The sequence below is a fragment of the Leuconostoc miyukkimchii genome (assembly GCF_019656055.1).
Taxonomy (GTDB): Bacteria; Bacillota; Bacilli; order Lactobacillales; family Lactobacillaceae; genus Leuconostoc; species Leuconostoc miyukkimchii.
On sequence record NZ_BPKY01000004.1, the window covers coordinates 115,343 to 173,013 of the forward strand.

General features: G+C 36.5%; 53 protein-coding genes, 1 tRNA gene, 1 pseudogene and 1 riboswitch (2 of these 56 running past the window's edge). Of the genes and pseudogenes, 44 read left to right on the plus strand and 11 right to left on the minus strand.

Annotation, left to right across the window (positions count from 1 at the left end; genetic code table 11):
• From K5Q13_RS05050 to K5Q13_RS05070, 5 genes are all read left to right on the plus strand, one after another.
• Positions 1-15, plus strand: the 3' end of a protein-coding gene (locus tag K5Q13_RS05050; protein WP_220740592.1) for an ABC transporter ATP-binding protein. 999 nt of this gene lie to the left of the window's left edge; only the last 15 of its 1,014 coding nucleotides appear in the window; its start codon lies off the left edge, out of view; the stop codon is at positions 13-15.
• The gene (locus K5Q13_RS05055; protein ID WP_220740594.1) at positions 12-1,001 is read left to right on the plus strand and encodes an ATP-binding cassette domain-containing protein; all 990 of its coding nucleotides are present in this window, start codon (positions 12-14) and stop codon (positions 999-1,001) included. Before K5Q13_RS05050 ends, K5Q13_RS05055 begins: the two co-directional genes overlap by 4 nt.
• A 2-nt stretch (positions 1,002-1,003) precedes the next feature.
• On the plus strand, positions 1,004-1,969 hold the full coding sequence (locus K5Q13_RS05060) for an ABC transporter permease (protein ID WP_220740596.1): 966 nt from the start codon (positions 1,004-1,006) through the stop codon (positions 1,967-1,969).
• Between the two features lie 9 nt (positions 1,970-1,978).
• Positions 1,979-2,875: an ABC transporter permease gene (locus K5Q13_RS05065; protein WP_246574187.1), complete on the plus strand. Its 897-nt coding sequence runs from the start codon at positions 1,979-1,981 to the stop codon at positions 2,873-2,875.
• Between the two features lie 83 nt (positions 2,876-2,958).
• Positions 2,959-4,812, plus strand: coding sequence for an ABC transporter substrate-binding protein (locus K5Q13_RS05070; protein ID WP_220740598.1), 1,854 nt, complete (start codon positions 2,959-2,961; stop codon positions 4,810-4,812).
• Positions 4,813-4,953: 141 nt separating this feature from the next.
• Here K5Q13_RS05070 and zwf read toward each other — a convergent pair whose 3' ends face one another.
• Entirely contained in the window at positions 4,954-6,414 is a 1,461-nt protein-coding gene (gene zwf, locus K5Q13_RS05075) for a glucose-6-phosphate dehydrogenase (protein ID WP_220740600.1), read from the minus strand.
• Between the two features lie 244 nt (positions 6,415-6,658).
• On the opposite strand from zwf, the gene K5Q13_RS05080 reads away from it, so the two are divergent.
• Together K5Q13_RS05080 and K5Q13_RS05085 are read left to right on the plus strand one after the other, a co-directional pair.
• Positions 6,659-7,879: an MDR family MFS transporter gene (locus K5Q13_RS05080; RefSeq protein WP_220740602.1), complete on the plus strand. Its 1,221-nt coding sequence runs from the start codon at positions 6,659-6,661 to the stop codon at positions 7,877-7,879.
• Positions 7,880-8,160: 281 nt separating this feature from the next.
• Entirely contained in the window at positions 8,161-9,513 is a 1,353-nt protein-coding gene (locus K5Q13_RS05085; protein ID WP_220740604.1) for a Na+/H+ antiporter NhaC family protein, read from the plus strand.
• Between the two features lie 86 nt (positions 9,514-9,599).
• Here K5Q13_RS05085 and K5Q13_RS05090 read toward each other — a convergent pair whose 3' ends face one another.
• Positions 9,600-10,592, minus strand: coding sequence for a YeiH family protein (locus tag K5Q13_RS05090; protein ID WP_220740606.1), 993 nt, complete (start codon positions 10,590-10,592; stop codon positions 9,600-9,602).
• Positions 10,593-10,720: 128 nt separating this feature from the next.
• Here K5Q13_RS05090 and K5Q13_RS05095 point away from each other — a divergent pair, with 128 nt between their 5' ends.
• Entirely contained in the window at positions 10,721-11,539 is an 819-nt protein-coding gene (locus tag K5Q13_RS05095; RefSeq protein ID WP_220740608.1) for a LysR family transcriptional regulator, read from the plus strand.
• A 96-nt stretch (positions 11,540-11,635) separates the two neighbouring features.
• Here the strand turns inward: K5Q13_RS05095 and K5Q13_RS05100 are convergent, their stop codons facing one another.
• Positions 11,636-12,544: a LysR family transcriptional regulator gene (locus K5Q13_RS05100; RefSeq protein ID WP_220740610.1), complete on the minus strand. Its 909-nt coding sequence runs from the start codon at positions 12,542-12,544 to the stop codon at positions 11,636-11,638.
• A gap of 122 nt (positions 12,545-12,666) precedes the next feature.
• Here K5Q13_RS05100 and K5Q13_RS05105 point away from each other — a divergent pair, with 122 nt between their 5' ends.
• Positions 12,667-13,590 carry a DMT family transporter gene (locus K5Q13_RS05105; protein WP_220740612.1) on the plus strand — a complete coding sequence of 308 codons (924 nt, stop codon included), beginning with the start codon at positions 12,667-12,669 and terminating at the stop codon, positions 13,588-13,590.
• A gap of 10 nt (positions 13,591-13,600) precedes the next feature.
• Here the strand turns inward: K5Q13_RS05105 and K5Q13_RS05110 are convergent, their stop codons facing one another.
• Positions 13,601-13,969: a MerR family transcriptional regulator gene (locus tag K5Q13_RS05110; protein ID WP_220740614.1), complete on the minus strand. Its 369-nt coding sequence runs from the start codon at positions 13,967-13,969 to the stop codon at positions 13,601-13,603.
• 90 nt (positions 13,970-14,059) lie between these two features.
• Between K5Q13_RS05110 and K5Q13_RS05115 the strand changes: the two genes are divergently transcribed.
• Entirely contained in the window at positions 14,060-14,425 is a 366-nt protein-coding gene (locus tag K5Q13_RS05115) for a carboxymuconolactone decarboxylase family protein (protein WP_220740616.1), read from the plus strand.
• 331 nt (positions 14,426-14,756) lie between these two features.
• On the opposite strand, the gene K5Q13_RS05120 is transcribed toward K5Q13_RS05115, so the two are convergent.
• Together K5Q13_RS05120 and K5Q13_RS05125 are read right to left on the minus strand one after the other, a co-directional pair.
• On the minus strand, positions 14,757-15,509 hold the full coding sequence (locus K5Q13_RS05120) for a LytR/AlgR family response regulator transcription factor (protein WP_220740618.1): 753 nt from the start codon (positions 15,507-15,509) through the stop codon (positions 14,757-14,759).
• 22 nt (positions 15,510-15,531) lie between these two features.
• Positions 15,532-16,407 (minus strand): sensor histidine kinase, encoded by an 876-nt coding sequence (locus K5Q13_RS05125; RefSeq protein ID WP_220740620.1) that lies wholly within the window; start codon positions 16,405-16,407, stop codon positions 15,532-15,534.
• A gap of 694 nt (positions 16,408-17,101) precedes the next feature.
• Here K5Q13_RS05125 and K5Q13_RS05130 point away from each other — a divergent pair.
• The 11 genes from K5Q13_RS05130 to K5Q13_RS05180 all read left to right on the plus strand — a co-directional run bounded on the left by K5Q13_RS05130 (position 17,102) and on the right by K5Q13_RS05180 (position 30,714).
• Positions 17,102-18,001 carry an ABC transporter ATP-binding protein gene (locus K5Q13_RS05130; RefSeq protein ID WP_220740622.1) on the plus strand — a complete coding sequence of 300 codons (900 nt, stop codon included), beginning with the start codon at positions 17,102-17,104 and terminating at the stop codon, positions 17,999-18,001.
• Between the two features lie 3 nt (positions 18,002-18,004).
• Entirely contained in the window at positions 18,005-18,754 is a 750-nt protein-coding gene (locus K5Q13_RS05135) for an ABC transporter permease (RefSeq protein WP_220740624.1), read from the plus strand.
• A gap of 17 nt (positions 18,755-18,771) precedes the next feature.
• Complete coding sequence (locus K5Q13_RS05140) at positions 18,772-19,494, plus strand: ABC transporter permease (RefSeq protein ID WP_281420513.1); 723 nt, start codon at positions 18,772-18,774, stop codon at positions 19,492-19,494.
• Between the two features lie 232 nt (positions 19,495-19,726).
• Positions 19,727-21,529, plus strand: coding sequence for a DNA helicase RecQ (gene recQ, locus K5Q13_RS05145; RefSeq protein WP_220740627.1), 1,803 nt, complete (start codon positions 19,727-19,729; stop codon positions 21,527-21,529).
• A 293-nt stretch (positions 21,530-21,822) separates the two neighbouring features.
• Positions 21,823-23,292, plus strand: coding sequence for an MFS transporter (locus K5Q13_RS05150; RefSeq protein WP_220740630.1), 1,470 nt, complete (start codon positions 21,823-21,825; stop codon positions 23,290-23,292).
• A 34-nt stretch (positions 23,293-23,326) separates the two neighbouring features.
• A complete protein-coding gene (locus K5Q13_RS05155) occupies positions 23,327-25,015 on the plus strand; it encodes a glycoside hydrolase family 43 protein (RefSeq protein WP_220740632.1) in 1,689 nt (562 codons plus the stop codon).
• A gap of 71 nt (positions 25,016-25,086) precedes the next feature.
• Entirely contained in the window at positions 25,087-26,103 is a 1,017-nt protein-coding gene (locus K5Q13_RS05160; protein WP_220740634.1) for an aldose epimerase family protein, read from the plus strand.
• A 32-nt stretch (positions 26,104-26,135) separates the two neighbouring features.
• On the plus strand, positions 26,136-27,305 hold the full coding sequence (locus tag K5Q13_RS05165) for an ROK family protein (RefSeq protein ID WP_220740636.1): 1,170 nt from the start codon (positions 26,136-26,138) through the stop codon (positions 27,303-27,305).
• A gap of 193 nt (positions 27,306-27,498) precedes the next feature.
• The gene (gene xylA / locus K5Q13_RS05170) at positions 27,499-28,845 is read left to right on the plus strand and encodes a xylose isomerase (RefSeq protein ID WP_220740638.1); all 1,347 of its coding nucleotides are present in this window, start codon (positions 27,499-27,501) and stop codon (positions 28,843-28,845) included.
• 197 nt (positions 28,846-29,042) lie between these two features.
• On the plus strand, positions 29,043-30,551 hold the full coding sequence (gene xylB / locus K5Q13_RS05175; RefSeq protein ID WP_220740640.1) for a xylulokinase: 1,509 nt from the start codon (positions 29,043-29,045) through the stop codon (positions 30,549-30,551).
• A 75-nt stretch (positions 30,552-30,626) separates the two neighbouring features.
• Positions 30,627-30,714: transfer RNA gene (locus K5Q13_RS05180), tRNA-Ser, on the plus strand.
• A 362-nt stretch (positions 30,715-31,076) separates the two neighbouring features.
• On the opposite strand, the gene K5Q13_RS05185 is transcribed toward K5Q13_RS05180, so the two are convergent.
• Together K5Q13_RS05185 and K5Q13_RS05190 are read right to left on the minus strand one after the other, a co-directional pair.
• Positions 31,077-31,235, minus strand: a complete 159-nt coding sequence (locus K5Q13_RS05185; protein ID WP_220740642.1) for a hypothetical protein — start codon at positions 31,233-31,235, stop codon at positions 31,077-31,079.
• A 162-nt stretch (positions 31,236-31,397) separates the two neighbouring features.
• Positions 31,398-31,550: a hypothetical protein gene (locus tag K5Q13_RS05190; RefSeq protein WP_220740644.1), complete on the minus strand. Its 153-nt coding sequence runs from the start codon at positions 31,548-31,550 to the stop codon at positions 31,398-31,400.
• A gap of 505 nt (positions 31,551-32,055) precedes the next feature.
• Between K5Q13_RS05190 and K5Q13_RS05195 the strand changes: the two genes are divergently transcribed.
• From K5Q13_RS05195 to K5Q13_RS05265, 15 genes are all read left to right on the plus strand, one after another.
• Entirely contained in the window at positions 32,056-32,385 is a 330-nt protein-coding gene (locus K5Q13_RS05195) for a hypothetical protein (RefSeq protein WP_220740646.1), read from the plus strand.
• 803 nt (positions 32,386-33,188) lie between these two features.
• A complete protein-coding gene (locus K5Q13_RS05200) occupies positions 33,189-34,031 on the plus strand; it encodes a helix-turn-helix domain-containing protein (protein ID WP_220740648.1) in 843 nt (280 codons plus the stop codon).
• A 1-nt stretch (position 34,032) separates the two neighbouring features.
• Entirely contained in the window at positions 34,033-34,833 is an 801-nt protein-coding gene (gene sufC / locus K5Q13_RS05205) for a Fe-S cluster assembly ATPase SufC (RefSeq protein WP_220740650.1), read from the plus strand.
• Position 34,834: 1 nt separating this feature from the next.
• Positions 34,835-36,019 carry a Fe-S cluster assembly protein SufD gene (gene sufD / locus K5Q13_RS05210; RefSeq protein WP_220740651.1) on the plus strand — a complete coding sequence of 395 codons (1,185 nt, stop codon included), beginning with the start codon at positions 34,835-34,837 and terminating at the stop codon, positions 36,017-36,019.
• Entirely contained in the window at positions 36,006-37,232 is a 1,227-nt protein-coding gene (locus K5Q13_RS05215; protein ID WP_220740652.1) for a cysteine desulfurase, read from the plus strand. Before sufD ends, K5Q13_RS05215 begins: the two co-directional genes overlap by 14 nt.
• A complete protein-coding gene (gene sufU, locus K5Q13_RS05220) occupies positions 37,219-37,653 on the plus strand; it encodes a Fe-S cluster assembly sulfur transfer protein SufU (RefSeq protein ID WP_220740653.1) in 435 nt (144 codons plus the stop codon). The genes K5Q13_RS05215 and sufU overlap by 14 nt, the downstream gene beginning before the upstream one ends.
• Positions 37,654-37,672: 19 nt before the next feature.
• On the plus strand, positions 37,673-39,103 hold the full coding sequence (gene sufB, locus K5Q13_RS05225; RefSeq protein WP_246574190.1) for a Fe-S cluster assembly protein SufB: 1,431 nt from the start codon (positions 37,673-37,675) through the stop codon (positions 39,101-39,103).
• On the plus strand, positions 39,104-39,412 hold the full coding sequence (locus K5Q13_RS05230; protein WP_220740654.1) for a metal-sulfur cluster assembly factor: 309 nt from the start codon (positions 39,104-39,106) through the stop codon (positions 39,410-39,412).
• 306 nt (positions 39,413-39,718) lie between these two features.
• Positions 39,719-40,894 (plus strand): 2-isopropylmalate synthase, encoded by a 1,176-nt coding sequence (locus K5Q13_RS05235; protein WP_220740655.1) that lies wholly within the window; start codon positions 39,719-39,721, stop codon positions 40,892-40,894.
• Positions 40,891-41,949, plus strand: coding sequence for a 3-isopropylmalate dehydrogenase (gene leuB / locus K5Q13_RS05240; protein ID WP_220740656.1), 1,059 nt, complete (start codon positions 40,891-40,893; stop codon positions 41,947-41,949). The genes K5Q13_RS05235 and leuB overlap by 4 nt, the downstream gene beginning before the upstream one ends.
• 11 nt (positions 41,950-41,960) lie before the next feature.
• Positions 41,961-43,337, plus strand: a complete 1,377-nt coding sequence (leuC, locus tag K5Q13_RS05245) for a 3-isopropylmalate dehydratase large subunit (protein ID WP_220740657.1) — start codon at positions 41,961-41,963, stop codon at positions 43,335-43,337.
• Positions 43,338-43,346: 9 nt separating this feature from the next.
• A complete protein-coding gene (gene leuD, locus K5Q13_RS05250; RefSeq protein ID WP_220740658.1) occupies positions 43,347-43,931 on the plus strand; it encodes a 3-isopropylmalate dehydratase small subunit in 585 nt (194 codons plus the stop codon).
• 10 nt (positions 43,932-43,941) lie between these two features.
• On the plus strand, positions 43,942-45,228 hold the full coding sequence (locus tag K5Q13_RS05255) for an MFS transporter (protein ID WP_220740659.1): 1,287 nt from the start codon (positions 43,942-43,944) through the stop codon (positions 45,226-45,228).
• A 16-nt stretch (positions 45,229-45,244) separates the two neighbouring features.
• Positions 45,245-46,033, plus strand: coding sequence for an L-threonylcarbamoyladenylate synthase (locus K5Q13_RS05260; protein ID WP_220740660.1), 789 nt, complete (start codon positions 45,245-45,247; stop codon positions 46,031-46,033).
• A 359-nt stretch (positions 46,034-46,392) separates the two neighbouring features.
• Positions 46,393-47,424: a HoxN/HupN/NixA family nickel/cobalt transporter gene (locus tag K5Q13_RS05265; protein ID WP_220740661.1), complete on the plus strand. Its 1,032-nt coding sequence runs from the start codon at positions 46,393-46,395 to the stop codon at positions 47,422-47,424.
• Position 47,425: 1 nt separating this feature from the next.
• Here the strand turns inward: K5Q13_RS05265 and K5Q13_RS05270 are convergent, their stop codons facing one another.
• Positions 47,426-48,271, minus strand: coding sequence for a VOC family protein (locus K5Q13_RS05270; protein ID WP_220740662.1), 846 nt, complete (start codon positions 48,269-48,271; stop codon positions 47,426-47,428).
• 170 nt (positions 48,272-48,441) lie between these two features.
• On the opposite strand from K5Q13_RS05270, the gene K5Q13_RS05275 reads away from it, so the two are divergent.
• The 3 genes from K5Q13_RS05275 (at position 48,442) to K5Q13_RS05285 (ending at position 50,647) form a co-directional block, all read left to right on the plus strand.
• Entirely contained in the window at positions 48,442-48,915 is a 474-nt protein-coding gene (locus K5Q13_RS05275) for a TspO/MBR family protein (RefSeq protein WP_220740663.1), read from the plus strand.
• A gap of 36 nt (positions 48,916-48,951) precedes the next feature.
• Positions 48,952-49,527, plus strand: a complete 576-nt coding sequence (locus K5Q13_RS05280; RefSeq protein ID WP_220740664.1) for a uracil-DNA glycosylase family protein — start codon at positions 48,952-48,954, stop codon at positions 49,525-49,527.
• Positions 49,528-49,675: 148 nt separating this feature from the next.
• A complete protein-coding gene (locus K5Q13_RS05285) occupies positions 49,676-50,647 on the plus strand; it encodes a cation:proton antiporter (RefSeq protein ID WP_220740665.1) in 972 nt (323 codons plus the stop codon).
• A 32-nt stretch (positions 50,648-50,679) separates the two neighbouring features.
• On the opposite strand, the gene K5Q13_RS05290 is transcribed toward K5Q13_RS05285, so the two are convergent.
• Positions 50,680-51,339, minus strand: coding sequence for a GIY-YIG nuclease family protein (locus K5Q13_RS05290; protein ID WP_220740666.1), 660 nt, complete (start codon positions 51,337-51,339; stop codon positions 50,680-50,682).
• 275 nt (positions 51,340-51,614) lie between these two features.
• A riboswitch (THF riboswitch) is annotated at positions 51,615-51,745 on the plus strand.
• Positions 51,746-51,787: 42 nt separating this feature from the next.
• Between K5Q13_RS05290 and K5Q13_RS05295 the strand changes: the two genes are divergently transcribed.
• Both K5Q13_RS05295 and K5Q13_RS05300 read left to right on the plus strand, forming a co-directional pair.
• The gene (locus K5Q13_RS05295) at positions 51,788-52,366 is read left to right on the plus strand and encodes a folate family ECF transporter S component (protein WP_220740667.1); all 579 of its coding nucleotides are present in this window, start codon (positions 51,788-51,790) and stop codon (positions 52,364-52,366) included.
• Positions 52,367-52,447: 81 nt separating this feature from the next.
• On the plus strand, positions 52,448-52,924 hold the full coding sequence (locus K5Q13_RS05300; protein ID WP_220740668.1) for a DUF805 domain-containing protein: 477 nt from the start codon (positions 52,448-52,450) through the stop codon (positions 52,922-52,924).
• A gap of 48 nt (positions 52,925-52,972) precedes the next feature.
• Here the strand turns inward: K5Q13_RS05300 and K5Q13_RS05305 are convergent, their stop codons facing one another.
• Positions 52,973-53,653 carry a DUF6198 family protein gene (locus tag K5Q13_RS05305; RefSeq protein WP_220740669.1) on the minus strand — a complete coding sequence of 227 codons (681 nt, stop codon included), beginning with the start codon at positions 53,651-53,653 and terminating at the stop codon, positions 52,973-52,975.
• A gap of 84 nt (positions 53,654-53,737) precedes the next feature.
• Between K5Q13_RS05305 and K5Q13_RS05310 the strand changes: the two are divergent.
• The 3 genes and pseudogenes from K5Q13_RS05310 to K5Q13_RS05320 form a co-directional block, all read left to right on the plus strand.
• Positions 53,738-53,851 (plus strand): annotated as a pseudogene (locus K5Q13_RS05310) (SDR family oxidoreductase); the annotation flags it as partial.
• Between the two features lie 247 nt (positions 53,852-54,098).
• Positions 54,099-56,801 (plus strand): bifunctional acetaldehyde-CoA/alcohol dehydrogenase, encoded by a 2,703-nt coding sequence (adhE, locus tag K5Q13_RS05315; RefSeq protein WP_220740670.1) that lies wholly within the window; start codon positions 54,099-54,101, stop codon positions 56,799-56,801.
• 135 nt (positions 56,802-56,936) lie between these two features.
• A protein-coding gene (locus K5Q13_RS05320) for a YhgE/Pip domain-containing protein (RefSeq protein WP_220740671.1) crosses the window boundary here: on the plus strand, positions 56,937-57,671 show its beginning. Its footprint extends 1,611 nt past the window's final position; the window shows 735 of its 2,346 coding nt (coding positions 1-735); it begins with the start codon at positions 56,937-56,939; its stop codon lies beyond the right edge, outside the window.

Below are 57,671 nucleotides of genomic sequence, written 5' to 3' on the forward strand. Positions count from 1 at the left end.
GGGCATGCAAAATGAGTGAGCTAGTAAAAATTGAAAATTTGAAAGTTTATTATCCAATAAAATCTGGTTTCTTTGATCGCGTGACTGATAATGTTAAAGCAGTTGATGATGTTTCTTTAACTATTGAAACTGGTAAAACTTACGGATTGGTCGGTGAATCCGGTTCAGGAAAAACAACAATAGGAAAAGTATTAGTCGGCTTAGAAAATCCGACTAGTGGTAAAATTTCATTTGAAGGACAAGTTGTTACTACTATCAAACAGAAAAAAGCTATTAATTATAACAAGGATGTTCAAATGATTTTCCAAGACAGCCAGTCAAGTTTAAATCCTAGAAAGACTATTGGAGACATTATTTCTGAACCATTAAGAAGTTTTGGTGTTCCGGGTAAAATAGGAGCTGGATATGATGGGCAACGTTCTTTTGAACAGGATAAAATTAATGCACGGGTACTGGAATTGTTAGATATTGTGGGATTGCCCGCACGTACGGTGACACAATATCCATTTCAATTTTCTGGTGGGCAACGCCAGCGTATTGGGGTAGCTCGAGCGTTAGCCACTAATCCAAAATTGATTGTTGCAGATGAACCAGTGTCGGCACTAGATCTTTCAGTACAAGCGCAAGTCTTGAATTTTATGAAAAAAATCCAAAGAGACTATAACATTAGTTTCTTATTTATTTCTCATGATTTAGGCGTGGTGAGATATATGACAGATAATATTGCTATTATGCACAATGGTAGATTTGTAGAGATAGGCACGACCGAAGACATATTTGATAATGCAAAACATATATTTACCAAAAGGCTACTATCAGCTATTCCAAGTTTAGATGTCAAAAAGCGTGAGGAAAATCGTGCCGAACGCAAACGCGTAGAACGTGAGTTTGTTCAATACAAAAATGATTATTATCAACAAATTGGTAGTTATATGAGAGCATACGATTTAGAATCAATATCAGAAACACATTTTGTGGCGATAAAAAAGGGAGAGAATTAATTATGTGGCAGACAATTTTGAGACGTATATTAATTATGATTCCACAAATAATCTTGGTTTCAATCCTGATTTTTATGCTAGCACAGCTCATGCCGGGGGATCCTTTTTATGGTAATTTGAATCCAAACTCAGATCCAGCAACAATTGAGCGATTACGACATGCTGCTGGGTTAGATTTACCCTGGTATCAGCAATATTTCAAGTGGATTGGGAATGTATTACATGGTGACTTAGGTACATCGTATGTTGTGAATAAAGGTTGGACAGTCACGCGAATTATTGGTCAAAGAATATGGCCAACACTCTCTATGGGTATTATTGCGACAATACTAACTTATTTCTTAGCTATCACACAGGCATTGGTTTCTGCACGAAATGAAAACAAATGGATTGATCGTACATTCATAGTTTGGAATACTATGACATCTGCAGTACCATCTTTTGTTTTTTATTTCATTATGATGGTATTATTTGTTTACATTATTCCTGTTTTCCCAAGTTCTGGTACAGGAATTGATGACACTCAAAGTTTTTTTGTTAATTTTTTCAGTAATTTGAGATATGCCTTTTTGCCAGCATTAACAATAGCTTTGTTCAGCACTAATAGTATTTATCAGTACCTAAGATCTAATCTACTGGATCAGCAAGCTCAAGATTATGTACGCACTGCACGTGCTAAAGGTGTACAAATAAAAGATGTTTTTAGAAAACATATTTTACGTAATGCCTTTCTTCCAATTGCCTCACAAATTGGGTACTCAATTACAGGTGTTTTAGGTGGCGCAATGTTTGCAGAAACAGTTTTTGGCTATCCGGGAATTGGTGCTTTATTTGTTCAAGCTCTTAGTGGACGCGATTATACTGTTATTACAGCGGTTATGTTGTTACAAGGTATCTTGGCTTTATTAGGCGGTTTGTTGTCAGATATCATTTCTGCTTGGGTAGACCCTCGCATTCGAGTTAAATAGGGGAAGATCATGGATATAGAAGTTAAAAAATATCGGTTTGGTTCACGGTTTCTTAAAAATTTTTGGCGTGAATTAGAGAAAGATAATCTTGCTTTGCTCGCTACAGTTCTGCTTTTGACACTATTTTTGTTTATTTTAGTTGGTCAATTTTTTGTTCCAAAAGATATTGGTACTATGAGTAATATTTTGAATGCAAATTTACCACCTTTAGAAAAAGGTCACATCTTAGGGACAACTGATTCTGGTGCGGATTTTGTTTTAACACTAATTGCTTCAGCAAAAAATTCATTGATTATTGGATTTGGCGTTGCCATTTTAATCACGTTGATTTCGGTAGTATTTGGAATGATTATTGGTTTTTTTGGTGGCTGGATTGATTGGATTGCCATGCGCTTAATTGATTTTTGGTTAGTGATGCCATTGGTTATGATTTTGGCTATTATCTTTTCTACAGCAAAGGGTCTTTCTATATGGAATTTAATCCTTATTCTTTCGGTCATTAGTTGGCCTGCTAATGTACGCCTAGTTAGGACGTTAACATTGTCAGAGGTTAATCGTGATTATGTAAGGGCAGCAAGAATATCTGGAACCAAATGGTACAAAATATTGTTTATCGGTATTTTACCCAATATTTCGTCGACTGTTATTTCTGATTTTGCGTTAACTTTGGCTGGATCGATTGGTATTGAGACAGGCTTAACATTTTTGGGATTTGGATTAAAGCAGGGTACTAGCTCGCTTGGTACTATGCTGACAGTGTTAAGTGGTAGTTCAGCATCATCAGTTTATACACAGTGGTGGTCATGGGTACCAGTAACAATTGTTTTAATTATTTTAACTTTTGGTATAGTTGTGTTGGGTCAAGTGGCACGTCGTGCCATTGACCAAAGACAATCTGTTTCTTAAAAATGATAATAAGGTTTGACAAATTAATTTATAATGATATATTTGTAATATGATTCGACATTTAATTAGAAGGAGTGTTTGAAATGGTGAGTACGGGAAAGAAAATAGGTTACGGTGTTGGCGGTGTTGTCATCGTTGCAGGAGCTGCTTGGGCCTTATTGGCAACAACGTCAAACAAGGATTCTACACAAAAGGCTGTGAGCGTGGGTTCCTTTAAGGGAGATTATAAAAATCCAAAAGGACCAATCAAAAATGGCACATTGACGGTCAGCTATCCAGGAACAGCATCTGATCCTATATCATTTGCAGGGTACACGGAGTTTGGACAATGGGTTGGTGCACAACGTCAACTTGATCCAGCTGGTCAAAATACTCTTTTCTATGTAGACAAGGATGGTAAAATTATAAACAGTGGTCCAGCAAAAGTAACAATAGACAAAGATGCGAAGACTGCAACGATTACAATTCGTAAAAATTTAAAATGGTCAGATGGTAAAGATGTTGTTGCCCAAGATGTCTTGTTCTCATTAGAAACGTTGGCTACCAATAAAGTTGCCGCTGGTAATTTTACAGAGTCTTACACAAGTATTAAAGGATTGGCTGATTATCAAAATGGTAAAGCAAAGAGCATTTCAGGTATTAAACTAGATGATGGGGTTGATGGTAAAACTTTAACTGTGTCGTATAATAGCTTACCGGCTGCTATTGGGTGGGGAGATGGACTTCCATTATACGCTTTACCATACCATGACTTGAAAAATGTATCATCAAAAAACTTAGCAACTTCTGAAAAAGTAACTAAGAATCCACTGTCTTTTGGACCCTTTAAAGTAGCATCTGTTTCTTCTGATTCTACTGTTAAATATGTTAGAAATAACGATTATTGGGGTAAAAAACCTGTATTGAAGTCCCTAACATATTATATTAATGCTGATGATACAAAGCTGGAAAATGACCTATCAAAACAGAAATTTGATATTGTTTTAAATACACCAGATACTCTTTGGAAAAAAGGTAACACAGCAGTATTATCAAAATATAAGGATGCTAAGGGCTATGTGGCAACTGGTAATAATGACAATGGATATTGGGAACTGTATTTTAATCTAGGACATTTTGATCAAAAGAAAAGTGAAAATGTACAAGATCGTAACACACCATTACAGGATGTGAATGTACGTAAAGCAGTTGGGTTTGCGCAAAATGTTGGTGACGTGACAAAAAAGTATGGTAATGATCTTCGCATACCAATTGATACCCTCGTTTCAAAGTCTGAAGCTAAAGAACTGTTTTACAATAAGGACGTTAAGGGCTACCAACAGAAATCAAGTGGTGATATCAAGAAGTCAGATAGTCTCCTTGAGAAGTCGGGTTATAAAAAGGATTCATCTGGTTATTATGCTAAAGATGGTAAGCGATTAAGTTTGGTATACTTGGCACGTTCCGGACGAACAACGTCAGAAGCTGAAGCAAAGGCTTATATCGAAGCTTGGAAACAAGCAGGTATTGAAGTTAAGTTATATCAGAATAAATTAGTTGATCCATCAACTTGGCAGTCTATTGTGTTAGATGGCAATAACAATGGTTGGGATATCACTGATGGTGGTTGGTCTGAAGGTACGGTACCAACATTTGATCAATTATGGGCGAAGTCCGCGCAATATAACTTTGGACATGTTGTATCAAGTGAATTGACGAAAAACTTAAGTGCAACACAAAATGCTAAATCTGACAAGGCGTTAGTTGATGATATTAAGCAATTCCAGAAGTTGGTGGTGGATGATCAGGCTTATACGATACCAACGTATTCTAAAATCAAAGTTCAGTTAGTTAATGGTCGTGTGACCGGTTGGACAACAGCGTCCGTTAATGATTTGTATGCTAAATTGGGTGTTTCTCAAGATAAGCCAGTTACGTCTGGTGACCCAAGAAAGTAAGCTTAATTAGCATCGTGCAGCGGGGTCATGATGTGAAATCCTCCCGGATATAATCATATAATTAATCGATCGTTGCACAAAAAGCGCCTAGAAAGTTGAGTTATCAACTTTCTAGGCGCTTTAACTTATTATGATATCAATTTAACCCTTAAATACCCAATTATCACCATTCTCAGCTAATAGGTGATCAGATGCTTCAGGTCCCATTGAACCTGACTTGTAAGTTTCAAGTGGTGCCTTGCCAGCAGTATATACTGCTGAAATAGCATCAACGAACTTCCAAGCGATAGCAACACCGTTCCAATCAGCAAAGTTTGATCCATCACCGTTCATTGTGTCATGAATCATACGCTCATATGGTTCTGGCGTATTCTTTTTGTCTTCATCAGAGATTGTCCAGTCAAGATTAATTGTGCGTGTGTTGAAGGCATCTTCAACAGACTTTGAATTGATTTTGAATTCAATACCACCCTTAGGGTCAATTAAAATTGACAGTACTGACTCTTGCGCTTCTTGTTCTGTACCGAAGTTAAATGTGCCAGCCTTGAATACGATATCGACACGTGTTTGCTTAGCAGCCAGGCGCTTTCCAGAACGTACGTAGAAAGGTACACCTTGCCAGCGTGGCAAATCAAATTGTAATTCACCAGCGATAAATGTATTGTTCTTTGAATCAGCTGGTACATCTAATTCTTCCAAATATGGTTTGAAATCAGCTGAATCACCAGCACCGTATTGTGCGCGAACAAAATACTTATTAACTTCTTCTTCATTATAAATTTTCAAAGCGTTAAAGGCAGCATTTTTAGCGGCACGGATATCCTTATCATTAAATGAATCAGGTTTTTCCATAGCCAACCAACCAACAATTTGCATGGTATGGTTTTGAATCATGTCAAGCAATGCACCCGTAGTATCATAATAACCGGCACGTTCTTCAACACCCAAAACTTCTGATAAGGTTACTTGTACATTTTTAATGTAATCTTTGTTCCAAGCAGCATCAAAGATAGGATTACCAAAGCGAATGGCAGCGATATTTTGAACCATTTCTTTACCAAGGTAATGATCAATACGGAACAATTGGTCATCTTCAAAAGCATTTTCCAAATCATTTTGCAATTCTTCTGCTGTTTCAAATGATGTACCAAATGGTTTCTCAATCATTAAACGGTTGTAGCCAGTTGTAGCTAACAAGTTTTCAGATTTTAAGTACTTAGCAATAGTTCCAAAGAAACGTGGTGCAACTGACATGTAAAAGATACGATTGCCGTCAATTGCGAATTTTTCAGCAGCAGCTTCAATGGCATCTTTCAAAATAGCATATGAAGCGGCATCAGTGACATCATGAGCTCGGTATGAAAAATGCTCAATAAATGCTTCAGCTTGTGCTTGATCTTCTGTGAAGTCAGCAATTGAGTCGCGCACTAATTGTTTGAACTCGTCATCGGTCAAATCTTGACGTGCTGTACCAACAATTGCAAAGTGTTCTTGTAGGTAACCCTTTTTATAAAGGTTGAAAACTGATGGGTAAAGTTTACGCTTTGCTAAATCACCCGTACCACCGAAAAATGTAACCAAAGTTTTGATTTCTGAAACCATGATGTTCCCCTTAATATTTTAATTGAATTCACCTACTATTATAACGCAAAATCGGGTAGAAAGTAGGTGTTTTCACAAACAGAATATACGTTGCGTCATAAAAATGTTTCAGCACGACACGCAAAAAAGAAAAAAATAAATACAATAACAACGAATGACTGATCATTTTTTACAACTTATAGGTTACTTGGTCAATTTTTTTGAGAAATTCATGCTACAATTAAATCTATTAATTGGAGGATTTATGCGAACTGATTTAAGTGATAAACCAGGATCATTGAATGAAAAATGGTTGCTGCTGGGTACGTTGTTGTCTAGTACAGGTAATTCGATGATATGGCCAGTTATGACACTATATATCACAGGTGTTTTAAACCAGAGCTTTACTACTGCTGGCATCGTGTTAATGATTGGCGCGGTGGTTAGTATGTTTGGCGCGTATGTTGGTGGTAAATTATTTGACCGCTGGCGTCCATATGAAGCAATGGTAATAACAAGTATTATTATTTTAACGGCCGTAGGCAGTCTTACTTTTTGGAATGATTGGCCGGTATTTGCTGGGCTGATATGGTTGGCTAATTTTGGTATGGGTGTCGAACAAACACTTGTTAATTCTTTTGCGACAACTGTACCTGGTAAAAAAACGCGCGTGATATTTAATAATATGTATATCGTTTTAAATATTGGTGTTGTTTTGGGGACCTTAATGGTTGGGTACTTATTTGATTATGGTTTTGGCTTACTGATGATGATTTCAACAGCCATTTATTTCTGTTTGATGTTAATTATTGTGACGAAATTTAATGTACCAATAGATCAAATGACCACAAACGCTGAGATCCAATCTCATCAGAAAAATGATACACCTATAATCGAAACACCACGAAAAAAATTTAAGATGACACCTGTTTTGTTGGCAATTGGGGCACTTTTATTTATCACGTACTTGTCTTATATGCTTTGGGAAACAGTCATGGCACCCCACATGAAAACAATGGGAATGCCGACTCGAAATTATGCCGATTTATGGATGATTAATGGTGTAACAATTATTGTTTTACAAAAATTTGTGTCAAATTGGGCCAATAAACATCCGTATCATGTGTCGGTGATTTTAGGGAGTATTATTTTTGCATTGAGTTTTTTCTTCTTGATATTTGTAAACGAGTTCTGGCAAATTGTATTAGTGTTTGAATTGTTAACATTTGGAGAAATGTTACAAAGTCCACAAGTGCCCGCGTGGGTCGCACAAATTACACCAAAGGAAGTTGCTGGACAAGCACAAGGATTTGTTTCAATGATGATTAGTTCAGGTCGTGTTGTTGGACCAATTTATTCTGGGATTATGATGGATCATGGCTGGATGAGCATGCTGTTTTTATCTGTATTTATTTTCATGATATTCATTACAGCTATTCTGGCTTTTACAATGACAAAACAGGTTGACAAGAATACGGTGGCATAGTAAGCTTATATTACTTGAAATTAGCAATTATTTAGTAGGATAAACATTCGGCGTGAAGAGAAGCAGTGGTTAGTGAAAACTGCACAGGTGTTAATATCTGAAATACAGCTATCGATTTAAGCATGGCAGCACCATGTTATCAAATGCCAAAGTGATGCGTTTTTTAACGCGTAAGCTGGGTGGTACCACGGATTTTTAAATGTCAATTCGTCCCTTCTGTCAATCTGACAGCGGGGACTTTTTTATTGTATAAATATACAGGAATTGACAGGAGAGATACAATGAAGAACAAATTAAGTACAGGCATATCGGTTGCATTACTGGTTGGAACAGTGATTATTCTAGCCACGGGTGTTATTGGTTTTGGTTTGACACCAATTGCACCAATTTTACTTGTGGTGGGGATGATTATGGTTGTTGCCCGTTTATATGGTGTTTCATGGCAAGCTAGTCAAAAAGCTTTGATTACGGGTGTTGAATCTGGCTTAACACCGTTATTTTTATTCCTACTGATTGGCGCTTTGATTGCGTTATGGTTGGCTACTGGTGTGATTCCAACAATGATTTGGGTTGGTTTTAAAATTTTGACACCGACATTTTTTTTGCCAACAGCTTTAATCACAACATCAATTATTGGTACATTAATTGGTAGTGCGTTCACAACGTTGTCCACTGTAGGTGTTGCATTAATGGGTGTAGGGACATTGATGGGGATTAATCCAGCATTAGTAGCCGGGGTTGTGTTGTCAGGTGCTATTTTTGGTGATAAAAATTCACCATTATCTGATTCAACTAATTTAGCCAGTGCGATATCTGAAACTGATTTATTTGCACATATTAAAAATTTGATGTGGACGACAATTCCAGCTTGGGTTTTAACGTTTATTGTGACGATATTTTTGAGCTTTGGGCATCACGCTGACGCTCATGCCACGCAAAAAATTGCCAGCTTATTGCCATTATTAACGCCGACATGGTGGACAATTGTACCATTAGGACTGCTTGTTGTTACGGCATGGTTCAAAATACCTGCTATTCCTTCATTGATGATTAACGTATTGGTATCAAGCATGATGTTTTTAACGCAACATAGTATATCAGCATGGTCCAAATTACTTGTAGATGGTTTTCAGACCACGAGTACGAACGCAACATTGATAGCATTGCTTAATCGTGGTGGCATGTCAGCTATGATGTCAACAAGCATGATGATCATGTTGGCATTGGCTCTGGGTGGTTTGTTAAGTGGTTTGGGTATTTTAAATACAGTTATGGCACCAATTGTTAGTCATCTGCGTACGCAACGTTCAATTGTTTTAGCAACATTATTAACGGGTGTGGGAGCAAACTTTTTGGTTGGCGAGCAATATTTAGCAACTATTTTGCCTGGACAATTATTTAAGGACAGTTTTAAACGAGCTAATTTGTCACCATTAGCACTTGGTCGAACAGTAGAAGATTCAGGAACTGTGATGAACTATTTGGTGCCGTGGGGTGTGGCTGGTGCTTTTACAGCACAAACACTAGGTGTGCCAGTATTGGAGTTTGCACCGTACACACTATTTGCTTTGTTATCACCTGTTATGTCAATATTTTCTGCAGTAACTGGTATTGGCTTACGCCAAGCTAAGTAATTACTATGAACAAACCAAAAGGCTGAGTACATTAAGTAAGATTAATGTACTCAGCCTTTTGGTTTGTCATAGGTAGTTATTTTTAATTAGAATAAAATACGAATCAAGATTACAGCTAAGATAACTTGTATTAAGCCGGTGACAAGACCATATGCCAGGAACTTGCCACCGGCTTTTTTAATGGTATTAATTTTTAGGTTCAAACCAATACCGGCTAAGTTAACGATGCCAAAGAAACTAGAAATGTCTTTGGCGCCTGAAGTGACAGTATGTGGTAGGGCAATAAAACTATTCACAATTAAAAGTAGAACGAAAGCGATAATGAACCAAGGAATTTTGATGCCTTTTGGAGAAATAGTTGTTGTGTTAGCTTGTTGTTTCTGTGACATTCTGGAAAAAATAATCACAACAACGGTTAACAAAATGATGCGTAACATTTTAAATAGTGTAGCGTATGTGACAACTGTTGGGTTAATTAATGCTGCGGTACCAACAACTTGACCAACAGACTGGACCACACCACCGACTAAGGCACCGAGTAAAATGTTATTATGTCCAACGAGATAAGGTCCAACAACTGGGAGTAAAAGCAATAGGACAACGCCAGTAATACTAACGGTGGCAACTGCTGTACGTCTTTGATCGTCCGTTGCACCGATAGCTGGAGAAACAGAGGCAATCGCACTTGAGCCACATACAGCATTACCAGCACCCATTAACATAGCTGATTTGCGAGATACTTTGAATATACGACCACCAAGCCAGAGAACAACTACAATAGTTAGTGTCATCTGTAGCAGAATAAATAAAATACCATGTAGTTTTAGCTGCTCAATTGTGCGTAAGGTCACGGTCAATCCCATGAGAGCAATGCCAATTTCAATGGGGTATTTTTCAGCCCAGCGCATGCCGGGTGCAAAAAGTTGTTGTTTTAGAAGCGTGTTACCAAGGAGAATACCTAATAACATGGCGATACCTTCGGCACCTAAAAATGGTAAAAAATGTGCCAAAAATTTTGAAATAATAGATAATATGAGTGTTACGATGATACCAGATATCATATTTGATTTAATTTTCATAGCTCTTCCCCTAGGTGTCTGTCGATTGACAAAACAACTTTTAATATCATTAATGCTACCGCGTCATTTGCTATTTGTAAAATAAATATTTATAATGTGTTTAATTAAGAAACGTAATAGGTGGATAGATGTTCAAATTACTAGAAACATTAGTGGCTGTTTATGAAACACGCTCTTTTTCAAAAGCTGCTGATCAACTTTTTATTTCTCAACCGACCGTAAGTGTACATATTAAACAATTAGAAAAAGAATTAGGTGTGCAATTATTTCATCGTAACGGTCGTACGGAATTTACGCCAACGCAAAGTGGTCGCTTGTTGTACCAGAAAGCATTGCATGTTTTAGATGAATGGCAGACATTGACAGATAATTTAGGGCAAGATAATCGTATTAACATCACAATAGGCGTATCGCAAACATCTGCTACTGTGCTTTTACCTCAATTATTTGCACAAATTGGTTCTGAACAATTTGATACAATCGACGTTAAAATTGAGATGCACAATTCAGAGGAAATTCTTACTGGTGTTTTGAATCGTCGTTTTGATTTTGGTATGATTGAAAAACCAATTACACATGAATTTATTGCGCGCGATAAAGTGGCATCGGACCAATTAGTTTTAGCTGGCAACTTGGCAGATAATCATTGGTTGGTACGTGAAAAAGGTTCAGGTGTTTATCACTATACACAACAATATTTTAAGCAACATGAAATTGTACCAAGACATGCGTTGACAGTGTCTAACAATGATATTATTGTTAGAATGTTAGCCCAAAATTTTGGAAAATCTATTGTTAGCATACAGAGTCTCACACCTGAAATACCATATCAAACTTTGCCAGAATCGTTTAACCGCTCGTTTTATATGATTCGTTTATCACATGAAAATCGTGCAGAACATATGAAATGGTACAATCAAGTTGTTCAAACTGCGCGTCAATTATAATTCCAGCACCCAAATTGTGTACAAAGTTAATATATCAAAAAAACATCATAGATAAGTTATCTATGATGTTTTTTGATGGCATATTATTCACAAATATCAGTTAGATGGTTGCTTTTGATCTAAGAATATAGTTTCAGCAAATGATGTTAATTCATTATTATTTCTGGTGAATATAGAAATATTTCGTGTCAATTCGACATTGACTTTTTTCATTCCGAGTCGTGATATATTTTGTGTTACTTGTCTGATTGCTTGGGAATGAGGTAATATGGTTAAAAATTCGGTATTATAAATGAATTTCGATATTGAATCTGAATGGTCTATTTCTAAAATTTGAGGTTTATTAATGTTTTTTTCTTTCAGTTTTGATAACAGGGTTTGATGTATTGGGCAATACGATGGGTATAGAATCCAGTTAAACTGGCTAATTTCTTGAATTGTTAGTTCGAGTTTTTTCTGATTGTTAAGCTTTGAGTTTCGTAGATCATAAACGACGTAGTAAGGTTCTGAGTATAGTGTTTTTTCTTGAAAACTATTTTTTAAATTGTTGCCAAAGTTAGAATCCATAATAACGACATTGGTTTGGTAAGTATTGAAAGTTTTAATTAATTCAAAAATGTTTGTTGTTATTTTTGCGCTTTTAAATTTTGAAATGTTTTGTTCAAAGAAAGTAGAAAGTAGATTAGCTGAGATGCTATCTAGGCAGCCAATATTAATATCATTTAGAGAAATCTGAGACTGCACTGACCTCATGAAATCACGCGTATTTTCTAGAAAAACCTTACTTTTTTTGTAGAACAATTGACCATCTTCGGTTAAATGAACGCCTTTAGAGCTGCGATAAAATAATGTTGTGCACAGTATCTTTTCTAACTGCTTAACTTTTTTACTGGTAGCTGGTTGACTCATATGTAGAAGTACTGAGGCCTTATTTATACTTTTTTCTTCACTGACTACCGTGAAAACATATATCAACTCAGTGTTTAAGAATAAATTATCGTACATATACAACTCCCCTATAACGATTAGTTATAACCACTATACTAAACTGATTCTTCCTAATCAAGCCTAGCACCGTTAGTATGTTAAATAAGGTTATCAACTAAGGAAGGAAAAGGAATTTAAAAATGAACAAACAAAAGTATGCTTTAGGTCTTGTTTTTTGTATCATTGCAGTTTTATCATGGGGAGGTATGTTTCCCGTTATGAAACCAGCTTTGAAAATTGTTGACCCTTTTTATTTTACGCTTTTTAGATATGGTGCTGTAGCCATTATTTTTGCTATTTTACTATTAATTTTTGAGGGAAAAAAATCATTTTCAACAGAAAATAATCTTTTAAAAATATGGATACTCGGATCATTTGCGTTTGCAGGATTTAGTTTTCTGGTATTTTTAGGTCAAAAATTGGCTGCAGAATCGGGTGCTATGATTGCATCAGTCATGATGGCGATACAACCGTTATTAGCATTATTACTAAATTGGTTTCGAAAGGGAATTAAACCCAACAAAGTATCATTTTTTTCAATGATTATTGCTGCAATAGGTGTTGTTCTAGTCATGACTAAAGGTAAACCGTCAAGCCTTTTTCAAGGTGGCAGTGATATGCTATTAGCTACGATATTAATACTTTTAGGTGCTTTGTGTTGGGTAATATACACTTCTGGTAGTAGTGGGTTTCCGAATTGGTCAATTTTAAGATACTCAACCTTGACTACGATATATGGGATGCTGACGGTTATAGTAATTTTGTTTATTGCAACAATATTCGGGTGGTTACAAATACCGTCTGTTGAAAATATTTCATCTATTTCGGGTGCACTAACTTATATGATTACATTAGCTGGTGTAATTGCTGTATTCTCTTGGAATATGGGAAGTAGATTGATTAAGCCTTTGAATGCTATTCTTTTCATGAATCTCGTTCCCATCACAGCATTTTCGATTTCCGTATGGAATGGATATAAAATAAATTCTTTTGAAATGATGGGTTGCTTTTTAACTATTCTTGCACTTGTAATAAATAATTTGTATATTCGAAAAAATCGTTAGACTAGTTTGATTACTCTGCCACTAAAAGCGCGCTATAATGCGTTTTTTTATTTTTCAGAAAATCAATATGTTGTTGTATTTTTTCTTTTTCTAAACATAATAGCTGCTCTTGTTGTTCTAAAATAGCCATTCTTGCTTTAATTGTGCCGTCTCCTTGTTCACGTAATTTGGCATATTCTATTATTTTTAGTAATGGTAGTCCAGTTGCTTTGGCACGTTTGATAAACTCAAGCCATTTTAGGTCTTGATCTGTGAAGATGCGATAATTATTGCTACTACGGGCAGGGCGTAACAGGCCTAGATCTTCGTAATAACGCAATGTTGGTATTGAAAAATCTGTTAAATTAGCAATTTCTGATATTTTGTATGTTTTTAGCACGGTATGAAATCCTTTTTTTAAATTGAGTTTGCTATAAAGCTTACTTGATAGTTTATAGTAAATCTTAGCATATAGAAAGAGGTAATTATTGTGGACAAATATGAAAATGGTTTAAAAATAAGAGAATCCGTTATTGGTAAGCGAGCCAGTCGATTGGTATCTGATAGTTTGGCAGACATAGCACCAATATTAGATCAAAAAACGCTCTTGGCTTTTGATGAAGCAGTGGAACGAGGTATATTAGACATGAAACAGCGGGAGATGATTACATTAACGGCCTTACTAACACAAGGCGACACGTCTAATCAACTGCGTATTCATATTCAAGGTGCGCTAAATGTTGGTATATCACGTGCTGAAATAGTAGAAATTTTTGTTCATTGCCTGTCCTATGTTGGTTTTCCAAAAGTTTTGAATGCCATAGCAGTAGCGAACGAGGTGTTTAGTCAAGATTAGGGTTCAGTAATACAAAAAGCGGACGTCATTTTTAAAATGGTGTCCGCTTTTTGATATTTTATTTTTTTTGTAAAGTTAATATGTTGTTCTTGGAACTTTGATTAGGAATACTTTTCTAGAATACCGTTTCTTGATGGTTTTTAATTATTAATTTTATGCTGAATCATGGTTATAGTTCGTAATATAGTTGTAATCGACACTATACTATAAGTTGACCAAAAATATGACATTTTACATAAAATTCTGTGATAATGTTTGGATAAGAATAGATAATTTATTTAAAAGGTAATGACTTTTTAAGAGTGCAGGTATTGTGGCAATATACTAAAAATTAAATAATCCAGTCGAACTCTGACAAGTCTGCCTTCACTTCTTTCAAACGTAGTTTTGAAATACCTGATATTTGTTGTCCATTCAAAAGCTTTAGTTCATAGTTTTGTTTTGACTGATTGTAATCAATCGCTGAAATTTGATGAATTGGCACAATAGTGGAACGATTAATCATGACAAATCCAAATCGTTTTAATTTTAAATATAAATCATGAATGCCTTCAGTAGTCGTGAAAATTTCTCCAGATATTAACACGATTTTTATATGACGTAACGATTTTTTTATAATAGCAACTTTATTCACTTCTATCATATGAAGTGTGTTTTTATACTTGATGCCTATTTTAACATGATCAGATTCTGGTCTAGTACTTTGACTAGTTAAGTTACGAACTCGAGTTAATGATTTTTGCAGACGAACAGCACTGATTGGTTTTGTTAAATAGTCTACAGGTTGTGTATCATAGGCTTCTAATGCAAAACTAGGGTCAGATGTGGAAAAAATTATTTTTACGTTAGGGTAATGTTCATTGATCAGTTTAGCTACATCAAGGCCATTTTCGTTAACGAGTAAAATATCTAGAAAGATAAGTTGAATTGTTTGATCGCTTTTTTTCAATATTTGCCATAAATCTGAAAACTTAGTGAAAGATCCAACCAAATTAATGTAATCATAAAAATGCAATAAATTACTTAATTCGTCAATTGAATTTTGATTATCGTCTAAAATAATGGTGTTTATTTTCTTTGACATATTATGATACTCCTTTAAAAAATTAAATAGTAATTTCGACAATGACATGTTTGTCTTTTTCCTGAATGGAAAATGAACCATTATAATCGTGAATAATTTTTTCAATAATGGACAAACCAAAGCCATGTTCGGTACTTTTTTTTGATGTCACGCCAGGTTTGCGTATTTTTGTGGCAACGGTATTGGGAATATGACCGTTATTTATAACTGTAATAATGTTTTTTTTGTTTACTTGGTTGAAAGATATTTCAACATAACGCTCTTTCACATTGTTAGATTGTAAAGAGGCTTCTAAAGCATTTGATAGCACATTATTCAACAATTTATTTAAGTCATACAAACTCAAATTTATCTTTGCTAAATTTGAATTTAAAAAAATTTCAAAATTAATTTGATTTGTTTTTGCAAAGACTTCATGTCTGTATAATAATGCGCTTATTTCAGGATACTTAACTGCAGCTACAGACTGTAAATAATCATTTTCTTGTACTAAAGATTTGACATATTTAGATAGCTCACTATATTGTTTGGTAGTTGTTAACTGATTAATTGTTACTAAGTGAGAGTTGTATTCATGTCGACTAGATTTGATTGCCATTACGTAGTTTGATAATTCATTTGATAGTTCAGCTTTTTTCATTAGTCGTTCATTGACTAACTGATGCTTGTGGCTGTTGAACAAAAAAATAATGACACTAATAATGATGATAAAGAAAATAATTGAAAATAATTGACTAATATTGATAGAAATACCAGCAATATATTTTCTAAAGAAATTACTAGATATTGCGATAATTAGCATTAGAGTGCCTGCAAAAATAATGCCGATATTTATGTTTTTTTTCCAAAATCGTTGAATAGCATCTTGTGATTTATGTTTAGTAATAAAGAAGTTCAATATTAATGCTATGACATTTAATAGAATGAAAATTATGAAGAAAAAATATCTGTGGTTAGTAAAAATAGTGAACAATACGTTAATAAAAACAACCAGTATCACGAAAAAAATTACCATTGTTAGAAAACCAATCAGAGAAGTGAGAATAGCTTTTCGAGCATCAATAATAATGAGAAGACCAATTGATATAATAACCAAAAATGGTGTAATGTTAGATGTTGCATGATGTTTCATTAAACTAAGTATGAGCCATAAATTTAACAAAATAATGGCGTAAACTAGTATGTATTTTTTACTTAAAAATTGGTTGTCTTGTATAATTGCGTGACCAAAGTGGATTGCAGATATCATGATAAGCAACGATTGTATGGTGAAAATAAACAAAATAATTGGTCTCCCGCTATAAATTTAATGTGAAAAGTACTCTAGAATCAAAGATTTGGTTGTTTTAATCAAGTATAGGTTATTTCAGACTAATAATTGTGTATTTTACGCAATTATACATAGATTAGTATGAATACTATACTTAATACTAATCTATTATTGTCTTTCAGAAAAGAGAGAATTACAATACCATGATATCCATAAAAAGTGGACAAAAAATTGAATCAAAGGATCCAATTACAGCCACATATGATTTTATGGTGCTCATTTAAAGTATGCGGAAGGCTTATAGCAACAGGAGAAAATTAATATGGTAAATAAAATGATTGAAGTAGTTAATTTAACAAAAAAATTTGATCAAAAAATTGTGTTAAATGATATTTCATTTACAGTTGAAGAAGGAGACATATATGGATTTTTAGGTCGCAATGGGTCTGGGAAGTCGACAACGATGAAGGCAATTTTAAAATTGTTGAATTTTGATTCTGGTACGATTAACGTTCTTGATAATAACGACATTCGCAACAGTAATGCGTATCTAAATCAAATTGGTTCATTGATTGAGGAACCTGCGTTCTATCCTAATTTAACTGGGTATGAAAATTTGAAAATAGTGCAACAACTGTCGGATATACCTACGGAGAATATCGATCGCGTATTAGAAATTGTTGGACTAACTGCAACTGCCAATAAACTAACAAAGAAATACTCATTAGGAATGAAACAAAGATTAGGCATTGCAATCGCGTTGGTTAAATTTCCAAAAATACTAATTTTGGATGAACCTACTAATGGTCTTGATCCTGAGGGCGTTCGAGAAATAAGAGAGTTAATTCTTTCATTACCAGAAAAATATGGTATCACTGTATTTATTTCAAGCCATATATTGTCTGAGATTGAAAAAATGGTAAATAAAGTAGCCATTTTAGATCATGGAAAAATTAAATTCGAGGGTAATATGCAAAAACTTGAACAGGAAAGCACATTATCTATAGCAACTGATAACATGCCTGCAACGGAAAGCTTACTAACAGCCAAAAAGTACAACTTCATCAAAACAGAGAAAAACATAATAGTCAATGATGCATCATCTGAGGTTGCTATAGCGGTTAATAAATTGTTAGTTGGCTCAGATATTGGTGTTTCAGATTTGCATTTGGTAAAGCATTCTTTGGAAGATATATTCTTAAAAATAACGAAGGAGGCATAAATAATGGTAACGTTTATAAGCGTTGAATTTCTAAAAAACAAGCGACGAAAATTTATTTTTCCGCTTATACTTATTACAAGTTTGACAGCCTTGTGGTTTTATATGTCAATGATGCGGGTTACTTTATCAACATCATCTAGCTTTAAAATTGATCAAAATTATCTGTTAATGAATCTTATGATGGTTAATGGTGTTTTTACACCACTATTTCTAAGTGTATTGGCATCTCAAATTTCTAATATTGAATTTAATAATCGTATGTGGTTGGTTTTGTCAGTGAACAACCAATCAAGACAACAGCTTCTGAACGCTAAAATTATTTATGGTTCATTGTTGATTTTTATTTATTGGATCATGCAAGTACTAGTTGCAATAGCTGTAGGTCATTTGGTTCATATTACTTTTTATGGTCATCTGTTTCTAATTACAATGATTGCATTGGGGTTGGCGCTGGTTGTTATGTTTTTATTTCAATTGGTATTATCCTTTTTTATCAAACGACAAGCCATAGGATTAATTGTGGGAATCATAGGTTCGTTTATTGCGCTGATGACTTCTGGACTATTACCAGATTTTGTACTTAGATGGCTACCTGTCGATTATGTTGCGCTATCGTCACCCTTAAAGCTTGTCAATGGTATGCAAATCATAATTAATCAAAATTTCTTATTTAATTTTATGTTTATTTTTAGCATAGGTGCAAGTTTATTTGCTTTCGCACAGATATTGGCTCGAAAAAGGGGAAATGAATAATGATAGCAAGACTAATAATGGTAGAGCACATAAAAATGAAGCGAACTTACATTTGGTTAATGTTATTAACAGGAACTAGTGTTGGGTGCGGATTAGGTTTGTTTTTGTATTTGGCTAATCTAAAAGCCTTTGCTACGACAAGTAATCAGTTTTTAGCTTTGTGGGGTGAGTTTAACCTTTTTTCATCACAGATATTTGTACCACTGTTTTTAGCAATTATTATCGGAATAAATGTTCAAGTTGAAAAATCTAATCGAATGTTAAATCGTTTACGTATGATGTCAATAAAACCCAGCGCTATTTTTTTCGGTAAGTTGACTTATATTTCTCTGTTACAGTTAATTATTCAAGTAATCGCAATAGCGATATATTTAATTGTGGGAAATGCTCTAGATTTAAAAGGGAGTGTTGATATAGTGACATTACTGACATGGGGGTTTTTAGGCTGGCTGGGATCGTTAGGAATTATCGCAATTCAAATTGCTATTGCGTTGATTACTAATTCTTTGACAGAAAACTTATTAATTAATTTTGGCTTAGTAATCGGTGGATTTATCGTGGCACTTATAAGTTCAGAAATGACGTTTTTTTATCCATTTTCACAAATAATGATTGGGCTACATGCACGAAATGCTAATCACTTTACATCTTTGAATACGATTATATTTGGATTTGTGATAGTTTTTGGTATATTAATTGGGTGGAAAATATTTACTAGAGCGTTTAATAAAAGACAATGACATCTATCTGTAAACGTTGATAAATAATATAATTTTTGTGATTGAAGTGGGCATGTTTCTCTGATGAAACATTGGCCTGAACTGTTTACTAAGCAGTATTGTTTTACTAAGAAAAAAATTTGCTAACCATTTTCTAGCGAGTAGGTTTAACACAAAATTTTATACTAACTAGTTAATATCTCATGTCACGATTTACGCTACAAGGGTTGACGCAATAGTTTATAATGGAATTATGCAAAAACCGCTTAAAATTTTAAAAGAAGTATTTGGATACGATAATTTTCGTACGGGACAATTAGATATTATTGAAAAAGTGCTGGCGCATAAGCATGCGTTAGCCATTATGCCAACAGGTGGTGGTAAATCAATCACCTATCAATTACCAGCATTGATGTTTCAAGGTATTACACTTGTGATATCGCCCTTAATTTCACTGATGAAAGATCAGGTTGATGGGTTAGCTGCGATGGGAATCGATGCGACCTTTTTAAATTCGACACTTGCCGGTAACGAACAAGCGCAACGCATGTCTGACTTGCGCGCTGGCTATTATAAAATGTTGTATGTCTCACCTGAACGCTTGGAAATTCCAAGTTTTTTTAGCTTTATTCAGCAATTACCTATTGAATTAATTGCAATTGATGAAGCACATGTCATGTCACAGTGGGGTCATGATTTTCGACCAAGTTATTTAAATATTTTACCCCTCTTAGCACAAATTCCTGGCAATCCTGCGGTACTTGGATTAACGGCCACAGCAACTGATCGGGTGCGTCAAAATTTGCAGCAATTGTTGGGTGTATCCGATGAAAACACGGTTCTAACTGGTTTCGCGCGTGATAATTTGGCGTTGAAAATTATGCATAATGTTGACAAAAGACAATATGTACAAGACTATTTACGTGAAAATAAACAACACAGTGGTATTATTTATGCTGCAACGCGTAAACAAGTGGATGAATTATATGAATTTTTGAATAAAAAAGGTGTTAAAGCTGGACACTATCACGCTGGTTTACCAGAACGTGAGAGACAAGCTATGCAAGATGCTTTTTTATTTGATGAAGTACAGGTAATTATTGCCACAAATGCCTTTGGAATGGGAATCAATAAGCCAAATGTGCGCTTTGTTATCCATTATTCGGTGCCTGGTAACATTGAGGCTTACTATCAAGAAATTGGGCGTGCCGGGCGTGATGGCTTACCAGCAGAAGCAATATTGTTATATGCACCACAGGATATTCATTTGCAAGAGTTTTTTGTACAGAAATCTGAAGGTACAGAAGAACATAAGCAAAATGAATATCTTAAAATTCGTGAAATGAATGCGTTTGCTAATACGCAAACCTGTTTACCGCGTTATTTACTTGGCTATTTTGGAGAAACGGTCACTAAAGATTGTGGGCAGTGTTCAAATTGTTTAGATTCCCGTGAAATGGTTGATGTGACAACGGACTCCCAACGTGTTTTAGCTAATGTTATCAGAATGAATCAAAGTTTTGGGAAAAACATGGTAGCTAAAGTTTTGAAAGGTTCACAAGATGCAACTGTTAAAAAGTATGACTATCTGATGAAGTTACCCACATTTGGATTAATGAAAGATCGGACATTAAAAGAACTCAGTAGTTTCATTGATTATTTGACAGCGGATGGTTATCTTAGAATTGAGGGCGGTGAGTTCCCAGTTTTAAAGGTGACAGAAATAGGTGCACGCGTTTTGAAAGGACAGTTAGTTGTGGAAAAGCGTTTAAATCGTCGCGTGATTGCGCAACAAAAAGTAACATCAGCTGCAACAGGACTTAAAATGTCTGACGCAGATAACCGTCTTTTTGCGCAACTAAAAAACAAGCGTCTGGAATTAGCACGGGCATCTGGCTTACCACCGTTTTTGATTTTTTCGGATAAAACGTTAATGAATATGGCAATTTTACGACCTAAAACTGATGAGGAATTTTTAGCTATTTCCGGTGTGGGAGAGAAAAAATTTGATATCTATCATGAGGATTTTGCTGTAGTTATCAGAGATAATCAGTAATTAATGAAGGTAGCTTAGCTATCTTTTTTTTATCAATAAAGGGTAACATTATGATATCTTTGTTTAAGAGATGGGTTCAATATGCATGTGAATAATGTTGTAGCAGATAGCCTTCTAATTTCACAAACAAAAAAATGTAAATATTTTAAATTAGTTGGTTGCGCGAACGAACCAACCGTGATATAGTAGTCATTGTTAAAAGAAATGTTACCGCTTTCAAAACATTGACAGTTTTTTTGAAAGCTTACAACAGGTAAATATAATGATCTGTTAAAAGTAGAAGGAGAATAATCATGGACGTGAATGTTCAGAAAAATGATCAGTTTGCCAAGCTCACAACATGGGATCGTGTGAGTTATGGATTCGGTGATTTCGCTCAAAATTTGGTTTTTGGTACTGTTGGTGGCTTTTTGCTATTCTACTTAACGAATATCAACGGTATTTCGGCTGGTGTTGGTGCAACAATATTTCTTATTGTACGTTGGATTAATGTTGTTTGGGATCCGTGGGTCGGTACAGTTGTTGATAAAGCAAAGATAACAAAAAATGGAAAATATCGACCATTTTTAATAAATTTTGGTATTCCTCTTGTTATTCTCGCAGCGTTGCTGTTTTTACCAGTGGCTAAAGTACTTGGTGCTGGTACGATTGCAACAACTGTTTATGCAACAGTATCTTACATGGCAACCGCGTTAGTGTACTCTTTTGTTAATATTCCTTATGGTTCATTAAATGCGTCATTAACACGTGACGAAACAGAGATTGGTAAGTTAACGTCGACGCGGATGATGCTTGCAAATATTGGTAACTTATTGGTGTATACTTTATTTCCATTATTTGTACAATTAGCCTCTCCAAATGCTAAACTCACTGACACTGGTTTGTTTGGCTTGAAACTAAGATTGGGTAATTATGCGACGCCATCAGCAGCTGGTGCTTGGTTTAAAGTTTATGGTATTTACATGTTATTGGGTGCCGTGTTGTTATTCCTGACATACCGGAATACAAAAGAGCGCGTGCTTTCTTCAGAAGAGGCGGCAGATCAGGTTAAATATACAGATTTATTTGCTGAATTAAAGCGAAATAAAGCATTACAGATTCTAGGTCTATTCTTTTTGGTAGGTTTCACTCTCATGTTTTTTGGTAATACAGTGTGGCCATACTTCATGCAGTATAATTTTGGTATTGAGGGGGGAAAATCAGCCTTAATGGCATCAATTGGTTTGATTGGTTCCATTCCTGGTATCTTCTTGGTTGTGATTTGGCCAAAATTACGTGCTACTTTGGGTAAGAAAGGTTTCTTTTACACATTCCTCGGTATCTTCGTTGTAGGACAAGTGTTGCTCTTTGCTTGGTCAAAAAATCCGACTGCTGATTGGCTCGGATTTGCCGGCCGCTTTTTCCAACAATGGGGATTAACCTCAGCGACAGGATTTATGTGGGCATTAGTGCCCGAAGTTGTATCAAATGGTGAATATATTTCAGGTAAGCGTGTGGCAGGTATTATCAATGCTATTATGGGTCTTTTCTTCAAGATAGGATTGGCTTTAGGTGGCATTATTCCCGGTTATTTATTGCAACTGATGCACTTTAAATCAGGTGCATTGACACAATCAGCGTCTGCACAGACAGGTATTGAGTGGTCAATGATTTGGTTGCCTATAATCATGGCATTCTTAGCAATGTTTGTGATTAGTCGTTATCCCTTATCTGATGCTTACGTTGATAAAATGAATCACACGTTAAAAGAAATAAATAAATAATTTTGTAAAAACTCAAATCGATAGGAGAAAAATAATGCAAATTCAAAACCCTGTATTACCCGGCTTCAACTCAGATCCGTCAATCATCCGTGTGGAGAACACATACTACATTGCCACATCAACATTTGAATGGTTCCCAGGCGTTCGTATCCATGCGTCACAAGACTTGGTTCACTGGAATCTTGTTAAGAACGTTTTGGACACGACGACGATGCTTGATATGAAAGGAAGTCCCTCATCTGGGGGTATCTGGGCACCAGATTTGTCATATGCTGATGGCAAATTTTGGTTAATTTTCACAGACGTTAAGATTACTGATGGTAATTTCAAAGACTTGAAGAATTATTTGACGACCGCTGAGACAATTGAAGGGCCTTGGTCAGAACCTATACTTGTTAATGGTGTGGGCTTCGATGCCTCATTGTTTCATGATGAAGATGGTCACAAATATCTTGTTCAACAAACTTGGGATCACCGAGAATATCATCATCCATTTGATGGTATTACATTGACAGAATTTGACACAGGTACTATGAAATTGAAACCTAACACGGCCCGTACAATATTTTCGGGTACAGATGTGAGGTTGGTAGAAGGTCCTCATTTATACAAGATTAACGGCGAATATTTCTTATTCGCTGCTCAAGGTGGCACGATATTTACACACCAAGAAGTTGTGGCACGCTCAAAGTCATTGGACGAATTATCTTTTGTCGTTGAACCCGATGGCCCATTCATCACAAACTTTGACACACCAGACTCATATTTACAAAAGCAAGGGCACGGTGCGTTAGTATCAACACCAGGTGGTGAATGGTATTATGCGTCATTAACAGCACGTCCGTGGCACCACGATAACGAAAGTTCAATTGATCCACGTGGTTGGTCAACTTTGGGACGTGAAACATCTATCCAAAAAGTAGAGTGGGATGGTGGTGGTTGGCCACGCATTGTTGGTGGCCACGGAGGGCAAACATTTGTTGAAGCACCTAAGGACGCCATTTTTACAAAGGCACCTGCTGACCATTCACAACACGATGAATTTGATGATGCAACACTGGGTATCAACTGGAATACATTACGTGTTCCATTCAATGAGAAAATGGGTTCAACTGGTAATGGCAAGTTGACTTTGATTGGGCAGGGTTCATTAGCAAACACTTTTGATTTATCATTGGTTGCGCGTCGTTGGCAAGCATTTTATTTCGATGCCGAAACAAAGGTTAAATTCAATCCTTACTCATACCAATCAATGGCTGGTTTAACAAACTACTACAATCACTCACACTGGTCATGGATTTTCATTACAAAAAACGATGACGGTCAAAACGTAATTGAAGTGGGCGAAAATAAGGGTGGTTTGCGTAATGGTTCTTACACGTCCTACCTGCGTGACCATGCACCTGTGATTCCAGATGGTATAGAGTATGTTTACTTTAAGTCTGAAAATCGTAAGGAATCCTACACTTACCTCTACTCGTTTGATGGTGATAATTGGGTGACAACTGGTATTACTTTGGATGCCGCAGTTTTGTCAGATGACTACGTTGTGCGCGAATATGGTGGTTTTTTCACTGGAGCCTATGTTGGTTTGGCAGCGGTTGACTATTCAGGTTATAATTCCACAGCTGAATTTGATAATTTTGATTACAAAGAGTTGGGTGATTATAAAGAAACCAACGGATCATTTTCATGGCAGAAGTCAGAATTGCGTTTCTACTAAACAGGTAACTTGTAGGCGAACCTTGAATTAAGGTTCGCTTTTGTTGTAGTCATAATCTAAAGGAGATGAGTATGAAATCAAGTGTCATGAAATTTGGCCAACACGCTGGACAAACAGTTTTGATGTATACACTAACAAATCAGCATGGAACACGCCTGAGTGTGTTAAATTTTGCTGGCATTTGGCATGAATTTAGCGTGTTAGATAATGGTGCGCGAGTAAATTTATTGCTCTCATCACCAACTATTGCTGGCTATACGGACAATCCTTATTATATTAATCGTGTTATTGGTCGCGTTGCCGGTCGTATTAAAGATGCTACGTATCATTATCAGGGTCAGAATGTTGTAGTACCAAACAATGAAGGGAAAAACACGCTACACGGTGGAGGAAGAGGTTGGTCTGACACATTTTTTAATGTGACGATGACATCAGATAGCATTATGTTAACCGCGAAAATCACGTCAAAACAAGATGGGTTTCCTGGTGATTTGACAAGTGGCATTCAATACACGTTGACCTCAGATGATCAAGTGATTGTTCAGATGACAGGAACACAAAGTGTGGTTGATGGTGTCTTTAATCCAACAGTCCACGCTTATTTTAATTTAGGTACAACCCATGATATTTTAGATCATACTTTACAATTAGCTTCGAATAGTCATTTGGCGTTGGCTGAAGATAAGGTTCCAACTGGTACACTGTTGCCAAATAGTGGGCCATTTGATTTAGCACATGATTCCACTTTGCGACAAGCGCTCACTAAAATGGCGCACACGACAAGTGAACAAGGTTTTGATGATGTATTTGTGATGAATAAGCGTGTGAAAAATTTAATCGCTATCTTGAAGGATACAGCCAGTTCGCGTACAATAGAAATAATGTCGAATAGAAATGGTCTTGTTGTTTTCACAGCTAATTCAATGACATCAAATATGCCAAATAACCATGGTAATGGACATCGGTGGGTAGCAGTGGCACTAGAACCACAGACTTTACCAAATAGTGAGAATATTCATGAGTTTGGGGATGTAACGCTAAAAGTTGGCGAAACACGTCAAGAAGTTATCGTTTATCAATATCGTTAGTCATCATAATTGGAGAATCGATAAGAAGAAAAATGGATAAATCAGATCAAATCACAATGAGAGATCATAACCAACGTTTAGTGTTACAAGCGTTATTTAATGCGAAAGAAACATCGCGAGCACAAATAGCTGTTGATTTAAATCTACATAAATCTACTATTAGTTCAATCTATCGAGATTTAGATAAGTTGGAATTTATTGAGGATCTGGGTGAAGGGGTGACAACAGAAACTGGTGGACGTAAGGCTAAAATGATTCGTTTTAACCGTAAGTATGGCTATGTCATGAGTTTTGATATGGGTCGACATCATTTACGGATGGCCTTGGTGCGCTTGAGCGGTGAGGTAATTTTTCAAAGTTCGGACTCCGTGAAAGATATGTCAGTTTTGGAAGTGCTAGAATTGATGAATCAACATGTCAAAGATAATAAACACAAAAAACATGGGACAAAAGAAGGTCTTATGGGTATTGCTGTTGGGATTCATGGTGTTGTTGATAACAATCGTGTTGTCTATTCACCATTCTTTGATTACAGCCAAGTGGATGTTGCCCAGCAACTCGAGAAAGTAAGTGACGTAAAGGTTACTTTAGAAAACGAAGCTAACTCAGCTGCTGTCTATATTCGAGACTATCATGACTACTTAAGTACTGATCAATATGATAGTTTAGTCGCCCTAAATATCCATTATGGCATTGGTGCTGGCATTATTATTCAAGGCCAACTTTATCGTGGTATGCAAGGACGTGCTGGAGAAGTTGGTAGAAGTATTGTGAACATGACAAATAACGAGCCTGTCCGTGTCGAAGATTTATATTCTGAAGATGCTATGTTTGAGCGTTTGGCGACATTGACCGGACAGAAGGTTGCCAATCGTGATGCGTTTGTAACCTTTGCGAATCAAAAAAGTGCAGTTGTCACCAAATTATTAGATGACTGGGTGATGGGAGTTGCACAGGTGGCGTATAATATTATCCAAACCGCCGCACCACAAGTTTTATTTATTCATTCCCGTTTTATTGCTGAAATGCCGGAATTACTTGGTCGCGTTATAGTTGCATATCAACAAATGAACCCAACAAGTGAGAGCGAAATTTTATTTGCTAATCGTTCGGTTTATGAAGCCACGTTACTGGGTGGAGCTGCCGGGGTCACACGTAAAATACTTGATTTAGATGATGTTGATTTAAAATTTAAACACTAAGTAAAGAACCTAGAAAGGTTCTTTTTTATTGTAAAAATCTAAGTTAGGGTGCGAAAAATTGGATATCACTACACAAAAACGTTGCACTATTTAATGAAACCGTATACAATAATAAATGTAAGTTGGTTGCTTAAACCAACCAACATGAAATATAATGTGGTTAGGACAAAAATGTCCAGAAGGAGTATATAAAATGTCTGAATTATTTTCATTTCCAAAAGTTGAATTTGTAGGAAAACAATCCTTACAAGCTGGTGATGGTTATCATTACTATAATGCTGATGAAATTGTAGCTGGTAAAAAAATGAGCGAATGGCTTAAGTTTTCAGTTGCCTATTGGCATACAATGGATCAACGTTTGACGGATCCATTCGGTGAAGGGACTGCAACACGTCCTTGGGACATAGCAGGTGATGCTAATACTATGACAGCGGCTTTAGCTAAGGTCGATTATTTATTTGAATTTTTGGATAAAACAGGTATTGAATACTTTGCTTTTCATGATCGTGATTTAGCGCCAGAAGGCAACACTTTGGCTGAAACGAATGCTAATTTAGACCAAGTAATCGATAAAATTGAAAAAAGAATGCAAGAGACAGGTAAGAAATTGTTATGGAATACCGCATCGTTGTTTACAAACAAGCGTTTTTTGGCCGGCGGAGCAACAACACCGTTTGCGGAAGTATTTGCCTATTCTGCTGGTCAAATTAAGCATTCACTTGATATTGCTAAGCGTCTAGGTTCGGAATCATATGTTTTCTGGGGGGGACGTGAAGGGTATGATTTTTTATTGAACACAGATACTAAACGTGAATTAGAACATATTGCGGCCTTCTTTAAATTAGCGAAAAATTATGCTGATGAAATAGGTTATACGGGTCAATTTTTGATCGAACCAAAACCAAAGGAACCAACACAACATCAATATGACTTTGATGCACAAACAACCATTGCTTTCTTGAAAACATATGGATTAGAAGGCACATTTAAGTTGAATTTGGAAGGTAATCATACCTATTTGGCTGGTCACACATATGAACATGAAGTGCGTTTCGCACGTGAAGCTGGCTTGTTAGGGTCATTGGATGCTAACATGGGAGACAAATTGACAGGTTGGGATATTGATGAATTTCCTAATGACATTTATGAAGCTACTTTGGTGATGTATGAATTTTTGAAAAATGGTGGTTTGCCAACTGGTGGATTAAACTTTGATTCAAAGCCACGTCGTCAAAGTTTCGAATTTGAAGACTTGTTCTATGCTCACATTGCTGGGATGGATACCTATGCTGCTGGTTTGAAAGTGGCAGCTAAGTTGATTGAAGATCAAGTGATTGAGACTATCTTGAAGGAACGTTATGCGTCATTTGATTCAGGTGTCGGTGCTGACTTTGAAGCTGGTAAGTTGACTCTAACAGACTTGGCAGCCTATGCAGAAAACAAGACAGACAAGGAAATTAACGCTACATTACAGTCAGGTCGTCAAGAACAAATTAAGTCAACTTTGAATAATTATATTTTTTCAGTATTAGGACGTTAATTTTTAAATGCGAACAGCTATCATAACCATTTCTTTTAAATTTGTTATTTAATGTAACGAATTATCGCCTTTTCTCTAAAAACTTACAAGGAAAAAGGGGCCATTATACTTGGCGTGTCGGCCCCTTTGTACATAGCACACAGCTCGGTATAAACCGTGTGTGCGAATATTTTATCAAAATATATTGGAGAAAAAACATGACACAAGTTGTATTAGGTGTCGATTTAGGCACATCATCTGTTAAAGTTTCCGCTGTTAATCGTGAAGGTCACATAGTGGCCCAACAAAGTTTTGATTACCCCCTGATGCAACCTCACCCAGGTTGGTCAGAACAAAACCCTGAAAATTGGGTGAATGGCACAACAGTCGCTATTGTTAATTTAATTTTGAAAGATGGTTTGAATCCTGCAGATATTGCTGGTATCTCATACTCTGGTCAAATGCATGGATTGGTGTTGATGGACGATAAAAATCAAGTATTACGTCCGGCAATTTTGTGGAACGATACGAGAACGACCAAGCAAACCCAAGAAATTGCTGAGAAAATGTCCCGAGAATTTGTATCAATTACGCGGAATCATGCATTGGAAGGGTTTACATTGCCCAAAATTTTATGGGTTAAGGAAAATGAACCAGAAATTTTCAAACAAGCCAAAACGTTTTTGTTGCCTAAGGATTATTTGCGCTACCGAATGACAGGTAATTTGGCAATGGACTATTCCGATGCAGCAGGGACTGTGGCGCTAGATGTGGTACACAAGACCTGGTCTAAAGAAGTACAAGAGGCATTTGATTTACCTGCATCATTTTTTCCAAAATTAATCGAAGCTACTGATTTTGCGGGTTATGTTTCAGACTCGTATGCGACGTTTTCTGGTTTACAAACGTCGACAAAAGTTTTTGCTGGCGCGGCAGATAATGCGGCTGGCGCTGTGGGTGCAGGATTACTGAACGCTAATATGGTGATGTCTTCAATTGGAACATCTGGGGTTGTTGCTAAGTTTGAAAATTATGCTGACGTTGATTATAAGGGGGATATTCATTTCTTTAATCATGCCATACCCAATAAATTTTATTCAATGGGTGTTACTTTAGCGGCTGGAGATGCAAACGCTTGGTTTAAATCAGTTTTTGGAAAAGAAATACCTTTTGAAAATTGGGTAAATGAAGCAGAGCAGTCCTTGGTTGGCGCTAATGGTTTAATTTTTACACCTTATATTTCTGGTGAACGGACACCTTATCCGGATGCAGATATTCGCGCTAGTTTTCTAGGCATTGATCGGACACATCAACGAGCGGATTTTATCCGATCTGTGTTGGAAGGAATTATTTTTAGCTTTAAAGATATTATGGAAATTTATGATCGTGAGGGGTCCGATTTTGATACAGTAGTGGCAATTGGTGGCGGAGCTAAAAGCCCATTTTGGTTACAAATCCAAGCAGATATATTTAATAAAAAAGTCACAACTTTGGAAAATGAACAAGGTCCGGGTCTTGGAGCAGCAATGTTAGCTGCCACTGGCTTGGGATGGTATGAGAGTGTTCAAGATGCTGCAAGTCAAATCATTAAATTTGGGACAACCTATTATCCCAATTCCGAAGCAGTTGTAAATTATAGTCAAGTTTATGCGATATATAGAAAAGTTTATGCAGCGACAAAAGAAGTCTCACATGAACTGATGGCATATCGCCGGCAATTAAAATAATAATCGAGTGAGTGTGACAATCATACGAAAATACTTGCTACTATCGTTTATATCTGGTATAGTAGTATCTGTTATGGAGAAGTACTCAAGCGGCTGAAGAGGCGCCCTTGCTAAGGGTGTAGACGTGTTAAAGCGTGCGAGGGTTCGAATCCCTTCTTCTCCACTAATACATTTCATGGCGTTGCATAAGGTTTCAAAACCTTATGCAACGCCTTTTTTGTACAAAAACGTTGCACTATATTTCATAGCATTTCACACAAAATGGGAAATTTTTTGGGAAACATTTTAAATAAGCAAGTAGGCAGTGTGAACTGAACCGGTGACAGGCCACTGAATTTTTGCTTGATGCGGTGATTTTTGTAATGATTCATACTGCTTGCTATGCATGATATTGGCTTTCAAAATATGGAAAAACTCTCAATTGGTGCATTGTCGACTGGTATTGATTTACGGCTCCCATGCTTTGTTTCATGTTTCTGCTTCATCCTCAATTAATTTTAAAGTATGTACGCACTCTGTGAGTGCTTATTTATAAATTATCATAGCGGAATAGGCCAATACGGGTGTTTTATATTGTACTTCAATGATTTCATGCCCGTTTGCTTCTAGTTCAGCTAAAGCAGTATTTAAGCTATCTGTAAAACTCGTAGCTGTCCAGTAACCATTTATTAGTTGTGTTTTCATGCTTTATCCCCAATTATGCTTTTAACGTGGTTCAGCACGTAGCGTTTTCTGTTTAGTCCCTCGCTCGCGGTTTGAATAGGGAAGCGACACACAGAGTCTGGATTCTCGTTAAGATGAACAGTTATTTTTCGTTTTAAGTCACTTACTGATAGTATGTGGTTTTTATTTAAAGAAAAAGAAATTCAAAACACTAATGAAACTTGCCACTAACATCGCTATTCCAGCTATTTTATATTTTCTATTGTTCTTATCTTTAGCTATGCCGAAAAAGCAATATCCACTACTGGCTAAAGTAAAAGCTATTAATAAATCCATGAAATCCCCCCAAGTTATATATTCTTCCGCACAGAACTTTCAAGCGACATAGGTATACCAAAATACGCCATGAAGTCGTATAGCTTACTGTATCGTTCTGTGTTCTTATCAAAGTACTCGAGTGACGAGCTTTAGTCTGGGTATTCATATCTTGATTACTTTCGTAATGATTTGATACGTTCGGCAGGTATAGACATGATGATTGTATTTAAGAATTGGTTAAGGACCTAAGTGAAAATAAAACTAAATCAAGAAACTTTAAATTGCAATGTTTATAATTTAGGTATTGAACGTTTATGAAATAAATATATCTGATTAGTATATACACATATCATACCAGACAAGCAAAGGCGTTTAAAGACAATACGGGATAAATACATGTAAGAGTGATTTACGTTAAAAGCAACGATATAGGTAGATGTTATGAATAACAGTTCATTAGGTAAGTATGATATGCTAAGTTTGTAACATATAAGGTTTAAATTAGTGGGGGGCTTACAAAGTTATGAATGTTAAGTACGGTATTTTTGAAAAACACAGTTGGAAGGATGTTCTCTGGAATATAGGAAACACAACAGCTGGTTTTACACGCCGTTATTATTTTTACGAAGAACACGATGGCAAACGCAAGTTGTTGTCTAAAAGTGAGTTGTTAGACTTGTTGTCAACTAATGAAGATGTGAAGAATTATATTTCAAAAGATGAGCATTATAAACAATATATATCTTCTGACCACATTGTAATCAGTGATAACGGTGAGTTTTTCGCGGGTATAATTAATATGAAATATGTGCAAAAAATTGTTAATTATCTAAATGAGAGCGTCAACGATTAACTATAATCTATCATCCCCGTGTGATTGATTAGTAGGAATTTAACTTGTTTCTACGTCCATATTGCGTGTTTCAGTGCAAATATGCCTTCTCCAGACAAGCAAGGATGTTTAAAGACGAGTAACACAGACCATACAAGGCAGTAGAACTGTATAAAAAAAGATTGGAATAAAGCAGTGGAGATATTTGAACTAATTATAAATTTTGCGGATACCTTGTTTGATGTGGATGATGATCATCCATTTGGGTTTCGGTTTTGGCTATCAATATGTGTTTGGCTTGTTATGTGTGGCGCGTTTATAATCATGCTGGGTATTTTTTTAATGCTGTTTCCGGGGCTGTTTTTAAGGAAAATAGATGAGATGTGGGTATTGATTTTTGTTATAGAAATACTTTTTGCTTGGTTTTGTTATTATTCGGGAAGCCGTACAATCATGTGGTTTCTTCAAATAAAAAATAATATACAAACACATCGTCAGTAAATAATTAATATACAAGTGACGTTAAGGTTGTATTTTCTAATTGCCAATTGTAATAACGTTTGACATTTTAAAAGCATAAGAATATAATTGTTTTTAATCATGAACATGAGCTTTTGCTAAGAAAAATATAATATATGAATAAACTAACGAAAAAATTGAACAATGTTCTCATTATCCTTCTAATTAATTGATGATTAGTAGGTTATTTTGAGTGATTGTCTACTAATCGTGTAAGATTTAGTAGACAGTTGGGACATTTTTTGTTCAGGCACCTAACTGTTAATGCAGTTGGGTGCCTTTTTTCATACAATTGGGGGGAATCAATGGTAAATATAGAAAAATTTATCAACACAAGAAAACAATTGAAAATTTCACAAATGGCGTTATGTGTTGATATTTGTACACAAGCGACTTTGTCAAAGTTTGAGAAGCATCAACAGGTACCAGCTTTTGATATTATGATTGCCTTGTGTGAACGACTAGGACTAACATTAAATGACGTATTTCCAAGCAACATTAAGACACATCAGACGAGCAATGAACGGATACTAACACTGGCAACACAAGCCCTTTTTTATCAAAATATTGACAAATTTGAGAATTTAATGAAACAGGTAGCGACAGATAAAATAATCGACGCTGAGCGACCAATATATCAAATAACGCAATATTTTTCGGCAGTTATTTTAAAAAAAGATTGCATCAAGGGTAAGAAAATCATCAAAAAAATTGATATAGCAGGGCTCAATAAACAACACCAGTTATTATTTTATGCCATAACGGTTCATTATTATTATCAACAAGGCCTGTTAAAAGAAGCGCATCAAGCTTTTGAGGATGTATGGCGATACCAAAAAGAAAGTACAGCAATCGATTTTTCTGGATTTCAATCTGCTATTGTCTATTTGTTAGCCCAATATCAAATGTCGATTAAAAACTATAAATATGCTATGATGTTGGCAACTTATGGTATTGATTTAGCAAATACAAGCGATAGTACTTATTTTTTAGAAAATTTCTTTTGGCTGTTGGTACAAGCAAGTGATACTTGGCATAGCCAGGATTTTATTGTCAAAGAAATGATCGAAAATGCGCGTGTAATTGCTAAGATTCACAAAAATGCAGATGTTTTAAAACAAATTAACCAGCGAAAAGGGGAGAGATAATATGACAACGCTAACAGTAGACAATTTACATGTATCAGTAGAAGGTAAAGAAATTTTGAAGGGTGTTAATTTGGTCGTCAATACTGGTGAAATTCACGCTATTATGGGTCCAAACGGGACGGGGAAATCGACATTATCGCAGACGATTATGGGACATCCAGCATATCAGGTGACTGAAGGTCACATTGACATGGATGGCCAAGATTTAGCTAACATGTCAGTTGATCAACGTGCTCGTGCCGGTTTATTTTTGGCTATGCAGTATCCATCAGAAATTCAAGGTGTGACTAATGCCGAGTTTATGCGAGCAGCCATCAATGCACGCCGCGCTGAAGATGATCAAATCGGTATTATGTCTTTCATTGAGAAGCTTGATGAAAAACGTGAATTTTTATCGATGTCAGAAGAAATGGCAGAACGCTATCTTAACGAAGGTTTCTCCGGTGGTGAAAAGAAACGTAATGAAATTTTACAAATGATGATGATTGAACCCCAAATTGCCATTTTAGATGAGATTGATTCAGGACTAGATATTGACGCATTAAAAGTTGTTTCTCGTGGTGTCAATGAGATGCGTTCTAGTGAATTTGGCACACTGATGATTACACATTATCAACGTTTGCTTGACTATATCGTGCCTGATTTTGTGCATGTTATGATGGACGGGAAAATTGTTAAAACCGGTGGTGCAGAGTTGGCTAAAAAACTCGAATCTGAAGGGTATGCGGGATTACGAGATGAACTTGGTTTGACTGTTCATCTTACAGATGAAGACGTGAATTCGTATTTTGTGGAGGGCTGATATGGTTGACAATAGCGCAGTACAGTCTTTACCACTACCAACTTTTGCTAAAGTGCGCTACACTTCTTGGCAACTTGATGAGATGGTAGCGGCTAGGGAAGAGACCACAAAAGCATATTTCACTGCGAGCCATGTTAACGGTATTGAAGTTAGTGGCTTGTCGACTACTTATCAGCAATTATCGGACAATATGATCGCTCGTGGTGTGATTTTGATGAGCATGTCACAAGCAAAACGTGAACATCCAGCACGCGTTGAAAAATTAATTGGTAGCGTGATCTCTAAAACGACGGATCGGTTGTCGGCACAAAATTTTGAACAATTTAATACTGGTATTTTTGTATACATTCCAGAGAACGTAGAATTTGATGATGTTTTGCATTTAACATTAAATCATTTAGCTACGTCAGGAAAAGATTTCATAGCACGTATTTTTGTCTACATTGGGTCAAATTCGCAGGTTGATATTCTGCAAGAAATGCACACAATTGGACTGGAAAAAACAAAAGCCTCTGTTATTATTGAGGTGTTAGCTGATTCAGGGGCAAAAGTTACTTATGCTAATATTGATTCTTTCGGTGAACAAACAACAGCTTTTGTTAACCGAGAAGTTACTGTAGCAGATCATGCAACTGTAGATTGGCAAAATGCCGAGTTTAATGATGGTAATGTGATTATAAGATTAGCCAGTCAATTAAATGGTGAAGGTGCGACATCACATACTAATGTCATTGGTTTAACCACAAAGAAACAGACACAAGGCCTTGTGACAACTATCTTAAATCGTGGTCGTCATTCGGTCGGGCATATATTTCAACGTGGCGTTATTTTAAACCGTTCAACACTTGTATTTAATGGTATTGGCAAAATTATAAAAGGTGCTAAGGGATCAGATGCACAACAAGAATCACGTGTTTTGATGTTATCACGTCGTGCGAGAGGCGATGCCAATCCTTTACTACTAATAGATGAGAACGATGTTACAGCAGGTCATGCGGCCTCAGTTGGTCGTGTTGATGAAAATCAGATGTATTACTTAATGAGTCGGGGCATCAGCGAACAAGTTGCCAGAAAACTGGTTATTCGTGGTTTTATGGGTGAAGTGTTAGCACAAATGCCAACAAAAGCGGCACAAAGGCAAGTAATTGAAGAAATAGAAAGAAAGTTACGACATGAAGACGATTAAACATGATTTTCCAATATTAGATCAAACGGTCAACGGGCAAGAACTGCTTTATTTTGATAGTGCCGCTACATCACAAAAACCGCAATATGTGATTGATTCATTAGTTGATTATTATCAAAATAATAACGCAAACGTACATCGTGGTATTTATGAATTATCAGAGCGTGCAACACGGCAATATGAACAAGCTCGAGATAAAGTTCAAAAGTTCATTCATGCTCAAAAACGTGAAGAAGTTTTGTTCACGCGTGGCACAACAGAATCACTGAACTGGTTGGCAAGTACTTATGGTGTAGAAAATGTCAAGCAAGGCGATGAAATTCTAATATCATATATGGAACACCATTCAAATATTGTGCCGTGGCAACAACTAGCACAACGTGTGGGGGCACATTTGAAATATATTGCACTCAACGATGATGGGACATTAAATATAGCTGATGTTAAACGAAAAATAACAGACAAAACCAAGATTGTATCTATCACGCATGCTTCTAATGTATTGGGGGTCATTAATCCCATTAAAACCATCGCAAAAATAGCTCATGACTACGGCGCAATCATGATAGCTGATGGCGCCCAATCTGCTCCACATATGAATATCGATGTACAAGATATGGACGTTGATTTCTTTGCTTTTTCGGGACATAAAATGCTTGGGCCAACAGGAATTGGCGTACTTTATGGAAAACATGATATTTTAGAAAAAATGCAACCTGCGCAATTTGGTGGGGAAATGATTGAATTAGTGGATTTGCAGGAAGCAACTTTCCAACCGTCTCCTTGGCGTTTTGAGGCGGGCACACCAAATATTGCTGGGGCAATTGCTTTAGGTGCAGCCATTGATTATTTAACAAAAATTGGGATGACAGAGGTGGAAAAATATGAGCAGTCATTAGTTGCCGATGTTTTACCAAAGTTAAAAAAAATTTCAGGTATCACAATTTATGGTCCGCAAAACAGTGAACAACATTCTGGCGTTATTGCATTTAATCTAGCAGGTGTTCATGCACATGATTTGGCGACAGCTTTGGATCAAGAAGGTATTGAGGTGCGTGCAGGGCATCATTGTGCACAACCGCTAATGAAATATTTAAATATTGCAGCGACAGTTCGTATTAGCTTATATATCTATAATACCCATGAAGAAATTGACCGTTTTATTGGTGTTCTTGAAGAGATTAAGGAGTACTTTAACCGTGAGTTTGCATAATTTAGATAATTTGTATCGTCAAACAATTATGGCCTACGCGCAACATCCGCATCACTATAAGCCTATGTTGGGAACAGAAGGCTACCATATTCAAAAATATAATCCAACTTGTGGCGATGTGATTGATTTAGCCTTTAATATGGTCGATGACAGAGTAACAGATATTCATTTTTATGGCGATGGCTGTGCCATCTCAAAGGCTTCAGCATCAATGATGACGGATTTAGTCGTTGGAAAAAATAGAGATCAAATGATGCAGTTGGTTGATCAATTTTCAAAAATGGCACGTGGCGAAGCAAGCGATGTCAAATCTCTTGGAGAGGCGCAAGTTTTGGCAGGTGTTACGAAATTTCCGACGCGAATAAAGTGTGCAACCCTAGCTTGGCATGCTTTAGATGAGTTGTTATCAGTAGAAAAATAAAAGGGGGGTTAGACTAATCATGGAAATAGACAGACAAGAGGCAATTAATCAAACAAGGGCTGCTATTGCAACTGATAAAGCTGTTGAATTAGGATTTCAAGATAACTATCAGGCAGTTTTTTCAACGGGAAAAGGGTTGAATGAAGATATTATTCGGCAAATATCAGCCAAGAAAAATGAACCACAATGGATGTTGGACTATCGCTTGCAAGCCTATAAAACTTATTTACAACTCCCAATGCAGACATGGGGACCAGATTTAAGTGACATCCACTTTGAAGATATTTATTACTATAACAAGCCAACAAACGATAAATATCGTGATTGGGATGATGTCCCTGCAGAGTTGAAGGAAACATTTGAACGTTTAGGCGTGCCAGAAGCTGAACGAAAGTGGCTAGCTGGTTCTTCTGCACAGTATGAATCTGAAGTGGTTTATCATCGTATGAAAGAAGAATTTGCTAAAACAGGTATAATTTTTACTGATACTGATACTGCAGTTCAAGAATATCCGGAACTCATTCAAGCATACTTTGGGTCGTTGGTTAAACCAACCAACAATAAGTTAGCTGCATTGAATTCAGCGGTTTGGTCTGGTGGCACATTTATTTATGTGCCAAAAGGTGTTCACGTGACAACGCCAATCCAATCATACTTCCGAATTAATACAGAGAACGAGGGTCAGTTTGAACGTACGCTTATTATTGTTGACGAGGGGGCACACGTTGATTATGTTGAGGGTTGTTCAGCCCCAATGTATTCAGGGGATGCGCTACATGCAGCTGTGGTAGAAGTGATTGTTAAAAAAGATGGCTATTGTCGTTACACGACGATTCAAAACTGGTCTAACAATGTGTACTCATTGGAAACCAAACGTGCGGCTGCTCATGAAAATGCCACAATGGAATGGGTTGATGGTAATTTTGGTTCGAAAACAACAATGAAATATCCATCGGTTTATTTGGAAGGTGAGGGTGCCAAGGGCACAATGTTATCCATTGCTGTTGCTGGAGAAGGGGTTAATTTAGATTCTGGCGCGCAAATGATTCATCATGCTAAAAATACGTCGTCATCTATCATTTCAAAATCTATTGCACATGATGGTGGTTCGACAGATTATCGTGGCACAGTCAAATTTGGGCGCGAATCCGATGGTTCATTTGCTCATGTGGAATGTGACACGATCCTAGTTGATGATAAATCTTCAGCGGATACGATTCCTTACAATACAATTTTGAATGGCAATGTGTCAATGGAACACGAAGCCAAGGTTTCACGTGTATCAGAAGAACAATTATATTATTTGATGACACGTGGCATTTCTGCTGAAAAAGCCACAGAAATGATTATCATGGGATTTATCGAACCTTTCACAAAGGAATTGCCAATGGAATACGCGGTAGAATTGAATCGCTTAATGAAATTTGAAATGATTGGATCGGTAGGATAAATGACGACTGAAAAAATTCAAGCAAGCATTATGGATGTTTTGACAACAGTTGTCGACCCTGAATTACGAGTGGATATCGTTAATTTAGGATTAATTAATAGTGTGGATATCAATGCCGCAGGGGATGTCACAATTAATATGACATTGACTACTATGGGATGTCCGTTACTTAGTGTGTTGGAAGAAATGATTGATGAAGCGTTAAAAATTTTGCCAGAAGTGAAAACAATCAAAATTGAATTGACATGGGAACCGGCATGGGGCATTGATAGAATGTCACGATACGCAAAAATGGCTTTGGGATTATAAAACAGTCTAATTATATAAAATTAGAATAAAAAACATATTGTAATTGACGGAAAATTATAAAATAGTTATGATTAAATCATTAAATTAAAAGGAAGTGTTTCACATGAGAAATCAGGATACTATAAAAATGAATATGAAAAATGTAGCCCTTCTCCTCAACTTGCTCAGACATCCCCTAGCAAGTTGAGCTTTTGAGCTGGTTGTTAGGTACTTATCTAATGGCTAGTGAATAAAGGATGTGAGTGCACGATTGATCCCGGACTAGTCCATTTGACTAGTTCGGGATTTTAATTTGGGGAGAAAATTATGACAGGAAAAATAACTTTTTATGATACAACAATGCGTGATGGTGAACAAACAATAGGTGTTAATTTTTCAATTGAAGAAAAGATTGAAATAGCAAAAAGATTAGATGATTACGGTGTTTCAGCAATTGAAGCAGGTTTTCCGGCGGCTTCTGAAAAAGATTTTGAAGAAGTGAAAAAAATAGCGTTGGTCGTGAATAAGGCAAAAGTTGTTGGTTTGGCGCGTATGGTAAGAAGTGATATCACTGCTGTTATTGAAGCAACAAAGAACGCAAAAAAGCCAATGATTCATGTGTTTATTGCCACGTCACCAATTCATCGGGAATTTAAATTACACATGACTAAAGAAGAAATTTTGGACAAAATCAAAGCAGATATTACTTTTACTAAGCAGCATATTCAAGATATTGTGTTCTCACCTGAGGATGCAACCAGAACCGAACCTGATTTTCTAGTAGCCAGTGTGCAAACAGCTATTGATGCGGGAGCGACAATGATTAACATACCAGATACGGTCGGTTATGATACGCCAGAAGAATATGGTGAAGTTTTTGAAAATTTGCAACAAAATATTATTGGTTTTAATCAGGTTGGTTGGTCAACACATACACATAACGATTTAGGCATGGCAACAGCAAATGCTTTAGCGGGAATTGTACATGGTGCAACAGAAATTCAGGGCACAATTAATGGTATTGGTGAACGTGCCGGAAACGTTGATATGATTGAAGCTGCAGCAGCTATTCTTGTTCGTCATGAAAAATTTAACGTAGAAACAGATATTGTTTTGTCCCAATCAAAAGTAATTTCTGATATTGTTGCACATGCAACACGTATGCCAGTTGCTGGTAATAAGCCAATTATGGGACGAAACGCATTTGCTCATGAATCCGGCATTCATCAAGATGGCTACCTAAAAAATCCAGAAACGTATGAAATATTGAAACCAGAAATGGTGGGTGTAACGGCATCATTACCTTTAGGCAAACTATCTGGGTCACATGCTGTCATGTCAAAGTTACATCACTTAGGTTATGAAGTGACGCGTGATGATATGAAAGCAATTTTCCCGATTTTTAAGTCAGTCGCTGCAGAATCTGATTTGATTACAGATAATCAATTAAAGATTATTATGCAAGGTGTTGAAGAAAAGGAAATGGTGAGTCATCAATCATGACATCAGTAAAAAAAATAGTAGTTTTAAAAGGCGATTATATCGGTCCTGAAATTATGACAGCGGGTTTAACAATATTAGATACTGTGACAAGAGGTACAACATTTGCTTATGAACTTATAGATGTACCGTTTGGTGGTGATGGTATTGATCGAGCTGGTGATCCCTTACCACAATCAACTATTGATATTGCAAAACAAGCTGATGCAGTGCTACTTAGTGCAATCGGTGGACCAAAATGGGATAATGCGTTGCGACGCCCAGAACAAGGATTGCTAGAAATTAGATCAAAGCTTAATCTATTTGCTAACATACGGCCAACCAAAATAATGTCAGCACAAATTGACCGCTCACCATTAAAGCCAGAATATGTTAAAAATACGGATTTTGTTATCGTTCGTGAGCTAACATCAGGTGCTTACTTTGGAAAGCCACGCAAACTTGAAGCAAATCAAGCAATTGATACGATGTATTACAGCGAAAAAGAAGTAGTCCGCATTATGCATCAGGGTTTCAAAATGGCTCAAAGGCGGAATAAGCATGTCACAATTGTTGATAAGTCTAATGTGTTGGCTACTTCAAAATTTTGGCGAAAGATTGCTACTCAAATTGGCAAAATTTATCCAGATGTTTTGATCGATTATTACTACATTGATGCAATGACAATGGCCATTTTGTCAAAACCTGCAACATTTGATGTTGTGATTACACCTAATTTGTTTGGGGACATTTTAAGTGATGAAGCAGCACAGATTACAGGATCGATTGGGCAAATACCTTCTATGTCAGTTGGTGAAAGTGGTCCTAATCTGTATGAACCAATTCACGGATCAGCACCTGATATAGCTGGTCAAGGTATAGCTAATCCCATTTCTATGGTGAATACGGTAGCTATGATGTTAACGGAAAGCTTTGATGAAAAAAAGATTGCAGACAAAATTACAGCAGCAGTAAATTACATTATTGAAAATCATTATGTAACACCAGACATGGGTGGCACGATGACGACCGATGAAGTCACACAAAAAATGGTTGATTATATCAAAAATCATGAGTAGGTGGATATGAAATGAGCAAAACACTATTTGATAAAATTTGGGAAAAACACGTTATTACTGGGGAAACAGGTGAAGCGCAGCTGATTTATGTTGATTTGCATTTGGTACATGAGGTGACATCACCTCAACCTTTTGATGGGTTAAGGAGTACGAATCGTCGTGTTAGACGACCAGATTTAACTTTTGCAACTATGGATCATAATGTACCAACAAAAGATATTTTCGATGTGCAAGATCAGATGTCGCGATTGCAGATGGATACGTTAGTTAAAAACACAAGGGAGTTTGGCGTACCATTGGCATCAATTGGTGATGACAAACAAGGAATTGTTCATGTTGTAGGTCCAGAAAGGGGACTAACGCAGCCAGCTAAGATAATTGTGTGTGGTGATTCACATACGGCAACGCATGGTGCATTTGGTGCAATTGCCTTTGGTATTGGCACTTCTGAAGTGGAACATGTGTTAGCAACCCAAACGATTTGGCAAGTTAAACCAAAAACTATGGGAATTAAGATAACTGGACAGTTACCCAAAAATACATACGCTAAGGACATTATTATGGGTATTATTGCTAAATATGGCGTGTCATTTGGGGTCGGTTATGCGATTGAATTTTACGGTGAAACTGTTAAAAATTTGTCAATGGAAGCTCGTATGACAATGTGTAACATGTCAATTGAAGCGGGTTCAAGGACTGGTATGGTACAACCAGATCAAACAACTTTTGATTACATTATGGGACGTGAACAAGCACCAATTGACTTTGAGTCCGCTAAAAATTATTGGTCACAATTTTATACAGATGATACAAATGATTTTGATGAAACGTTGACCTTTGATGTATCAAATCTGAAGCCGATGGTGACATGGGGAACCAACCCAGGCATGGCTACACCTGTTGATCAGTCTTTGCCAGCAATTAAAAATGATAGTGATGCAAACGCTTATGAATATATTGGATTGCATCCCCATATGAAGCCTGTTGACATTAATTTGGATTATATTTTCATTGGTTCTTGCACGAACAGTCGTTACGAGGATCTTGAAATTGCTGCGAATATGATGAGGGGTCATCATTTAGCGCCTAATGTCACGGCTTGGGTTGTGCCTGGTAGTCGAGCTATTCGAAATCGAGCAATCAAATCAGGTATTGCTAAAATATTTGAAGATGCCGGTTGCGAATGGCGTGAACCAGGCTGCTCAGCATGTTTGGCGATGAATCCAGATAAAATTCCGGCAGGAAAAACTGTTGCTTCAACATCAAATAGAAATTTCATTGGACGCCAAGGTGCAGGATCGAGAACGCATTTGGCTTCTCCAGCTATGGTTGCTGCAGCAGGGATTGCTGGTCACTTCGTTGATATTACGACAGATGAATTTGTATAGGGGAATAGTATGGAAGCTTTTGTAAGAGAAACAGGTAGAGCGGTTGTTATTTCAAATGACAACATTAATACTGATATTATATTGCCTAAACAATTTTTAAAAAATATTTTAAAAACTGGATTTGGTAAAGATTTATTTTTTGATTGGCGATACAATGCCGACGGTTCGTTGAATGAGGCATTTGAATTGAACAAACCAGAACATCAGGGCGCGTCAATTTTAATTACTGGGAATGATTTTGGATCAGGATCATCACGAGAACACGCGGTATGGGCGTTAACGGATTATGGATTTAGAGCAGTGATTGGCGGCGGATTTTCAGACATTTTTTACATGAATTCAACCAAAAATGGTTTGTTACCAATTGTGTTGCCCGAAGAAAATCGAAAAATATTGCGGGGTATTCAAGCAGATGAAAATATTCAAATTGATTTACCCGAACAAACTGTGACTTATAAAGACTATACTTTCCACTTTGATATCAATTCACAATGGAAAGAAAAGTTTATCAATGGTGAAGATGATATTGATAACACGATGAAATATGAAAAATTGATCGCTGCATTCGAAAAGCAACGACCAAATTTTGGTTAGGGGGCAGTACATGGAACAGGCAATTAATTTGCAACAACGGATGGACACGACCAAAGAAACAGTGACATTTTACCGTGTCTTTGTGATGATTGCAGCTGGCATGATTTTAGATGGGGCGGATGTTTATCTTGCTAGTGCAGTAAATAGTGCAATAGTTAGCACACATTTTGCCACACTTGCACAAGGTTCTGTGTTTCTTTCCTCTGGATTTTTAGGCCTCTTCTTTGGTTCCATTTTTGCTGGATTTATCGGTGACTTTCTGGGCAGGAAAAAAGCATATTCGACTAATTTGTTGATATTTGGTGTATTAACCCTATGTGCGGCATTTGCAACCAATATTTGGATGTTAATCGGACTACGTTTTTTCGCCGCAATTGGGTTAGGCGCAGAAATTGTGACAGGTTACGCCTTAATTAATGAATTTGCCCCAATTAAAAATCGTGGTCGGTGGAGTGGCGTAACTTCTGTGATTGCTAACTTAGCTGCACCATTGACCTTACTTTTGGCAGCAAGCGTTATTCCGCATTATACATGGCGTGCAATGTTTGTTATTGTTGGAGTGTTAGCATTGATTTTATGGGTGGTTCGCCGTCATTTTCCCGAATCACCGCGATGGTTAATTGCACGTGGTGAATATGATAAAGCTGAAAAAATAATTGAGAAATTGGAAGTGAATGGTTCTTACAGCACAGATGATTCTAGTGTAAAACGACAACCAGTGAAGATTAGGATTGGCATTGGGCTGTTGGTTGCAACGGTTGCTGTCAGTGCAGTTAATTTAACACAGTATACATTTACATCGTGGATGCCAACATTATTGATCAAACAAGGAATCGAAGTGGTTCATTCACTCACATTCTCCGCAGTTATGATGGCTGGGGCTCCAATAGGCGCACTGATAGGCGCATTATTGGTTGACGTGATAGGCCGTAAAAATGTCATTGTTTCTGCCTTTGTGATGACTGCGGTATTTGGGATGATTTATTCGCAGCAACATACAACAGTTGGAATTTTAACTGTAGGATTTCTGGTCGTAACTATGATGTATATTTTGATGGCTTCGGTTGTCGGGGTGTATATGTCAGAGTTGTTCCCTACTTACTTTAGATTCCGTGGAACAGGCTATGCTAATGGCGTTGCTAAAATATTGACGGTTTTAACACCATATTTTGCAGCGTGGGCAATTACACAATTTAGTGCGAACTTGATCTTCTATTTTATCGCAGCAGTAGCGCTAATTGCAGCTATTGTGGTCGCAGTTTATGGGCCAGAAACAAAACAAAAAGCAATATATTAAAAGGATGGTATTTATCATGACAGAAACAACAACGGCAAAGATTCATTGGAATGGTGGCGTTCAAAATGAAGCCATTAACATCTTGAAAGAAGATGGTGGTATGATTGTTAGTCCAACAAAAGTGGGTTACATTATCATGACTTCAGATGATCAAGGGTTAGAACGAAAGTTTGCTGCTAAGAATCGTAAGCGCAATAAGCCGGGTGTCGTACTATGTGGGTCAGTAGAACAAGTGAAAGAATTAGCACAAATGACACCTGAAATTGAACAAATGTATCAACAACATTGGGATGAGGACATTTTGTTGGGTTGTATCTTGCCATGGAAAGAAGAGGCTAAAGGTAAGATACCAAATGACGGGACAAAAGATTTGATGATGGATTCACGTGAAACCAGTTGTTTTGTTATCAAGTTTGGTACACCAAGTGAAAATATTGCCAAAGAAACATGGGAAAAGTATGGCAAGTTCTCATTTGCGAGTTCAGCTAATCCTTCTGGTAAGGGGAACCGTGGCTTGGTAGCTGGTATTGGTAACCAAATTGAAAATGCTGCTGACTTAATTATTGAAGCCGATGATTACGTAGCCTCAATTCAGCCCGATAAAACGCTAGACACACGTTATGAACAAGGGGTGATGGTATCTATGGTTGATGAGGCAGGTAAGCTCATTCCAGAACAAAATGGTGCTGTCGGTATACAACCAGCGCCAATCGTTATTCGTAAAGGATTAGATGTCGACAAAATCATGAAAATTATGAGTGATATTTTCTCGTCATGGGATTATCGACATGGCTTTTATTATTAAAACCAGATAATACAAGTAGTGACATATTAAAAAAATCAGTTATCTGGAAAAGAGGAAAAATCAAGCATTTTCTACGCGGAATACTTCTCAATTAATGTTTAGTAGATTCTTTTAGTGATTATCCACTAGACAAGAAGGTCTAATAGTTTAGTAAATAGTTGGCAACTAGTCAAAAGCGTCCCAACTGTTAAGTATGGGGTGCTTTTTTAGTTCAAGGAATCGTAGTGCAAAACAAAATGATAATTATATAAAAGTAGATGGACATAATCTGTCTACGAAGGACACAATTTGTTCATTATATTTACGCAGCAACAGTGCATGTGATAATCTTATTTTACAGAATAAGGGGAGAACAAGTTATGATGTTACAAACTCAGAAACAAACAACAATACAGTCGGATGCAGTACGTTATGGTGCAATAATCATGCTGTTTCTAGTATCAGGAATCGCATTGTTAATGACAAAAGCGTCACAATATCCTGAAATGATTGCCATGGCCTACCTATCATTTACAATGGGATTGCGACATGCATTTGATGTCGATCATATTGCAGCAATTGATAACATGACACGTAAGATGCTCAATGATGGTAAAAATACACGGGGTGTGGGATTTAGTTTTTCATTTGGACATTCTATGGTTGTGGTACTGATGGCTTTGGTGACTGTATTATTTGTAGAATGGGCTAAACATGCTATGCCAGTTTTTGAACATATTGGTGGTGCAATGGGCACGCTGATTGCAGCAACCATGTTGATCATGTTGGCTATTGTAAATAGTTTCATTTTACGTGATATTTGGGTGCAGTTTAGAGCAATGCGTCATCATAATAAGCAAGTGGTAACCGATGATTCAGTTAAGGTTTCTAAAATATATCGTCTTTTTTTAAAATTATTAGGCATGATTAGCCATAATTGGCAAGTAGCGATAGTAGGTTTTTTGTTTGGTCTAGGTTTTGATACTGCCACACAAATTGCGGTCTTGGCAACTTCTGCTACGGCTGCCAATGAAGGGGTAGTGTGGTATGCCACGTTAGCATTTCCCATGTTATTTACTGCCGGGATGTGTTTGATGGATACCATTGATGGTTTTTTCATGAGTACAACATATCATTGGGTATTTTCGTCACCGTATCGCAAAGTGTATTATAATTTGACAATTACAGGCATTTCAATATTAGCGGCAGGATTCATCGGTTTTGTGGATCTGGTACAGTCTTTTGGGGCAATGTTTAAGTGGGATAATGAGTTAACGAAGTGGGCGATGGGTTTGGATTTTAATCAAATGGGTATTATATTAGTGATTTTGTTTATTGTGACATGGGTTGTGGCGATAACGATTTGGCATGTGTTTAAATTAGCCGAAAAAGATAAAGAGCAGATGGTTTAAGTCACTGTGCGGACTTTTCTGAATAATTTTTTTCATGAATAATCAATGTGCTACCAAATGGGTCAGTTAGCCAAATTTGTCCAGGTTGATTAGATGTATTCCGGTTATTTGATTGAAGTACGGTAAAATAATCCAAATCAACTGATATCGTCCAAGATACTAAACCGTTATCATAATATTCACGCTGCGTCAGATTTGTACCTAGCCATGTATTATAGGCGTGATGATGATGGTAGTGATTATGTGAATAGAAATGAGCACTATCAGCAATCGTTGAAGTTAATGCCATTTTAAGCTCATCGATAAAAAATGTATCACCTTTTGTAATATTGTCGCCTACAAAGTGAATATGTCCGACTTTCATTTCATCAGGGAAGCCTGCCCAAGCAGCTTTTTTTGTTTTAAGTAATGTCAAAAGATCTACTTCTTTTGTGCCCATTTTAACAAGGTTATCATGCCATTCCCAAAGCGCTTTAGGACGATCATGATAAAGTTCGATACCATTACCATTAGGGTCATTTAAATAAAATGCTTCACTAACATCGTGGTCTCCAGAACCTAACGGATAATTAATTAATATCAGTCGTTCAATGAGACTTGCTAGGGAAGCTGAATCAGGGAATAGTAGTGCAAAATGGTAAAGACCTTTATGTGAACTAACGTTTTTACGTCCGTTAAAAATTAGCGTTAAAAACGGTTTATCCTTCTGGGTATAGGCGTAAGAATAACTATTCTTATTTTCTTGTTTTTCTACCAGTTTTAAAACATCGCGATAAAAACTACGCATGCGTGTTTCGTCATCTGCCCTGAGTGTTAGGCTATCAATCGTGTAATTAGTATTTAGCATATTTCTCTCTTTAACTTAATTATTATTTATAAGTATGATAGTGTTTTTTCTCGCGTTTGTCTAGTAATACTGTCATGCGAGCGACTATACTAACAAAATCAATCATAAAACTAACTTAATTGATTAAAAATGATAGAATTGAACTATAAAACATGTTCAGGAGATTGCCAATGAAAAATTTATCTGTTTCTGCTAAGGCAGTATTGATGGCAGCCATTATTTTGATATTAGGTTCGCTTTCTTCGTTTAGTGTTGAGTGGATTCGAGGCGTATCAATTGGCGAGGTATATGGGACATTTAATTTACCACCCTTCTCACCACCAAAATGGCTATTTGGGCCAGCTTGGGGAATATTATACATATTATTAGGTATTTATTGTGCTAATTTAAATTTTGCCAAAACAAACAGGTCAAAGATATATATTTTTATGTACACGCAGTTGGTATTGAATATATTTTGGACAGTCGTATTTTTTTCATTTTCTCAATTGTTTTTGGCTAGTGTGATGATCGTTGTGATGGATATATTGGTCGCTGGTTTATTAATCAGTGATACGAGACCAATTAAATACATTTTAATACCTTATTTAATTTGGTTGTTGTTTGCGACATATTTGTCCATTTCTGTTTTATTGCTGAACTAAACAATATGAAATGGGGCACAAAGGAGTTTTGTAATTTTGGCTATCTTAGATGATATTATGGCAGATCAAATGAATAGTGAGCTGACGGCTAAAGGTTGGCGCCCGATATTTAAAGCGCCAGTTAGTGCAAAAATTGTGATTATTGGTCAGGCACCTGGGATTCGTGTTCAAAATACTGGTATAATGTGGAACGATGCCTCAGGTGATCGTTTACGGCAATGGCTGGGCGTGAGCCACGATGAATTTTATAATTCAGGTAATTTTGGTGTCATTCCTATGGATTTTTATTATCCCGGAAAGGGTAAATCTGGCGATATACCACCTCGAAAGGGTGTCGCTGAAAAATGGCATCCGCAGTTGTTAGAGCAAATGCCTAATATTGAGCTCATTATTTTAGTAGGCGCGTACGCTCAAAAGTATTATTTAAATTTACCAAGTCGGTTCAAGATAACAGATGTCGTAAAAAACTATAAAGCATATTTGCCGCTTTATTTTCCGATTGTGCATCCATCACCACGCAATAATATTTGGTTAGCGAAAAACACATGGTTTGAAGAAAATGTCATACCTGATTTGCAACAAAAAGTCTTTAATGTACTAGAAAGTAGATAGTTATAATAGGGTCAATGATTGTAATTTTTTCAAATGAATGATATTCTTAAAATAATAGAATAATAAAACGGTTGAGCAAAAGCTTCAAGAAATAATTAGTCGGGGAACTAGTTATTTTTTGAAGCTTTTTAATGTTAAGGAGACGATTATGTCATATATTGAAATTGGGATTTTAATTTTCATCACAATAATTTTAGGCAAAATAGCTAAAAAATTAAAAATATCGGAAGTAGTTGGCCAGTTATTATCAGGCATCATTTTAGGTGTGAGCTTTCTGAACGTGGTGCATGCGACGCAGCTAATCCATACATTAGCAGAAATTGGGATTTTTATGTTAATGTTCAATTCAGGCATGTCGTCAGACATTAAAGCAATGAGAAAATATATTAAAGCGTCGATGTTGGTGGCAGTGATGGGGGTTGTTGTGCCAGCAATCGTTTTTCCGATAGCATTCTTGTTATTGGGATATAGTTTGAATGTATCGTTGTTTGCCGGTGTGGTTTTTTCTGCCACGTCTATATCGATCACATTGGCCGTGTTGGCTGAGCAAAAAAAATTAGCAACGACAATGGGAGCGGTCATTTTGTCTGCTGCGGTAGTAGATGACGTGATTGCGCTGATTGCTGTGATGGCATTCTCTATTATTTTTGGTGGTGGTACATTAGGTGTGGGCAGTATACTGCCGCTGATTGCGTTTGCACTAGGGATTTTTCTAGGAAAAACATCATTTGCAGTTAATCTAACTAGCGTATCAAATCATATTGGAGATAGATTTTTATATCCTATTTTCTTTGGTGCTATTGGTTTAGAAGTAACTATTCAAGGTTTAAGCAACAAACTCATACCGATTGCGGTATTTAGTACCTTAGCGATTATGACAAAATTTAGCGGCTCGTTTATTGGGGCAAAAATTGCTGGTATCAACACGCCAGTGGCCAATGCCATTGGTGCAGGTATGATTTCACGAGGAGAAATGGCACTTATTATCACACAAATTGGCTTGTCATCTCACATGATTGATGAGTCGATTTCGGGAGAATTTATTGTGACGATTATTATTTCTACTATAGTGGCGCCTATCATCATGAAACCGTTGTTTACAAAAGTATCCCAAAATTGACTGTGTTTGATATGCACCAAAAAAATTAAAGACTAGATTTCGGCGTTAACAACTGGTTTAATATCTTTTAACAAAATACCATTATGACTAAACCAGGCAAATCCGTTGCGATCTTTTCCTAGCTGCTCAGCAGGAACATGATAGAAATGATCGTAACAACAGATTGCAGAGCGTGAAAGTGAATGTACTTGCCCACAACAACAGAGTACTTTATTTTTAGCATCTAACACGGTAACGGTCATGGAAGGGTTATCTTTGAATTGAAGCTTAGTGCCCATGGGTATGGACAAGTAAGCAAAGCTTCTATTTGGACGTTGACCTAGTTTTCTTGAAACGTAGGGATGATACACACCAGTAATTAATGTATTGAAATCATTTGGTTGTATAACTTCGGCAGCAGGGTCATTGAAAGCTAAAAGTTCAAAAACGCTTTTGACTTGGTTGAAACTCGCTTTAAAATATTCCTTTGAACTGCTATCACGTTTATCTGACAAAGCTTTATGTAATAAACGTTCCGCTTTTTTGAAGTTGGGGAGTTTGAGTGCGAATAGCAACAAAGTTGGCTTACTGTCTGGAATGCCTGTGTCATTAAATTGTTTTAAACGTTTTGCTAAATTTGTCGTTTGTCCAACTTTTATATATCCTGGAAAAGATTTATTCTCTAAAGCATAAACATATCCAATATCTGTCATGGTAGCCAATCTATTCCTTCCAACTTTTTAACGTGGACGTTTAGCACGTCATGGTAGTTGAGTCTACTTAAAGGGTTCATTTATCTCGATTATCATGGTTATGAGTGAATGTTATTTTATCAAACTATACATCTGAAAAGGGATTATTGTCAAATGTATGATACGGTGTTTGCCAAGTATCTAGTATAAACATTATTTTTATTGGTCTATTTAAAAATTAATGTCACGTTCGGATAGAAAGGTGGTACAATGAAAAAGTCGATAAGACAAATAAAATCGGGGTAGATATCTGCGCGTTAAGTGTGAAGGAGACGGAATGTGAGCCTTCAACGAAATAGCAGTATATTATCTGGCAAATGGTCAAGATAATATACTGTTGTGCGATGTAGATATCACATTCACCAGTATATTTTTTTGCGGTGAACACTCCAAACGGAGGTTCAGAACTATGGCAGTTCAAAATATAACTAACGACAAGGCACTGTGGTCGTTACCCAAATTAGACATACGTCAATTTGTTGTGCTTGCATTATTGATGGGACTTGATATAGCCCTCGGCAAATTGACAGTGGGGACAAATGTTCTCAAGATCAGCTTTGTTTTTGTCGCGATGTCACTGATTGCAAAGTGGTATGGGCCACTTTGGACCATGCTTATCGCAACCGTTTTAGATGTTGTCAATGCAACGGTAATTAGTCCAAGCGGCACGTTTTTTCTTGGCTTCACGCTATCAGCAATTTCGGCAGGCTTAATTTATGCTTTGTTTTACTATGAACAAGTACATGTGAGTTGGCTGCGGATAATTATAGCTGTTGGCTTAGTCACCGTGGTTGTTAATATTGGAATGAACACATTGTGGTTATTCATCATGTATACTCGGGTTCATACGTGGGATACTTATTTTGCTTTAATCTTGCCACGCATGATCAAATCAGCTATTATGTATCCAATACAAGTGATTATAACTTATCTCTTCTTGAACAATGCTGCTGTGAAGCAAGCAACGAAGCAAATATTCAATAAATAGAAGTTAAACAGCGAAAGCTGTTTTTTTATTGCCATTAAAATGAGAAGATGGTAAACTAAAAAATAATAATAGGGGGCATTTATGACAGCATGGCAAGCGCTGACTGATTTTTTTAAGCGATATACACGTTTTATTGGGACAAGTTCGAGAAGTGCTTTTAATTGGATCGTATGGTTTTGGGGCGTTATCTATCTGATTGTTGCAGTTCTCATCATTGTAGTTGCTGGTTTAGGTGTTTTTTTTGGAAAACATGGGGATACTGCAACAGATACAACGCCTTTTTTGGGAACAATCATATTGGTTGCTTTGAGTGTGATGGTGTTATCAATTATAGTGATTATACCTAATTTGGCACTATATGCGCGCAGATTACATGACATGGGTTTTTCGGGTTGGTGGCAAATTGTACCAATGATAGTAAATGCCACTATTACACTGATTATTATTTTCTTTACCAATAATAATGAGCAGTTCTATTGGTTGCAAAGTACGATTAGCCTTGTGTTTGCTCTCTGGCTATCTTTTAGTAAATCAAAACCAAATAGTCCATATAGTTAATATATAAAATAAAAAAATCGCTAGGCTATTTATTGGCCTAGCGATTTTTTAATTGCCTCTGATATCACCATGAACAAGATGCTTAAATATATAACGATCGGACCAAGCGATGTTTCGTCCTTGAAATAGAAATGAGACCAATGTTCCGAGACCAAGTGCAACAAATTGGTGGCTAAAAATAAAAGCAAACAAAGAGAGTGCAATAGCAGCAATAAAATTACTCATTTGTGCTTTAGAGGCATTACCATGAAAATAATCAAAACGTAAAATATTTGTTAAATCATCTAGGGGATGTAAGATCCAGTTCACACGTTGGTAAATTGAAATTGCGACACCAATTGTCCAGACGGCAAAAAAATCAATGGGTAAACGAATCCACCAAGCAAGTGAATGAATGCCTATGCTGATAAAGAAACTGGCAAAAAAGCTCACTAAGAAACTAAACGATAGACCAAAAATGATATTACCAAGTAATCGTGGCCAGTTAAAACTCATGGCAAGAAACATATTTAAAAAAGCGATAGAGATAGCTACTAATCCCAAAAATATACCAATTGGTAAGCCGGTAGCATTGGATAAATTAGCTGCACTAGCGGTCCAGGGCGCAGATCCCATGGTAGATGCAACACTTAAACCATTGCCAAATGAATTAAGAACCAAAGAAATTATAAAAAAACTGATTTTTTGTTTGAAACCAAGTTGATAAAATTGACCATCAATATAGTACATACAATTCTCCCAAGAAACATAATGATTTCATTATAACTAATATTAGGAAATAACGTACATATTTTGTAAAAACTCATAAACTGTCGATTAGCTGAACCAGATGATATCGCCAATGTTGTTGGTTTCTTGGCTAGTGATGATTCAAATTATGTGACGGGTCAAACAATTATTGTTGATGGCGGCATGGTGTTCCATTAAAAATGAATAGGTAGTCACAATGAAATCTGAAAATTATATTAATTTTCAGATTTTTAAATTGTCAGTATAAGTGATAATGAGTTTGTTATTGTATATTTCTACACAATGTATAAATTAAAAATAAAACGCTTACAAGTTCTTTTATATCAATGTTTTAAAGATTTAAATAAATAAGCTTGCTTTTTTTATGAAGGTGTTATATACTTACATTGTTAAGTAATGAGCAAACAAAAAGGAGTAAAATATTATGGTAGAAGCAATTATAAAAAAGACCGCAAAAAAGGTTCTAACACCTGAAGAAAAAGCAGAACTACAAGCACAAGCCGAGGCAATGACAGCCGAATTGGTTGAAAAGTCACAGAAAGCATTAGCAGAATTTTCAACGTTTACACAAGAACAAGTAGATAAAATTGTAGCGGCAATGGCATTAGCAGGTTCAGAAAACTCGTTAAGGTTGGCTCACGCAGCCCATGATGAAACTGGTCGTGGTGTGGTAGAGGATAAAGATACCAAAAATCGTTTTGCATCTGAATCAGTATATAACGCCATTAAGTTTGATAAGACAGTTGGTGTGATTAGCGAAGATAAGATTCAAGGGAAAGTTGAATTAGCTGCGCCATTAGGTGTGTTGGCAGGTATTGTACCAACAACAAACCCAACGTCAACAACAATCTTCAAGGCAATGTTGACAGCTAAAACACGAAATACAATCATCTTTGCTTTCCATCCACAAGCGCAAAAATCATCAGCACTTTCTGCAAAAATTGTTTATGATGCTGCTGTGAAAGCTGGTGCACCAAAGAACTTCATCCAATGGATTGAAAAGCCATCAATATATGGCACAACTGCCCTGATTCAAAATCGTGGTATTGCTTCAATTTTGGCAACTGGTGGTCCTGCAATGGTTAATGCATCCTTGAAGTCAGGTAACCCATCAATGGGTGTTGGTGCTGGAAACGGTGCCATCTATCTTGATGCAACTGTTGATACAGATCGTGCGGTTTCTGACTTATTGTTATCAAAGCGTTTTGATAATGGTATGATTTGTGCCACTGAAAACTCAGCAGTTATTCAAGCACCAATTTATGATGAAGTTTTGCAAAAGTTACAAGATCAAGGTGCTTACCTAGTACCTAAAAAAGATTACAAGAAAATTGCTGATTATGTCTTTAAGCCAAATGCTGAAGGATTTGGTGTTGCAGGACCAGTTGCTGGTATGTCTGGCCAGTGGATTGCTGAGCAAGCTGGTGTAAAAATTCCTGAAGGTAAAGATGTCTTATTGTTCGAATTAGACCAAAAAAATATTGGTGAAGCCCTATCATCTGAAAAGTTATCACCATTGCTTTCAATTTATAAGGTTGAAAAACGTGATGAGGCAATCGAAACAGTGCAAGCCTTGTTGAATTATCAAGGCGCAGGACACAACGCCGCAATTCAAATTGGTTCACAAGACGATCCATTTATTAAAGAATATGCAGATGCCATTGGCGTTTCACGAATATTAGTGAATCAACCTGATTCAATTGGTGGTATTGGCGATATTTATACAGATGCTATGCGCCCATCTTTGACGCTTGGTACCGGATCATGGGGGAAAAATTCGTTGTCTCACAATTTATCAACATACGATTTGCTGAACATTAAAACTGTGGCGCGTCGTCGTAATCGTCCACAATGGATTCGTTTACCAAAAGAAGTTTACTACGAAGAAAATGCCATCACTTACTTGCAAGAATTACCAGCAGTCAAGCGGGCGTTCATTGTAGCAGATCCTGGCATGGTACAATTTGGATTTGTAGGCAAGGTGTTGAGTCAACTTGAATTACGTCAAGAACAAGTTGAAACAAGCATTTACGGTTCAGTTAATCCAGATCCCACTTTGTCACAGGCTGTTGATATTGCGCGTCAAATGGCAGCCTTCAAGCCAGATACAGTGATCTTACTTGGTGGTGGTTCAGCACTTGATGCTGGAAAAATAGGTCGTTTCTTGTATGAATATTCAACACGTCATGAGGGTATTCTAGGAGATGAAGAAGCTATTAAAGATCTATTTATGGAATTACAACAAAAGTTTATGGATATTCGTAAGCGTATTGTGAAATTCTATCATGCACGCTTGACACAAATGGTTGCTATTCCAACAACGTCAGGAACTGGTTCAGAAGTCACACCATTTGCAGTTATTACTGATGATCAGACACACGTTAAGTATCCACTTGCTGATTACGAATTGACACCAGAAGTAGCGATTGTTGATCCTGAATTTGTGATGACGGTGCCAAAGCGCACTGTGGCATTCTCAGGATTGGATGCCTTGTCACATGCCTTTGAGTCATATGTATCAGTTATGTCATCAGAATTCACGCGTCCTTGGGCTTTGCAAGCAATCAAGTTAATTTTTGAAAACTTGACGACTTCATATCAGTACGATTCAAAGCAACCAACTAAAGAAGGACAAAATGCACGTACTAAGATGCACTATGCTTCAACATTAGCAGGTATGTCATTTGCCAATGCTTTCTTAGGCATTAACCACTCATTGGCGCATAAGACAGGTGGCGAGTTCGGTTTGCCACACGGTTTGGCTATTGCAATTGCTATGCCTCATGTTATCAAGTTTAATGCGGTAACAGGGAACGTTAAACGCACACCATACCCACGTTACGAAACTTACACAGCACAAAAAGATTACGCTGACATTGCTCGTTATCTTGGTTTGAAAGGTAATACCGATGCTGAATTAGTTGACGCTTTAATTGCTGCCGTTAAGAACTTGGCAAAGTCTGTAGAAGTTGACCAAACATTGACAGGTAATGGTGTTAAAAAGGCTGATTTAGAAAGAAATATTGATCAATTGACAGATCTTGTCTACAATGATCAGTGCACGCCTGGCAACCCTCGCCAACCAAGTTTGGAAGAAATTAAGCAATTGTTGATGGATCAACTTTAATTTTAAAATAATTGTTATATAGCAATTTGTTTCAGAAAGCAAAAGAGATTTTGCTTTTTTGTTTGCATTAATTTTTCTCCGTGTATATAATATATCCATAGACAAATAAAGTACACGAAAAAAGAGGCTTGTGACATGAAATTTTGGAAAAGTGCAGAATGGCAGCGAATCAGTAAGTTTCGCGGTTTAAAATTATTGTTAGTCGGTATAACTTTAATTCCTAGTATCTATGCAGTTATTTTTCTGTCATCATTATGGGATGCCTACGGCAATGTTAACAATTTACCAGTAGCTATTGTTAACCAAGATAAACCAGCAAAGATTAATGGTAAGGTTGAGCACTTAGGAACTGATTTAACGGATAAATTAATGAAAAAACAACCGTTAAAACTGAGTGAAGTATCCGAGAAACAAGCCAAAAGAGGCCTCGCACAAGGCAAGTATTATATGACAATTACTATTCCTAGTGACTTTACAAGTAACTCAGGTACGTTACTAAATAATCAGCCTAATCCTTCAAAAATTGCAATTGCGCATAACGCTGGTGAGAGTTTCATTGCTGAAAAAATGACAAGCTCTGCAGCGGATAAAATACACAACAGTGTCACTGAATCCTTGCAAAAGGTATATAATACAACAATTTTGTCAGCAACAAGGTCTTCTCAAAAAGGCTTACAGGCTGGGGCTGATGGTGCTAGTCAGCTCAATAACGGTTTAGGTCAATTATCAGATGGCACGAAAAAACTTAACGATGGCGCTCAATCACTTACATCAGGAACTTCCTCTTTGGCTGATGGTGTGAATCAATATACAAACGGTGTTTCCCAAGTTAATAGTGGTTCAAATAAATTAGTTGGTGGTGCCAATTCA

What these genes read in the sequence shown, in the direction of transcription:
- K5Q13_RS05065 (WP_246574187.1), top strand. Translation starts at nt 1,979, where the DNA reads ATGGATATAGAAGTTAAAAAATATCGGTTTGGTTCACGGTTTCTTAAA.
- K5Q13_RS05155 (WP_220740632.1), top strand. Translation starts at nt 23,327, where the DNA reads ATGCAAATTCAAAACCCTGTATTACCCGGCTTCAACTCAGATCCGTCA.
- K5Q13_RS05090 (WP_220740606.1), bottom strand. Translation starts at nt 10,592, where the DNA reads ATGAAAATTAAATCAAATATGATATCTGGTATCATCGTAACACTCATA.
- K5Q13_RS05275 (WP_220740663.1), top strand. Translation starts at nt 48,442, where the DNA reads ATGAAAAATTTATCTGTTTCTGCTAAGGCAGTATTGATGGCAGCCATT.
- K5Q13_RS05190 (WP_220740644.1), bottom strand. Translation starts at nt 31,550, where the DNA reads ATGGATTTATTAATAGCTTTTACTTTAGCCAGTAGTGGATATTGCTTT.
- K5Q13_RS05055 (WP_220740594.1), top strand. Translation starts at nt 12, where the DNA reads ATGAGTGAGCTAGTAAAAATTGAAAATTTGAAAGTTTATTATCCAATA.
- K5Q13_RS05285 (WP_220740665.1), top strand. Translation starts at nt 49,676, where the DNA reads ATGTCATATATTGAAATTGGGATTTTAATTTTCATCACAATAATTTTA.
- K5Q13_RS05150 (WP_220740630.1), top strand. Translation starts at nt 21,823, where the DNA reads ATGGACGTGAATGTTCAGAAAAATGATCAGTTTGCCAAGCTCACAACA.
- K5Q13_RS05265 (WP_220740661.1), top strand. Translation starts at nt 46,393, where the DNA reads ATGATGTTACAAACTCAGAAACAAACAACAATACAGTCGGATGCAGTA.
- K5Q13_RS05140 (WP_281420513.1), top strand. Translation starts at nt 18,772, where the DNA reads ATGGTAGAGCACATAAAAATGAAGCGAACTTACATTTGGTTAATGTTA.
- K5Q13_RS05305 (WP_220740669.1), bottom strand. Translation starts at nt 53,653, where the DNA reads ATGTACTATATTGATGGTCAATTTTATCAACTTGGTTTCAAACAAAAA.
- K5Q13_RS05255 (WP_220740659.1), top strand. Translation starts at nt 43,942, where the DNA reads ATGGAACAGGCAATTAATTTGCAACAACGGATGGACACGACCAAAGAA.
- K5Q13_RS05160 (WP_220740634.1), top strand. Translation starts at nt 25,087, where the DNA reads ATGAAATCAAGTGTCATGAAATTTGGCCAACACGCTGGACAAACAGTT.
- recQ (WP_220740627.1), top strand. Translation starts at nt 19,727, where the DNA reads ATGCAAAAACCGCTTAAAATTTTAAAAGAAGTATTTGGATACGATAAT.
- K5Q13_RS05060 (WP_220740596.1), top strand. Translation starts at nt 1,004, where the DNA reads ATGTGGCAGACAATTTTGAGACGTATATTAATTATGATTCCACAAATA.
- K5Q13_RS05070 (WP_220740598.1), top strand. Translation starts at nt 2,959, where the DNA reads ATGGTGAGTACGGGAAAGAAAATAGGTTACGGTGTTGGCGGTGTTGTC.
- K5Q13_RS05200 (WP_220740648.1), top strand. Translation starts at nt 33,189, where the DNA reads ATGGTAAATATAGAAAAATTTATCAACACAAGAAAACAATTGAAAATT.
- K5Q13_RS05105 (WP_220740612.1), top strand. Translation starts at nt 12,667, where the DNA reads ATGAACAAACAAAAGTATGCTTTAGGTCTTGTTTTTTGTATCATTGCA.
- K5Q13_RS05185 (WP_220740642.1), bottom strand. Translation starts at nt 31,235, where the DNA reads ATGAAAACACAACTAATAAATGGTTACTGGACAGCTACGAGTTTTACA.
- leuC (WP_220740657.1), top strand. Translation starts at nt 41,961, where the DNA reads ATGAGCAAAACACTATTTGATAAAATTTGGGAAAAACACGTTATTACT.
- K5Q13_RS05085 (WP_220740604.1), top strand. Translation starts at nt 8,161, where the DNA reads ATGAAGAACAAATTAAGTACAGGCATATCGGTTGCATTACTGGTTGGA.
- xylA (WP_220740638.1), top strand. Translation starts at nt 27,499, where the DNA reads ATGTCTGAATTATTTTCATTTCCAAAAGTTGAATTTGTAGGAAAACAA.
- K5Q13_RS05235 (WP_220740655.1), top strand. Translation starts at nt 39,719, where the DNA reads ATGACAGGAAAAATAACTTTTTATGATACAACAATGCGTGATGGTGAA.
- K5Q13_RS05130 (WP_220740622.1), top strand. Translation starts at nt 17,102, where the DNA reads ATGGTAAATAAAATGATTGAAGTAGTTAATTTAACAAAAAAATTTGAT.
- K5Q13_RS05080 (WP_220740602.1), top strand. Translation starts at nt 6,659, where the DNA reads ATGCGAACTGATTTAAGTGATAAACCAGGATCATTGAATGAAAAATGG.
- K5Q13_RS05165 (WP_220740636.1), top strand. Translation starts at nt 26,136, where the DNA reads ATGGATAAATCAGATCAAATCACAATGAGAGATCATAACCAACGTTTA.
- sufB (WP_246574190.1), top strand. Translation starts at nt 37,673, where the DNA reads ATGGAAATAGACAGACAAGAGGCAATTAATCAAACAAGGGCTGCTATT.
- adhE (WP_220740670.1), top strand. Translation starts at nt 54,099, where the DNA reads ATGGTAGAAGCAATTATAAAAAAGACCGCAAAAAAGGTTCTAACACCT.
- K5Q13_RS05120 (WP_220740618.1), bottom strand. Translation starts at nt 15,509, where the DNA reads ATGTCAAAGAAAATAAACACCATTATTTTAGACGATAATCAAAATTCA.
- sufD (WP_220740651.1), top strand. Translation starts at nt 34,835, where the DNA reads ATGGTTGACAATAGCGCAGTACAGTCTTTACCACTACCAACTTTTGCT.
- K5Q13_RS05260 (WP_220740660.1), top strand. Translation starts at nt 45,245, where the DNA reads ATGACAGAAACAACAACGGCAAAGATTCATTGGAATGGTGGCGTTCAA.
- K5Q13_RS05100 (WP_220740610.1), bottom strand. Translation starts at nt 12,544, where the DNA reads ATGTACGATAATTTATTCTTAAACACTGAGTTGATATATGTTTTCACG.
- K5Q13_RS05290 (WP_220740666.1), bottom strand. Translation starts at nt 51,339, where the DNA reads ATGACAGATATTGGATATGTTTATGCTTTAGAGAATAAATCTTTTCCA.
- sufC (WP_220740650.1), top strand. Translation starts at nt 34,033, where the DNA reads ATGACAACGCTAACAGTAGACAATTTACATGTATCAGTAGAAGGTAAA.
- K5Q13_RS05300 (WP_220740668.1), top strand. Translation starts at nt 52,448, where the DNA reads ATGACAGCATGGCAAGCGCTGACTGATTTTTTTAAGCGATATACACGT.
- leuB (WP_220740656.1), top strand. Translation starts at nt 40,891, where the DNA reads ATGACATCAGTAAAAAAAATAGTAGTTTTAAAAGGCGATTATATCGGT.
- zwf (WP_220740600.1), bottom strand. Translation starts at nt 6,414, where the DNA reads ATGGTTTCAGAAATCAAAACTTTGGTTACATTTTTCGGTGGTACGGGT.
- xylB (WP_220740640.1), top strand. Translation starts at nt 29,043, where the DNA reads ATGACACAAGTTGTATTAGGTGTCGATTTAGGCACATCATCTGTTAAA.
- K5Q13_RS05095 (WP_220740608.1), top strand. Translation starts at nt 10,721, where the DNA reads ATGTTCAAATTACTAGAAACATTAGTGGCTGTTTATGAAACACGCTCT.
- K5Q13_RS05135 (WP_220740624.1), top strand. Translation starts at nt 18,005, where the DNA reads ATGGTAACGTTTATAAGCGTTGAATTTCTAAAAAACAAGCGACGAAAA.
- K5Q13_RS05215 (WP_220740652.1), top strand. Translation starts at nt 36,006, where the DNA reads ATGAAGACGATTAAACATGATTTTCCAATATTAGATCAAACGGTCAAC.
- K5Q13_RS05230 (WP_220740654.1), top strand. Translation starts at nt 39,104, where the DNA reads ATGACGACTGAAAAAATTCAAGCAAGCATTATGGATGTTTTGACAACA.
- K5Q13_RS05295 (WP_220740667.1), top strand. Translation starts at nt 51,788, where the DNA reads ATGGCAGTTCAAAATATAACTAACGACAAGGCACTGTGGTCGTTACCC.
- K5Q13_RS05270 (WP_220740662.1), bottom strand. Translation starts at nt 48,271, where the DNA reads ATGCTAAATACTAATTACACGATTGATAGCCTAACACTCAGGGCAGAT.
- leuD (WP_220740658.1), top strand. Translation starts at nt 43,347, where the DNA reads ATGGAAGCTTTTGTAAGAGAAACAGGTAGAGCGGTTGTTATTTCAAAT.
- K5Q13_RS05195 (WP_220740646.1), top strand. Translation starts at nt 32,056, where the DNA reads ATGAATGTTAAGTACGGTATTTTTGAAAAACACAGTTGGAAGGATGTT.